We start from the raw sequence: 57,671 nt of genomic DNA, 5'->3' as shown, positions 1-57,671 counted from the left end.
AAAGGAACATGATTCATATTAAAAATAACGCCTTGAACTACCTGTCCAGCAATCTGAGAAGTACTTAAAAAATAAGAAGAAGTATTATGCTTTAAAATTTTTTTAACAATATTAGGATCGCTTCTAACACCTTCTATAACACTACTTAGCACACTATTTGCATAATTTTCTGAAAAATTATTAATATTTAAGTCATTAAGATTTAACAATAAAGGTTGAAAATCTCTATCAATCATAAAAAATTCATAATTTTTATTGCTAAGTTTAAAATAAGAATTTAATTGATTTGCAATATCAACAAATAAACTATCAAAACAAACAAAAAAACAAATTACTCCTAATACTGCATGATTATCATTTATAAGTGGCATACTTACAAGAGAATAAAGCTTATTTCTTACCCTCTTATAACTTGAATAATAAACACTACGCTCCTTTACAGGTACAAAATAAATTGGATCCTCAATAATGTTATTTATATCTAAAAATGAAAAATTTTTATTTGAAATTAAAACATTTTTTTCTACAGGAATATAAAAAACTCCCTCTAAAGAATTAGCTTCAAGAGGAATATGTTGAAAAATTTTACTTATATCATTAAATCCTTTAGAACTTAAAAAAAGAGCAATACTTGTATTTAAATCTATAAATCTTAAATCGACATTTGAAACAAAATTATTTGAAACCTTATGTAATACATTTAAAACATTATTATCCTTAATCAAATTTTTCAAAACACTAACAGCACCATCATATTTATTCTTGATCTTAAAAGCCACATTACTTGAAAAAAGTTTAAAATCAGCCTCAATACGATTTAAATATTCATGTCTATAATTTAAATAAGCTTGACCTAGAAACAAAAAACCAAAGCAAATAAAAATAAAAAGCATGAGATAGAGAAAAAATCTCATATTTTTTAATTTAACACTTACCAAATCCTCACGCATAAAAAATTCTCCAAAATTCAATCCATAAAAATAAAGTTTCAAGCCATGTTAACGAATTATAGTATAATATAAATAATTAATAAATATTCACTAAAATATACATTTCATTAATTAATAATATGTATATTATTATATAATAAAACATATATAATACTAGTGAGTTATGATATTTTGTAAAAAGTTTTGCGAGGCTTTAAATGAAAAGAAACCATTTTAGTTCTACTCTTTTTTATAAATTTAATATTGTTATTGTAATTTACACAATAATTATTGCTATGACGATTTTTATATTATTAGAACGTGGATACAGAAAAATCATAACAACAGAACTTCAAAATTTCACGAAATTTGTAAATAACATAATGATAAAAAGTTTCTCTAGAGATACAAGAAACATGTTAATAGCTATTGATAACTTTGCAAAACATCACAATCAAAATATAAATAAACAACAAAATGAACATTTCAAAAATATCATAACTAGTGAACAGTTAAGTTCATTTCCATCTTATATAAAGATATTAGAATACACAGATAAAAATGGTAAAATATTATATTCAAATAATGAGAGGAGGCTTCATACCTACATAAACCTGCAAGAAATGCAAAAAGACAACAACATAGGCAATCATCATACGCTTATACTAAACCAAGATTTAACAATAATAAATAACAAATACTATATACCAATGATTTACAAACTTCCTCAAAAAGAACAACACGATTTCTATGACACAAATGATGCAAACATAAAATTAGAACAAAGTGAACGAATGGATCATAATGGATATGTTGTTTTATATGTAGACATATTAGAACACATTAAACAACTTAGAAATAATATATTTATGCTATTAGAAAGGTCTTTACTGGAAAAAGACAATCATCACAAAAGTTCACACTACTTCAATATATATGCAATGAACAATCAAGGAGAAATTTTTGGCGAAAAAAACGAAGATACACTTAAGCCTATCAAATTATCCATAAATGACCTATTTGAAAACAATACAAATATAACAAACCCACTACTTAATGCAATGACTAAAAGAAAAAGCAATTACAATATTAGCAACAATAATAACATAATATCTATAACAAGACTTACATCTTCATCTTGGTATCTAGCAATACAAATGAATCATAACAATATATTTTCAAACGAACTTAATAACATCAAATTAATGTCATCATCAATAATAATTTTGTTTATAATAGTGTTTATATTAATTATGATAATTATAATTAAAAAATTAATCATATCAAAAATAGAAAAACTTAATAATATTATTCCAAAAGTTAAAGAAGGTGATTTAACTATTAAAATTAACTCAAAAGGAAAAGATTCAATAAGTGCAACCATAAATCATTTTGGATATTTCATTGAAAACTTAAAAAACGTAATAAATTCGCTACAAGGCAGGGTCAAGCTGTTAAAAGACAATGGTGATTTATTATTTAACGAAATAAATAAAGCTTATGATACAATAACAAATTCAAATAGATATATAGAAAAAACACAAGGAGAAATAGAAAAACAAGTTGAATTTATTTCAAACACAACAAATACAATTGAAAATCTATCTAAAAATATTGCATCACTTGATAATTCAATCGAAACCCAGGCTTCAAGCGTTGAAGAATCATCTTCGGCTATTGAAGAGATGATAGGAAGCATACAATCAGTTACAGAAATAACACAAAAAGCAGCAAAAAGCACAGAAGAGCTTAAAGCCTTCTCCGATGATGGAAGAAAAAAACAAGAAGAAATCATTATGCAAATCAAAGATATCTATAAAAATTCAACAAGACTACAAGAAGCTAATGCACTAATATCATCTATAGCCAGCCAAACAAACTTACTATCCATGAATGCTGCTATTGAAGCATCTCATGCTGGAGAGGCTGGTAAAGGTTTTGCAATTGTTGCAGAAGAGATAAAAGATCTTGCAGAACAGGTAACTTCACAATCAGAATCAGTAGCAGCATCAATAAATGAAATAATGGATTCTATTAACCAGACAGTTAAAACATCAGAACTAACAAATAAAGCTTTCAATCAAATATTTAATTCAATAAACCTTGTGGTTCAAGTCATAGAAGAAATAAATCATACCATGCAAGAACAATCAATCGGTAGCCAAGAAATTTTAAAAGCTTTAAATACAATGAGAGAAATAACATATGAAGTAAAAATAGGTTCAAATGAAATGTTTAGAGGAAATAAAGAAATAATAAACACAGTATCAGGTTTAGGAGAAATTAATATTACTGTCTCAAACTCAATGAAAGGATTAAAAGAAGAGATCAAAAAACTAATAGAAGCCATTGAAAGTATCAAAACTTTTGGAACAACAAATTCAGATCATATTACAAAAATTAACACAGATACAAATCAATTTAAAACAAAATAATTCAAGGTAAATTTTATGAATAAAACAACATTCTACATAACAGACAAGTACTTAAAAACATCTTTAATGTTATTTCCAATTTTTGCATATACTAAAAATTTTTTAGAAGGAACAATAATATCAACTTGGATATCACTATGCATTTTATTGCCAGCAGTAATTATTAAAAAAATAGAATTTAAAAATCACATACTAGAAATTTACCTACTAATAATAGGACTAGTTATCAGTATAACTTATCCATTTATGCAATATGTAACGCCTATTCTTTATGAAAATTTACGATTTTCAATACCTATTTTGACAGTTATAATAATCTCTTTTCACAAAAATGAACCTTTTAAATCGCCAAGCATATGGCAATACTCAAAATCACCCATAATAATATTTATATCACTAAGTACAATAATTTCATTTTTCAGAGAAATATTAAATACTGGCAATTTGAAATTGTTTAATATTACATTTCAAATTATTAAAAATTACAACATAACAAAAATACCAGCTTATAGTTCAAATATTTTTTTAATAACATCTTTAATCTTTCTATTAATTAACATATTAAAAAACATTAAAGGGCAAAAGAATGATTAAAACAATAAAAGCAGATCTAAAAAATAAAATTCAAAAAACAATAAAAGAACTCGCATTAAGTTCAAATATCAAATTAGACAAAATAAATATAGTAATGCAAAAACCCCCAAAAAGTGAAATGGGAGATTTATCAATACTAATATTTGAATTTAGCAAAATATTAAAACTAAGCATACCTGTAATCACTCAAGAGATAATAAAACAAATTGGAAATGAATATAAAACAAAATCAATGGGTCCCTATTTAAACATAAAATTTAACAGAAAAGAATACATTCAAAACACAATCAAGAAAGTCAATAAAGAAAAAGAAAATTATGGTGCTAATAACTCACTCCAAAATAAAAAGACAATAATAGAATTTTCATCACCAAATACAAACAAACCATTACACGTAGGACATCTTAGAAATGACATTATTGGAGAAAGTTTGTCAAGAATATTAAAGGCTTCTGGTAGCAAGGTAACAAAAATAAATCTAATAAATGATAGAGGAACACACATTTGTAAATCAATGCTTGCTTACAAAAAATTTGGGAATAATATAACCCCTGAAATTGCACAAAAGAAGGGAGACCATTTAATTGGTGACTTTTATGTAAAATACAATGAATATGCTAGTCAAAATAGTGAAATAGCAGAGAATGAAATACAACAACTACTATGTCAATGGGAACAAGGAGATGAAAAAACAGTTCAACTTTGGACAAAACTAAATAAATGGGCAATTGATGGCATTAAAGAAACATATAATACTACAAACATTACATTTGACAAAATTTATCTTGAGAGTGAAATATTTAAAATTGGACGAGAAGTTGTAATTAATGGATTAAAAGAAGGTTTATGTTATAAAAGAGAAGATGGAGCAATATGCATCAACATACCTACAGAAAAAAACAATATAGACAATCAAAATTTTAAACAAAAAGTGCTCTTAAGAGCTAATGGCACATCTATTTACTTAACTCAAGATCTAGGAAATATAGTAGCTAGAAAAAACGAATTTGATTTCGATGAAATGATTTATGTGGTTGGAAGTGAACAAATTCACCACTTTAAAACTTTATTTTATGTTGCAGATAAATTAGGAGTTACTAACGAAAATAATTTAATACATTTATCATATGGAATGGTAAATTTACCTGAGGGCAAAATGAAATCAAGAGAAGGAAATATAATTGATGCTGACAATTTAATTCATGATTTAAGTCAATCAACTATGTTAGAACTCAAAAAAAGATATGAAAATGAACAAAACTTACAAAAACTTGCATTAAATATATCATTGGGAGCCATTCACTACTATTTATTAAAAACAGCAATACACAAAGACATATTATTTAACAAAACAGAAAGTTTATCATTTACAGGAAATTCAGGTCCATATATTCAATATGTAGGAGCAAGAATTAATAGCATACTTGACAAATATAACAATCTAAATTTAGCTAACAAAAATACTAATTTTGATTTACTAGTAAATGAAAACGAATGGGAAATAATTAAAATTATCTCCGAATTTGAAGAATATATAATTAAAGCATCAAAAGATCGCAATCCTTCAATAATAGCTAATTATTCTTATTTACTTGCAAAAAACTTTAGCACATATTATCAAGACACAAAAATAATAGATAAAGATAACCTTGAACTCACACACGCAAGAATTGATCTAGCAAAAGCAGTCTTACAAACAATAAAAAACTGCATGCATTTACTTAATATACCTTACATACAAAAAATGTAAATTTTATAAATTTAAATATACTAAAAATCTATTATAATAATTCACAATCATCTTTATTAAAGATAGACATTATCTTCTTATTATATTTCTCAAGTATATAATACCTCTTAAGTTTAAGAGTATTAGTAAGTTCGTCACCAATAACAAAAGCATCCTTTAACAAAACAAATCCAACAATTCTCTCAAAACTTTTAAATCCAGATTTAGGATTAACAATATCCAAAATACATTTAGAATAAAATTTATTCACAAGTTCATTGGATAATAAATCATCATGAGAAGAAAATGCTATTCCACTAGAAATAGCCCATTTTTCAAGAACTTCAAAATTAGGTACAATAATAGCTCCTAAAAATTTTTGATCTTGTCCAACAACCACAACATTTTCAATAAACACAGATTTTGATAAAGCTCGCTCAATAGGTTCAGGCTCAATATTTTCTCCACCTCTTAGAACAATTGTATCTTTACTCCTTCCAACAATTGAAATTTCATCATTAATCGTCGCACAAACTAAATCTCCCGTTTTAAACCAACCATCTCTTGTTAAAACTTCCCTTGTCATAGTCTCATCTTTAAAATAACCACTCATAACCTGCGGGGATTTTACCCAAAGTTCACCTTTCTCACCTGGTGGCAAAACATTACCATTATGATCAACTACTTTATACTCAATATCTGGAAATAAAGGCCCAACAGTATTTGCAACAGGAGACTTAAGACGCCTCACACTCAAAACAGGTCCCGTTTCCGTAAGACCATAACCTTCAAGAACAACAATACCTACAGCCTTAAAAAAATAATCAACATAATCTACCAAAGCTCCCCCACCAGAAATACCAAATATAAATCTTTTTCCAAGTGCTTTTTTTATCTTTTTAAAAACCAAAATATGTCCCAAAAATTTAAAAGGAAAAATTAAAATTAATCCTATAAGATAAATAATCTTCACAAAAAACGAAATTAAAAAGTTGGATTTTCTATAAATAGGAACAAGTCCTAAAAACTTTTCCATAAGTTTTACATAAAAAATTCCCACTTTCAAGAAAAAATTAAATAAAATTTTCTTTAAAAAAGATTCTGATACTTTTTTAATAATCCCAGCCCTTATTCCTTCCCATATTCTTGGTACAGAAATAATTGCATGAGGATTTAAGGCTGCAAAATCTTTAAGCAAAATAGGACCTACAGGCTTAGAATAGGCAATTGATAGACCATTAAGAGCAACTATATATTCGCAAGTTCTCTCAAATGAATGCCAAAGAGGAAGTATAGATATCATTATTTGACCTGGTTCAAGTGATGGCAAATAATCATTAATTCTATCTAACTGAAAAATAAAAGATTCATGACGAAGCACAACACCTTTTGGAAAGCCTGTTGTTCCTGAAGTATATATTATAGTAGCAACATCTTTTCCAGAAACTTTCTCAAGTTCAAGATCAAACATTTTAGGATAATCTTTTAAATAATCATGCCCCAAACTTAATAATTGCCTATAAGAAATTATTGTAATATTCCCCAACTTATCCTCATAAAGCTTATCATCATCAATAACCACAACATATTTAACGAATTTAAGATCGTGTTTTTTAGAAATGATTTTTTGTAACTGTTTTGCATTCTCTACAAAGATAAAACTTGATTCAGAATGATTAATAATATAAGTCAATTCATCCTCAGACGAATCATTACCTCTTGGAACATCAATACAACCCAAGCTCATAACAGCTATATCAATGATTATCCATTCTCTTCTTGAATCAGAAATAAGAGCCACTTTATCTCCTTTTCTCATTCCATAATGCAAAAGACCAGATCCAACACTCTTAACTTCTTTCCAAAAATCAGAATATATTTGTCTCTTAAAATCTCGAGAATCATTCTCTTTATAAATAAAAATATCAAGATCTCCATAAAGCCCTATAATTTCATTGAAACGCTTAGGAACAGTATCTAGCATAAAACCTCCTTATAAAAGCTCCTTTGAGTAATTTGACAAAAAAAGTAAAAAACTAACAAAGACATTATAAAAACTATGAACAAAAATTGAATAATATACATTTTTATATCTCAAATACATACCAGCAAAAATTATCCCAAAGATCAAAGACATAAAAAACCCAATAAATCCATAATAAGAATGCCCATAAGCAAAAACAACACTACTAATCAAACTCGAAATGAATAAAGAAATTCCCATTTGTTTAAGTTTAGTAATAAAAAAAGATCTAAAAAACAACTCTTCAACTCCTCCTGTAAAAAGAGAAGTAACAACCATTAAAAGAAGTGATTGAGTACTCTTGATCTCCCAAATAAAACCAGAACTACCCATTTCCATCCAAGGTATCACGGACTCTGATGTAAAAAATAAAAAACACAGACATAAAATAATTAATACAAAAAAAATACAAACAAGCAACTTAACAAAAATTGCAAATGCTTGCCAAACGAAAACAAACTTAAATTTTGGAATACAAAATTCCTCCCTAAAATCATAAGAACTTGTTAACCTGGCAAAATGCACAATAAAAAGAATTTTAAAAAAACTATACAACCAATAAGAATAATGATTTTTATTAAAGTTCCAAAGGTCAACATTAACATTTTGAAAAGGGGAAATACGAGTCACTATAAAATAAGATAATAAGATTTCCAAAAAAGCATACTTTACAGGGTATTTATTCAACAATGTCATGATAAATTATAGATATATAAATACACGATTGTCAAACTTTATAATACTTAATACAAAAATGATCTAACATATTAATGATCTGATATATTTAAAACATACTTTCAAAAAGAGATTTCTAGTGATTTTTTTATTTATAATCAGTGCATTAAGTTTATCAATAAGATATTATCTAAAATTAAATTTAATATACTTAAATATAATTCTAATATTAATCTTTATAATCAAAAAAAATGCTCATCTCTCATTAACATTCATAATCAACACAAGTTTACTTATAATTTTTGAAATTAGTTTAATTTTTAATATACTTGAAAACAATTATTACCAAATAACAAACATCACTATCTATATCTCTAAATATAAAAATGTCAAAATTGAAGCAATAGATGGATTTGGACAAAATTACAAATTTATATTTAAAAATATTGAAAATGAATACAATATAGGAGATATCGTCAAAATTCAAAATAATAAAATTCAATGCATCAAAAAACCACTACTGGTAAAACTTAGAGAAAAATATAATAAACTCATCAATAAATTTTTAAATTCGATTAGTATTAAATATTCTCATTTTTTAAAAGCAATTCTTACAAATAATAAATCAGAAATAACAACATATGAAAAACATTTATTTCAAAAAGCAGGATTATCACATATACTAGTGATATCTGGTCTACATTTTTATTTGATTTACATTATTTTAAATTACTTACTAAGCATAATTATAAATTACAAACTAAAATATACAATCATAAGCATAATATTACTCAATTATTTAATCTTAACAGGCTTATCACCATCTGCATTAAGGGCATTTATAATGTTAAAAACTTTTATAATTTATAAATTAATATACGGAAAAATTAACTTATTTAGCACATTATCAATTAGTTTTATAATAAACGCCATCATTTTCCCATACACATTAAATTCAATAAGTTTTCAGTTATCTTATCTCTCAGTAATTGGAATATGCATTTCTATTGCACTTAATAAAAGATACAACTTAAATAAAATTATATACCCAATGCTTACAACTTTTTTAATTCAAATACTAACAGCTCCTATTCTTTATATAAATGATCTCAATATTCAACCAATATCAATACTATCAAATATAATAGTTACTCCTCTAATTTTAATATTTTTAATAATAACAATATTTAGTCTATTAACTTATGCAACTAGCACAAATCTATTTCTATTTTTTGATCTAATTAATAGTTATATATTCAGAACAATAAAAAACACAATCACTATTTTTAGCAAAGTTGAGGTAATTAACAATTCAAATATAGGCATATTTTTAATATTAAGCACTATGATACTATCTTACCTAATCTACAGGCTAGAACAAGAAAAATACTATAGAGAAAACATAAAAAACTCATGATAATAGCTATGTGATATTATTTTATTATCTATGAATATAAATTATAACAGCATAAACAGCATAAAGAATGTGTTAAAAAATAAAAATATAGCACCAAGAAAGATATGGGGACAAAATTATTTGATTAATGAAAACATAAGAGAAAAAATAATAGATGCACTTGACATTAAAAAAAATGAAAAAATTTGGGAAATTGGTCCAGGACTTGGAGCAATGACAGCGACCTTATTAAATAAAGCAAATTTTTTAACGGCATTCGAAATTGACCCTAAATATTCAGAAATCCTAAATGAAAAATTTGGTCAACTGAAAAATTTTAAACTAATTGAAGGTGACTTCTTAAAAACATATAAGCAAGAAAAAACAAGCATCAATAAAATAGTTTCAAATTTACCTTATAACATTGCATCAAAGGTAATATCAACTCTAATTGAAGATGAAATATTAACACACATGGTATTTACAGTACAAAAAGAACTAGCAGACAGAATGATTGCCAAAGAAGGAAACAAAAATTATTCATCATTTACAATATTAGTACAATCACATTTTAATGTAATTAAAATAATGGATATTGATAAAAAAAATTTTTATCCAATCCCTAAAGTTAAATCAACAACCATAAAATTAACTCCTTGTAAAGGAAACATTAAAAATTTTCAAATATTCAATAAATTAATCAGAACAGTCTTTACAAGTCGTAGAAAAAAACTTAAAAATACAATTATCAACTTTATTAAAAATGAAAACATTCTTAAAGAAGACTTTCTGAAAAACTTTTTAGATAAAAGACCTGAAGAAATCTCCGTTAAGGAATTCATTACAATTGCAAATAAATTAACTACATATCATTAAGGCACTTGTTAATACAATATCATTTACAGAACAACCTCTTGAGAGATCACTAACAGGATTCTTTAATCCTTGCAAAAAAGGACCGTATGCTCTAGCAAAAGCTAATCTCTCAACAAGTTTATATCCAATATTACCAGACTCTAAATTAGGAAAAATAAGAATATTTGAAATACCGGCAACCAGAGAATCACTACACTTCTTTTCTGCAATACTTTTAACTAAAGCTGCATCAACCTGAAGTTCTCCATCAATCAATAAGTCTGAACATTTGCTCCTAACAATATCTAAAGCATCTCTTACTTTTCTAACCTCTAAAGAATCAGCAGATCCTTTTGTAGAAAAGCTTAAAAGAGCCACCTTTGGCTCTTGATCAAAAATATTTCTAAATGAATTTGCACTATGCATTGCAATTTCTGCAAGTTGTATAGAATCAGGATTAATTATTACAGCACAATCAGCAAACATTAAAATCCCTTCATACCCAAAACAAGTTTCAGATTGAGCAAAAACATTCCGAGTATCCATAATCATAAAAGAAGACACAAATTTAGTTTCTCTAAGTCTAGGAAGTATCTTAAAAACGCTTTTTAAAACTTTAGCAGAAGAAGCTAAAGCACCACAAACACAAGTCTTAACATCACCAAGCCTAACCATCATCATAGAAAATACAATATCATCTAAAAGCTCTTCCTTAGCTTTACTAACATCTAATTTTTTATCATGGCACAAACTTAAGTATTCATCCAAATACCTATTAAAGTCTTTAAAAGAACTAGGATTTATAATTTTTATCATATCCAAAATATCATCTCCAAACCCCATAAGTTCTCTTAATTTCCCTAAAATAGTATCTCTAACTCCAATAAGTACTACAAATCCTGCAAGACCTTCTCTTAAAATATTAATAGTAGCTTTTAAAATTCTAATATCAGTGCTCTCAGGAAAAACAATACTAGCCTTATCCCCATGATCTATTACATTTTTTCTTGCTCTAGCATAAACATAATCCTTAAAATTAAAAAAGCCCATATATTCCACCAACCCCTCAAGCATAATTTATTAACAAAAGCATAAATTAATAAAAAACTAAACAAAATGATATGTTAATATTAAAATTATGGATATTATGAATATAATGTATCAAAAAAGGAAAAAATAAATCAAGTGAAAAAAAAGAACTTAATTACAGCAGCATTACCATATGTTAATAACATACCTCACCTTGGAAATTTAGTCCAAGTCTTATCTGCAGACGCTTTTGCAAGATATTCAAGAATGATGGGAATAGAAACACTTTATGTTTGTGGAACAGATGAATATGGCACAGCCACAGAAACTAAAGCCTTAATTGAAAAAACCACACCTGAAGAATTGTGCAACAAATATCATGCAATACACAAATCAATTTATGAATGGTTCAATATAAAATTTGATATTTTTGGACGCACAACTAATAAATATCATAAAGAAACAGTACAAGATTTATTCTTAAAGTTAGACAAAAATGGATATATTACAGAAAAAGAAAATGAACAATTTTTTTGTCAACAAGATAAAATGTTTTTAGCAGATCGATACGTAACAGGAGAATGTCCAAATTGTGGAAATAACACAAAAGGAGATCAGTGTGAAAATTGCTCTAATTTACTAGTTACAAATGAACTACTAAACCCAAGATGCATAATTTGTAAAAATATTCCTATTATAAAAAAAACTAAGCATTTATACATTGATCTACCAAAGATAAAAAATGAATTGGAACATTGGATACAACAAATTGACCAAAACACAAATTGGAACACCAATGCCATTAAAATAACAAATGCATTTTTAAGAGATGGACTTAAGGAACGAACAATAACAAGAGATTTAAAATGGGGAATACCTGTCCCTAAAAAAGAATATGAAAATAAAGTATTTTATGTATGGTTTGATGCCCCAATTGGATATATATCAATTACAAAAGAAATAATCAAAGATTGGGAATCTTGGTGGAAAAATAATGAAGATACAAATTTAATACAATTTATCGGAAAAGACAATATCTTATTTCATACTATTATGTTTCCTTCTATAGAACTTGGAAGTCAAGAAAATTGGACAATGTTAAATAAACTAGCTTCAAGCGAATATCTAAATTATGAAAACTTAAAATTTTCAAAATCTGCAGGAACTGGAATATTTGGAAACGATGTTATTACCACTGGAATACCTTCTGATGTTTGGAGATTTTATATATATTACAACAGACCTGAAAAAGCTGATTTTCAATTTATGTGGGATGACTTTATGGAAAGAATCAATAGCGAACTCATAGGAAATTTTTCAAACCTTATTAATAGAGTATTAACATTTTATAAAAAATTCTTTGGAGATAAAATTGACAAAATAGAACTAAATGAAAATTTTTGGCAAATAGTAAATATTAAATATGAGAGAACAATAAATTTTTTCAAACAAATAGAATTAAAAGCAGCTTTAAAAGAAATTCTTGATATCTCAAGAATAGGTAACAAAATATTTCAAGACAAAGAACCATGGAAAACAAAAAATAGTACGCCCCAAACAACAAAAGAATTACTCTTAAACCTGATATACTTAATAAGAGATCTCTCCATATTAATCTCACCATTCATGCCACATACAAGCGATAGAATAAGAAGTTTTTTTGGTAAAAGTTATGAAATATCCAATAAATTTTTAGGAACAAATTTAGGATTAACAACAATACAATCTACAGAAGTATTATTTACAAAAATAGAAAAACAACTAATTGATAGTTTAAAATTAAAATATTCGGGGAGAACAAACATGCAAGATGAACAAAATAAAAATTCAATAAATTTATTTAGCGAACAAATATGCTTAAAAACAGTAAAAATCAAAACAATAGACAGAAATCCAGATGCAGAAAAATTATTCATCTTAAAACTTGACGATGGAACTCCTGAAGGAAAACAAATTGTAAGTAGCATTGCAGATCACTACACAGAAGAAGAACTAATTGGAAAACACATAATAATAGTTGACAATTTAAAACCTGCAAAATTTAGAGGAATCAGATCTGAGGGAATGTTAATTGCAACTGAAGATGAAAATAAAAATTTTAAAATAATAATTGTAGAAGATTTTAAAGATAATCCCATCCCTGGAGAAAGAGTGATACTTGAAAGCGACACTGGAAAAGAATTAAAATCACCAACAAAAATTAACATAGATAAATTTCTCCAAGCCCAAATTGTGGCAGAAAATGGAGAACTGAAAATAAATGGCATTAACTTAATATTAGAACATTCTAAAGAAAAAGTACTCTCAAAAGAAATTCCCAATGGTAAGATATATTAAAACCCTAACTAAATAAAAACAATGGATACACAAAAAATAGAAATAGAAAACTTAAATGAAAATTATCTTCAAAGCAAGTTATGGGCAGTTGTAAAACAAAATTTCAGCAAACAAAGTGCATGGAAAGCCATAGCATTAAACAATAATCAATTTAACAAAATCCTTGTAATGCAAAGAAGGCTTTTTGGAAATTTTTATTTAAGTTATGTTGCTCATCCAGAATTTTCAAATAAAAGAATTGAAGATATTAATATAGATAAAATTAACAATCAAATAAAAAAATTTAGTGAAAATATAAGACAATACTTACATAAAAACACCATATTCGTACGATATGATTTAATGTTCTATACTTCAAGAAGTAGTAAAGACAAATATATTCCACTAAAAGTTAAATTTAAAAATCTCAAAAAATCATTTGATGATATACAACCATCAAATACAACAATACTAAATTTAAACGATTCAATAGATAATATTAAAGCTAAAATGAAAAAGAAAACAAGATACAATATAAATCTTAGCAACAAAAAAAATATTAAAGTGATAATAGATGATGATTTTAAATATTTTGATGAATTTTATGAACTTTATAAAGAAACAGCTCAAAGAGACAAATTTGCCATTCATTCAAAAGATTACATAAAACACCTAATAAAAGCCTTTAAAGAAGATAAACATTCAACAATAAAACTTATAATTGCATTACACAACGAAAAATTAATATCCGGCATTATTGTTGGTATATATAAAGACAAAGCCACATACCTATATGGTGCATCAAGTAATACAAATAGACATTTAATGCCAAATTATGCGGTACAATTCGAAACAATACAAATGCTTAAAAAACTCTCAATAACAGAATATGACTTTTTAGGAATTCCTCCAACTGCTGATACAAAACACCCTTTATTTGGACTATTTCAATTTAAAACCGGATTTGGAGGAACAATTATTCATAGAATTGGATGTTATGATTTTGTATACAAAAAATTTTTATATAATATTTATAATATTGTTGAAATATTAAGATATATTTATTACAAAGTCATAAAAAAAAGAATTTAGGTCATACTATTCACTAAATTTTTAAAACAAATTCCTCGATCAAACTCATTATGAAAAAGTTCAAAAGAGGCACTAGCTGGAGAAAATAAAACTATATCATTTATCATAGCTACTTCTTTAGCATAACAAACACATTCTTTTAAAGATGAAAAAATAAAATAATTAACATTTCTTGATTTTAAAAATTCAATAATTTTTACGGTAGCACTTCCCTGTAGCAAAATCCAAGTTTTTACAAAACTTAAAATATCATCAAAAATTTCAAAATTCAATTCTTTATCAGTTCCGCCAGTAATCAAATGGATTGATTCTCCATGGACCTTTAAACTCTTAATAGAAAAAACCGTAGAATCAGGAATTGTTGATGCCGTATCATTATAATACTTAACGCCATTAAATTCTTTTACAAATTCTAACCTATGTTCAATACCATCAAAAATAGACACAATCTCAGAAGAAATATTCAAATTTAAATGCAAATAATTTGCAACAAAAACAGTAATCATTTTAGAAATTAACAACACAATTTTCGATTCATTAAGAACACCTATCTCTCCATCATTCAAATATACTTTTCCATCTTTAAAATAAAAGATATCTTCTTTAAAATCTACGGGCATAATTTCTGAAAATAAAACAATCTTAAGATTATGTTTAAATCTAGAAAAGTAATTACAATAAGCTTGATCTTGCACAATTAAAATTCCAGAATTTTGATTTATAAAGATTTTTGCCTTATCTTCTATATAATCATCAAAATTTGAATAATAATTTTGATGATCACAATAAACATTTGTAATAATGCTAATCATAGGAGATAAACTCTTAATATCATGCAATTGCCAAGAAGATAGTTCCAAAATAATTGGCGATATTCCATCAAGTTCGTCCAAAAAATTTAAAGGAGATATTCCAATATTACCTCCAAGCTTAACATTAGGATAACTAGCAACTAAAACTCTATACAAAAGAGATGCTAGGGTTGATTTTCCCTTAGTTCCAGTAATAGCAATAATTGGATTTCGATTAAACATTAAAAACAAACTAATCTCACTCTCAATTCTTTTTGCAAGCTTTAAATACTGATTATCAAAGCTTACACCAGGATTTTTAATTACAACATCTGCTCTCTTAAAATCATCCTCATTATGATATCCTAAAACGTATCGAATTTTATTTTTAAACTGTTTTAAAGAATTAATACTTGGACTTAACTCAATTTCATTTCTTAAATCCGTAATTACTAAATTACCACCATGTTTTAACAAAAACTTTGCAACAGCTAGACCTCCTCCATGAAGCCCTAAACCCATAATTAAAAAATTTTTACCTTTAATCTCATTTAGACACACAACACAAATATTATAACAAAATAATTAACCTGTTCTAATAGACTTAATCCATTTAGTACTATAAAAATAAGGTAAAGAAATGCCAAATTTAATGACATCTTCAAGAGTTGGAATAAATACAACAAGTTCAAAAGGAGTTTGAGTATAATTTGCTAAAAAATATGCAATGGGAATTGTATAAATTAAAGTTACAGCACCCTCCATAACAGCCCCAAAATTTGGAGATGCACCTGCACGGAAAAACCCAAATAAATATTGAAATGCAAGTGATGTAAAAAAAGCTGAAATGGAATAATATCTTAACATAACCCCCGTAAGGCTAGCATACTCTAATTTATAAAAAACATAAGGAGCTATAAATGATAAAGTAAACATTATAATAGAAGTTAAGGCGGCCAAAGCAAGACCTATTTTACCCAAATATATTGCAACAGACATTATTTCATCCTTATCATTATTCATTTCATGTCCCATCACAATATTAACAGCAAAACAAAAAGCATGAACTATATTAAATCCAATAAAATAAGTAGAAAAAGTTATGCTATAAGCTGCATATTTAGCAGTATCAATTCTTGAAAAGATCGCACTTAAAACAAAATATCCTATATACCAAATAAAATCATTTAAAAAGATTGGAACAAAAACTTTAATTAACTCAGAAAATATTACAGGATTGATTTTTAAGTTTTCAAACTTAAGATAAAAATGTGAATTTACATTAAAAACAGTATAAAAAAGATAAAAAATAAGCTCAAGTAAACGAACCAATGTAGTTGCAATAGCAGCACCAATTACTCCCATATTCAAAACAAAAATAAACATATAATTAAAAACTATATTTACAATAACTGAAATAACAGAAGTAACAATCTGAATTTTAGTAACCTTAACAACTTTTAGAGAATTCGCAATAATTCCCTTAACAACGGCAAATATAAAAGAATAAACAGCAATATTCAGATAAGATACACCATAAGATACGGCTATTAAATCATCAGATAACAATCCAAGTAAAAAATATGAATAAAATAATGAAACTAATATAAATAAAAAAGAAAAAAATAAAAGTATTGCAATACTAATAAAAAATGTATTTTTAAAACTATCAATATCACCTTGCGAATATTGCCTTGTAGCCAATATATTATAAGCTCCCATTACAGCAAATGCAATAGTACTAAATAACTCAAACAATTTATTTGCAAGAGAAACACCAACAACAGGATAATCACCAAGGTAAGACACCATAATATTATCTGTAAATGCAACAATATTAAACAAAAAGAATTCAATGACTGTTGGAATTGCAATATTAAAAACATCTCGATAAACACTGCTTTTCTTGGATTTGCTTAATGAATGCATAACCTCCTCCTAAATATAAAAAAAGCAAATTTTCAAATTGTTAGGAAAAACAAACAAAACCAACTTAAAAAATATACTATAAAAAAATAACAAAAATACCTTTATTAAATAAGATCAACATGAATTTTAAATTCATATTACTCATATAATATCCTTAATTGCTATTATAATATATTTTTAAAATTAAAGCTGCTTCTTATAATGAATTCCCTTTAGCCAATTATCTTTTAAATACCCTAAAACAACAACTAACAAAAATGTTTCTGGCATTTTAACATATCTTTGTATCATTTACAGTAAATTTCACAATAATTATATTAATTACAATTTTTATACAATAACACCAAATCTTACTTAATTTAGCATTTATAAAAACAAAATTAAAAACTAAAACTAATACGTTATTCATCAATAACAAAAGCTCAACATAATATAACTATATGTTAAACTGGATAATGCAATATAATTATATATTAATGATATCTTTTAATATTTTTTCACTAATTTTTTTAGTTAGTAATTTAATTAATAACCCTTCTTTAGAAGCAAATACAATATCAAAACAAGATTTTCAAACTTTACTTAATATCATAAAAACTCTAGATCAAGTTCATCAAAAACAAATAAAAGAACAACCTATCTCATTTATTCAAGAACTAAAACCATTACTTGAAGCGGAAAAAAACAATTTACTAATACTTGTAAATAAAAAAATCCCTATTCCTAAAGGATATAACCCAACTGACTTGGTTTATTTAAAAAATTTCAAAGAACTTAAAAACATTGGCAAAGAAAACCTCAAATTAAGAAAAATATTAATAAATGACTTAATTGATCTTATAAATGCAGGCAAAAAAAATGGTTTACAAATAAAAATAATATCAGCATATAGAACAAAAGAATACCAAAATTTTTTATTCAAATATAATGTAAAAACATATGGCATAAAGTCAGCACAGATACAATCAGCAATTTCTAATCACTCACAACACCAATTAGGAACAACAATAGATTTTATCAATACAGATGATAACCTATTAAATACAAAAGAAGGAAAATGGCTTTATGAAAACTCATCAAAATATGGATTCTCATTATCATATCCAAAAAAACATGAAAAAGAAACTGGTTATAAAGCAGAACCTTGGCATTACATGTACATTGGAAAACAAGCATGTGCCCTACAAAAAAAATATTTTAATAATTTACAATATAAATTTCTTGAATTTTGGAATAATAACAAAAAAGAACTCTTAAAGTTAATTCAAAAATATAAAAATTAATATTAACTACCCTTAGAAACTGAACTTAAATATGATACTAAAAGGCTATCTAGCAACTTAACATCTGATTTATCATAAAAATCTCTATTTGAACAAAATATATCAAGTTCTGCTCTCATTAAACCTATAATTTCTTTATGCTCAACAAAATCAGATATCCTAAGATTGAAATAGCCACTCTGTTCAAGACCAAATAAATTTCCAGGCCCTCTTAATTTAAGATCTTCCTCTGCTATTTTAAATCCATCTGTATTTTCCTTTATAGTTTTAAGTCTAAATTTACCTGCTTCCGTTAAAGGTTCCTTATAAAGCAAAAAGAAAAAAGACTTTAAATTACTCCTACCAACACGTCCTCTAATTTGATGTAATGTAGAGAGTCCAAAACGTTCTGCATGTTCTACCACCATACAAGTTGCATTGGGACAATCAATACCAACTTCAATAACACTCGTTGCAACCAGGATATCAATTTTCTTTAAATAAAAATTATGCATAATTTCTTCCTTCACATAAGATTCAAGCTTAGAATGAATCATAGCAACAGAATATTCAACAAAAATATTTTGAAGATTTAAACACATACTAGTAGCATCCTTTAGATTAAACTTTTCTGAAGATGATATTAAAGGATATACAAAATAAACCTGATGTCCTTTTCCAAGTTCATTTTTTAAAAATTCATATACCTTTTCCTCATTGCCATGTTTTGCCAAATATGTAGTAACAGGTAGTCTACCCTCAGGACCCCTTTTAATTAAAGACACTTCAAGATCTCCAAAAAGGGTTAAAGCTAAGCTTCTAGGAATAGGCGTTGCTGACATTAAAAGAACATCAACTTCTTCACCTTTATTTCTAAGCTCTTCTCTTTGTTCAACTCCAAACTTATGCTGTTCATCAATAATGACATAAGCCAAATTTTTAAACTTTGTCCCTTGAGAAAAAATAGCATGAGTCCCAATTACCAAACTACAAATTCCACTTTGAATCTTTTCTAAAACCTCATCTCTATCTTTTTTTTTCAAACTTCCAGTCAAAAGAACCACAGAAATATCAAAATCTTTTAATATATTTGTCAAACTATTATAATGTTGACGTGCTAATAGATCAGTAGGCACCATAAATGCAACTTGATATCCAGCTTCAATTAAAGGAATACTAGATAGAAAAGCAACAAGGGTTTTACCACTTCCAACATCACCCTGTAAGAGTCTATTCATTGGTTTGTTATTTTTAAGATCATTAATTATTTCAGTAATTGCAATTTTTTGATCCCTTGTAAGTTCAAATGAAAGTTTTGAAATAATTTGTTTTAACAAATCATTAGATAAATTTTTTTCTGCTCTTAAGAAAACCCTATAACTCTTACCCCTTGAAAAAAATTGAAGTAAAAAAATCTCTCTATAAACTAAAGTTTTTTTTGCTCTCCTAAGCATTTCAAGAGAACTTGGAAAATGAATCTCATTTAAAGCTTCATGCAAAGACAATAATGAATATTTATTTATCAAAAATTTAGGAATATCTGATTGTCCAAATTTTACAAAATACGCAAGAGCACCTTTCACATAAGAAGATATTTTTTTAGAACTAAGTCCCTCACTAAGAGAATAAACAGGCATAATTTTTTTAAATTTTACAGGATTATAACTAAATATCTCACTATCAAAATTAGAACAACTCCACATCTTAGTATAATCGTTATAACTAAACCTAGCATAAATATAAAACTTTTGACCTATCTTAAAAATTCGCTCTAAAAAACTCCTATTAAACAAAAGAATTTCAAATAACTCACTATTTTCACTCCTACCTATAATCTTTAAATTTCTCTTAAAAGTATTTCCAAAATCTCTATGTTCTATAACAGTAAAAATCGTCATAAGTTCACAAATTCTAACTTGTAATGGATCTGGAAATGCTGCCATATTTTTACGATCTTCATATTTTTTTGGATAATATTCTATTAGCTCTTTAACATTTGTAATTCTAATATTATTTAATCTATCAATTCCCCTACTGCCAAGACCATTAATGCCTTGTAAGCCATACTGAAATTCATGCAAAAACACAAAAAATCCCTAAAAAGGCAAATAAAAGCTTAAAATATTAATAGCCATTATAGCTTGCTCAAAAATAATTATAAATGCTAACAATAATGATGCTGCTACAATTAAACTAACGGCATAAGACATATGCTTATCTGTAACTATATTTTTTATCTTAAAAGATAACGGCACTAACAAAAAATCAACACTTTTCATAAAATCAGTACCATCAAATAAATGTAAAAACAGAAATACCACTCTTAAAACAAAGAAAAAAATAAGAGCAAAAAAAATACTTCTAAGTATTCCCCAAGCTTCCATAATAAATAATACTATAAACGTAGAAAGCTTATAATTACCATAAGATAACATTCTCTCGGTTATCGTAATAGTAATTAAAGCCGCAATTGGTGAGAAATCATAAATACCAAATCTAAAAAATCTAATGCTTCTAAAAACAGATAAAAATGGCTCTGTTACATTATATATAAATTTAAAAAATGCATTAGAACTAATTCCTGAGGATACCAACCAACTAAGAAGAATTCTAATTAAAATTAAAATTCTATAAATGTTCAAAAATACAATTAAAGTCTCTGTTATCACAACTAATCCTCCTAATCAAACCAAATATCCTCCACTATTTTATGGTCTCTTAATTCATTAATTTTAAACTCATCAGGTTTAAAATTTAGAATTAAATCCATTTTAAGTTTTAAATCTCTACCATTATTTTTTAAATAAAGATAAACATATGAAAATCCCGTATCATCCTCAAGATCGAAGATTTTATTTTTTAAAGAAGTCAGAAGATTAGAATCATTTAATCCATTATTAGTAAATTTAATATGAAGATTATTAATTTTATTAATTGAAATTTCTTTTATAGTTAGAATTTTTTCAACTATTATGGAAAATTTATCTCTACTAAATGTAAGCTTCCCTATAACACCAATTACATCATCTTCAATTAACAAATGTTTATATCGATCATAACTCTCAGGAAAAACCACAATTTCGATTGAACCTTCAAAATTTTCAACAATTCCAAAAGCCATCCTAGCATTATTTTTCTTCAGATGAACAACTCTTATGAAGTTTAAACTACCTGCAAATTTAACAACAGTATTTCTCCTAGATGCAAGATCTTTTACAACATTAAAGTTTGTAAAAAATTCCAATTCTGATTTATAAGGATCAAGAGGATGTCCAGACACATAAAACCCTAAAAGCTCCTTTTCAAACCCTAAAAGCTCAAGATAAGAATATTCCTCAAATAAATTATAATTAAAAGTCTCTTCCAGAATATTTTGAGAAGCAAATAAACTATTTTGTCCCTGTTTTTTTGCATTCTTATTTTCTAATACAAAAGCTATTAATTTATCAAGATTTTCAATAAGTGTTCTTCTATTTTGTCCAAGACTATCAAAAAGACCAGACTTTATTGAAGCCTCAAGAAATTTTTTATTTATAACTTTTTCATCTACCCTTTTAATAAAATCTTCAAAAGATTTATATTCTCCATTCTCTTGCCTCTCATTCAGTATAAGATCAACCATTAGTTCACCAATATTTTTAATTCCATTAAGACCATAAGAAATATCAGAACCAACGACACGAAAATCTTTAAAAGATTGATTTATATCAGGTCTTAAAACATTAATTCCCATCGATTTTGTTTCTTCAATATAGTAAGACAACTTTTCAGTATTATTAATTTCATTTGTCAAGTTAGCAGCCATAAAACTTGCAGGATAATTAGCTTTAAGATATGCTGTTTGATAAGCTATTAAAGAATAAGCAGCTGCATGTGATTTATTAAAACCATAACCAGCAAAAGGCTTCAAAAGTTCAAATATATCACTTGCAAGAGTTTCATCATAACCTTTCTCAAGAGCACCTTTTATAAAGTCAACTTTCATCCTATTCATTTCATCTTCTTTCTTTTTTCCCATTGCCCGTCTTAAAATATCTGCTTTTCCAAGAGAAAATCCACCAATAATTTTTGCAACTTCCATAACTTGTTCTTGATAAACAATAACACCATAAGTTGGTTTTAAAACCTCTGTTAAATCTGGATGAGGATATTTAATGCGCTTAGCCCCCGTCTTAGCAGCAACAAATTGTGGTATAAATTGCATAGGGCCTGGACGATAAAGTGCATTTAAAGCAATTAAATCTTCAATATTATCGGGTTTTGAATCTTTCAAAATTTGTTGCATACCTTCAGATTCAAACTGAAAAACAGAAGTACTACGCCCTTCAGAAAGCATTTTAAACGTCTTAGCATCACTATCAGAAATAGTAGCAATACTAAAATCAGGATCAGTAATTTTAATAAGTTTCTCTGCATTTTTTATTAAAGTTAATGTCTTAAGTCCAAGAAAATCCATCTTTACAAGACCACAATCCTCTAATAAATCCATAGTATACTGTGTAGAGACTGTATCTTGCTTATAATCCTTATAAAGAGGAACATAATCTGTTAAAGAAGTTCTAGCAATCACAATACCTGCTGCATGTGTTGATGCATGTCTATTCATGCCTTCAAGAACAAGAGCTGCTTCCATTAACTCATTATAAACAGGCCCCTTATTTAAATATTCTTTCAATGCCTTATCTTTCAAAACTTCTCTCAAGGAAACTTTTGGACCATCGGGAATAAGTTTAGTAATCTCATTAGATTGAACAAAAGGAATATCTAAAACCCTACCCACATCCTTAAATACAGCCTTGGGTTTTAGAGTTCCAAAAGTAATTATCTGTGCAACCTTATCTTCTCCATACTTTTTTGTAACATACTTTATAACCTCATCTCTACCTTCAAAGCAAAAATCAATATCAAAATCAGGCATAGAAACACGTTCAGGATTTAAAAATCTCTCAAAGAGCAAATTATATTTTAAAGGATCAACATCAGTAATACGTAAAGCATATGCAACAATAGAACCCGCTCCAGAACCACGACCAGGACCAACAGGAATATCATTATCATGAGCAAACTTAATAAAATCCCACACAATTAAAAAATATGCCTCAAATCCCATATTAATAATTGTGGAAAGCTCATAAAAAGCACGCTCCTTAATATTATCGGTTATGTTTGCATATCTAAATTTTAAACCTTCAAGTGTTAAATGTTCTAAATATTGACCCTGAGTATCAAATTCCTCGGGTATATGATATTCAGGAAAAATAGGACCTGGAAATTTAATTTCAAAATCATTACATTTCTCAGCAATCTTTAGCGTATTTGCCAAAGCTTCTGGTAAATCTTTAAAAAGCTCACACATCTCTTCTGGAGACTTAAGATAAAATTCATCCGTTTCCATTTTAAATCTGCCAGAATCGCTTCTCTTAGCACCAGTACCAATACAAACAATAATATCTTGAGCCGTAGCATCCTCTTTATTGACATAATGAGAATCATTAGACACACTCAACTGAACATCAAGTTCTTTAGAATAAGCTATTAATTTTTCATTAACTATATCTTGTTGTTTAATTCCATGACGTTGCAATTCAAGATAAAAATCATCTCCAAAAGTATTTTTAAACCAAAGAATCTCATTCTTTGCATCATCAAATCTATTTGAAAGAATCAACTGAGGAATAATGCCTCCAATACATGCAGACATACAAATAAGCCCTTCTGAATACTTTGCAAGATCATCTCTATCCATCCTAGGCCTATAATAAAATCCCTCAAGATAAGAAACACTTGTAAGTTTCAATAAATTCTTATATCCTTGCTCATTCTTTGCAAGAAGAATTAAATGATAATACGGTTTTCCAAATTCATCATTCTTCTTTATATGTTTTAAAGTATTTGACATATAGGCTTCAATGCCAACTATGGGCTTAATACCTGCTTTTTTTGCCTCTCTATAAAACTTAATAGCACCAAAAAGATTGCCATGATCAGTCAACGCAATATGAGACATATTGTACTCTTTAGCCTTTGACACAATATCTACAATCTTAGCAGCTCCATCTAAGAGTGAAAAATCTGAATGCACATGCAAATGAACAAACTTAGCTTTTAAATTCATACTTATCTTACCAAAATAAAACTCGACCTTTTAATAGCAAATACCTTAAACTAAAGTAAAATAATTAAATGAAAAATCTTTAAACTACTTATAAACTAGAATAACACAAACAACAACTTTAAATTAGCAAAAAACATTAATGCTCTGATTTTCACATTCAACTACCATGTTTTTAACAGATTCAAGTCTACTAATTATTTCATTCGATAAATTTTCAGCCCGCATGAAAAAATCCCTTGCATTCTTCAAATCAGCATTGTTAAAATTACCTTGTGAAAAAATTTTGATTATCTCAACAACAAGTTTATGAATATTTAAATAATCAGAATAAATATTCTCCCAAACTTCTCTAATTTCAAGCTCTTTTGGAGCAAAACCTTGATAAAATAACCCAAAACCATGTTTCATAGGATCACTTTGGATTGCCATACTTTTTTGATTATCAACAATTGCTTTTACAACACTTATCCAAGACATATGTTCTGAAATAATAAATTCCAATTCCTTTAAAAAATCATCATTAGAATATACAAAAGCTTTAGAAACAGATAAAGAATCACAATTTCTTGACAAATAAGAAACACTAGCTTCAATATTTTCAAGCTCATTAATTAAAGTTGAAAATTCACCTTGTTGACCAATACAATATTTAAATGATTCTTCAAGCGAAGTAAGCTCTTCTATCATATTTAAAAAAAGATTATCAATACCTAATTGCAATTCCTTAATATTCTCAGAAATCAAATCTGTAGACACCTGCTCAATTTCCTTAACGGAAATCATGTTCATAACGCCCTTTGCCTGATCTGATAGTCTTTTAATCTCATCAGCAACAACAGAAAATCCTTTTCCATACTCTTTTGCTCTTGCAGCTTCAAGTTTAGCATTAAGAGAAATCATATTAGTTGCACCTAAAAAACTATTAATAGTTTCTAAACTTTTTTGAACATCCATAATAATATCAGTAACTTTTTGCAATTTTTCTTTATTATTTTTTTCAATATCTTCAAAAATAGCATTTACTTTAATTCGACCATCATTTACCTTACTGATAAGTGATACGCAAACCTTCTCAACATTTACAAAACCAGAAAATAAATTTTTATATAAAAATTCAATATTAACTAATACATTACTAATAGAAGACTTAGTGTGATAAAAACCCCTCACAATTTCTTTTAAAGAACTTTCATTCTCACATGTACTAATATCATCAATATTGTCAACATCATTGAAAGAATTGTCTTTAACATCAGATGTAGAAGACTTTTTTTTACAAAAAAATGGAAATTTATACATGGAAAAATTTTACCATAAAAAAGAATTTTCTAACAATATAAAACAAATATAATCTAATAATTATTTATAATATCATAAATAAAGGATAAATATCTATAAATTATTATTTTACTTACTCCTAATGAAAGAATACTTACCTGTTATTTTATTATATTCAAATAATATATCCTCATAAGAAAAAAATTTCACAAAAACATTAATAAAATCTTCAAGTCTCTCTTTTACTAATGGCAAATAAAAATCGTTATCTAATTTAAAAATGTCATCTGCATCTAATATAATTAATTCTTCATTTTGTTTTAAGAGCATCCTTTTGGGTTGCCAAAAAAGAACATTAACCTTATCACCTTGAATCAAAAATCTACTAAGTTCATACTCAAGATCAACATGATCTGCTTTTGCCTCAATAATACCAATAATAACACATTTTTCATAATCCAATCTTTTAATAAGTACCGCATCTGCTAACACACCTTTTCCTAAAATATCAAGAAAAAATTGTTCCTCAATCTCATATTGATCGTAAAACGGAAGGTTTGCTATTTTCCTTAAAAGATTAAGCAATATATATTTTTTACTCATATATTGATTATTATGTCTCAAACAAGGTATTTTCATTCTATACTTAAGTTCATCAAAAAAATATTTAACCAATCTCTTCATAGAGATTGCTCTCTTAACATCACTTTCATTCATCTTATACCTCCTAACCAAATATCATAAAAAATCACCTACAAAACATGTTGAATTTATAAAATAAAATCAAATTTTCAAAATTAAAGACATGCTTTTACTAATCCTACAAAAAGTTTAGACGGACTTTCCAATCTAGTAATAAGCTCAGGATGAAACTGACAAGCCACAAAAAATTTATTTTTAGGTATCTCTATTATTTTTACTATTTGAAAATCTTCAGAAAACCCAGAAACAACAAGACCATACTTGCTGAACAAATCAAGATAATCATTATTAACTTCATATCTATGCCTAAATCTCTCAATAATCATATCATGTCCATAAAGTTTAAAAGCAAGAGTATCTTTTTTAAGTAAAACGGGATATCCTCCAAGTCGCATTGTAGCACCCTTATTCTCAAGTTCTTTTTGTTCAGATAACAAATGAATAACAGGATTTATAGAATTCAACACAGCATTATCTTCAGATAAAACTTCTTCAGTATCAGCATCAAATATCCCACAAACATTACGCGCAAACTCAATAACTGCAAGTTGCATTCCAAGACAAATACCAAGAAAAGGAATATTATTCTCACGAGCATATTTAATTGCACGAATCTTACCTTCATACCCTCGGCTTCCAAATCCCCCAGGCACAACTATGCCATCTACACCTTCCATCATTTTCTCATCAAAATTAATACCGTCAATGACAGTTGTCTTAACTAAGATATCCAAATTGGCAGAAACATGAGTTAAAGACTCAAATATTGATGCATAAGAATCACCAAGTTCAGTATATTTACCACAAATAGCAATATTTACAACCTTTTGAGGCGAGAGAAGATTTTTCTTTATTACATTTACTAACTTTTCAAGACCATCCACCTTAGGTGTAACATTAATTTTCAGTTTTGAACCTAAAATTTTATGCAATCCTTGTTTATAAAAAGATATAGGTATTTCATAAATAGTTGCAACATCAATATTATCAACAATGCAAGAGGCATCAACATTACAAAACATTGCTATCTTATCTCTTATTTGCCTTGTTAAGAGTTGAGAACTTCTTGCAATAATTAAATCAGGAAAAATTCCAGCTTTATTTAAGGTCTTAACACTCTGTTGAGTAGGTTTAGATTTTTGTTCATTTATTCCAGCAGGATTTGGAATATAAGTTAAATGAACAAAAGCAATATTATCAATTCCAATGTCATATCTTATCTGTCTCATTGTCTCAATAAACAAGATATTCTCCATATCTCCCACAGTACCACCAATTTCAATAACTAAAAGTTCACTATGCTCTTCTCTAGCAATATTTAAAATTGTCTCTTTAATTTCATTAGTAACATGAGGAATAAGCTGTACAGTTCTACCTAAATACTTTCCACGCCTCTCATTTTCAAGAATACTTTTATATATTTTTCCCATTGTAATATTCCAAGTAGATTTAGAATTTTGGTTTAAAAATCTCTCATAATGACCAAAATCCATATCAACTTCTCCACCATCATCAAGAACAAAAACTTCTCCATGTTCAACAGGATTAATAGTCCCAGGATCAGTATTTAAATAACCATCACATTTAATTGGTGTTATTTTCAAATTATCCTTAAACAATCTTGCAATACTTGCAGAAGTAACCCCTTTACCTATTCCAGAAATTACACCACCTGTTATTACTAAAATCTTTAGATTATCCATTATTAACACCCTCCAAATAAACTCAATACGCAATACAAAGGCCCACAAAGCCTTTAACTACATTTTAAAATGTCATAAATTCTTGAGACAATTCACTACTATAAAAAGACTTATACAAATTAAAAATAATATTTTACTCATCTCTATACAAAATAAATGTTTTATGTAATATTTATATACAGACAAAAGATTACCTTTAAGTTAAAACTTTAAACAAAAATATTAATTATAGAAATTAACATTTAATTAATTCAAAAATCAATCATGACCCATTGTTAAGCATGAAGTATATGCGCATAAATTACATAAAGAAGTAAAAATGTCACAAAGCAAAAGACAAATATAACGAAAAAAGACATCAAACCCACTAAAATATTAGAATTAATTTTTTTAGTACTTAAATTGCCCACATTTCTAAGCAGAAAATATGAATAAAAACAACTACATAATGCAAAAGACATACTAATATACTTAATGAAATAATACTCTCCCCACTTATCAAAATTATTTTTAAGTTCAAATAAGTAGTTATTAACAAAAAATACCATAAAATCAAATAAGACAACCAATGCTGCATAACATAAACTTATAATAATAACTGATTTAAAAAAAGAAAATCTCTTAAATACAATTCTAAATAACAATAACACAGAAAATCCAACAAAATAAATAAGATAAGTATTGCAAACAAACATAAAAAACACATTAAAAGACAGACTCTTTGCTTGATTGCCCCAAAAAAGCTTTTTATCTAATAACACAGTTATATTTACACCCATATAACAACAAATGACTACAAACAAAGGAAATAGAAATAAAAATTTAGACAAAACAAACAAATATTTCTCTAAAGTAGAAACAGGTAAAGACAAATAAAACACATTTTTAAGTGGATCATGAATCGACTTAAAATAACTAAACATATTATATATTGAAACGAAATACATCATACAAAATAAAATCAAAAAAAATACTGTATTGGATAACGAATCATCAACAACCAAAAGTTCAACCAAATTTAAATCCAAATAACTTTTGAATAAAACATGAATTAAAGGAAAAATCAAAAAAATTGACATAACAAAGTAAAAATAAAATTTCTTATGATAAACAAAATCTATATTAAATAATAAAAAAAATCTCTTTAAACTAAACATTCGAAAAATCCTTTAAACCATCATTAACAACATATAAAAAGAAAAATTCAATATCAAAATTATTATTATCAAAAGTATCACTTTCATAATAAAGTGATTTAAATCCATCTTTTACTTTTTCATAATAAAGTTCTTCTCCATCTAATTTATCTACAATCTTAACTTTATAATTATTTTTAATATGAGACACTGAATCTGAAAAGAGAACATTATTATTACCAATAATGATCAAATGCTCTACAATATCTGATAAATCTCTAACATTATGTCCTGTAATAAAAACCATCGTATTTCTTAAATTACTCAAAATATCTCTAAAAACATTTTTTGACGCAATATCAAGCCCATTTGTAGGCTCATCAAATATCAAAACAGGAACGCCTGTAGCAATAGAGAAAGCAATAATACTTTTTTTCTTCTGTCCGTATGACGCAGATGATAACTTAAGATTAATATCTAATTCAAATCTTAATAAATATTCCTTAAAATCTTCTTCCTTAAAATTTGGATAAAATTTACACAAAGATTTATAATAATCATTTAAAGAAATATCAGGCAAAGAAAACTCTTCCGGAACAAAAAATAAATTTACTAGATTTAAAGGATTTCTTGGAAAAGTCTTTAAAGAATTAAATAATATCTCTCCTTCAGATGGATTTAAAAGTCCACTAATAAGCCTAAGCAAAGTGGTTTTTCCTACTCCATTTTTACCAAGAACCAAATAATTTTGAGGCTTTTCAACAGATAAATTTACATTAAAATAAACATTAGTTTTATAATACGAAAATGCAATATCTAGCAATTCTATTTTCAACCAAAATTCTCCTTCAGCCCCATTATAAAATAGTATAAAAATAAATACAAGAATTAAAATACTAATTTTTCAAGAAAGCCTTATACATAAATATGGAAAAATTAACATACAATACAGAACTCAGATTCCAAATTTTTAACATCATTTTTGGCAAAGTTTGTAACTCACTAAATCTGGAATTTTTAAGACTTCCATAATAATTTTGAAATTCCTTTGAATTTTTAACTTCATTAAGAACAAAAATGAGTTTTGCTTTATGAGCTTTATATACAAGTTTATCCTTAATATGCCAATTTATAACATAAACTTGCTTAAAAGAAATATAATAATAAAGTTGCAAATAAAATTTTTTATAATATTCAAAATATTTTTCAAACAACCCTTCTTCTTTTAAAAGATTTTCTACAACTTTAAGAGACATATTTACCTTACTAATAACACTAATTGATGAACTCGCACTTCCCATCCTTTGAAAATTAGTATAAAAATAATTATTTACAAAAGAAACTTTCTTTGCTTTTAAAAAAGCATGTAGCATAAAAACTATATCCTCTAGTATTACATCATTAAATTTAACATTATTACTTACAATCAAATCTCTTCTAATCAATTTATCCCACACTGTACCTACAACAAAATTTTTTTTATAAAAACTAGAAAAAACAGTCAATAATAAATTCTTAAAAGCCTCTTCACCGGTTATTGGATAATTAGGAAAAGGAAGAACTGATTTTCTTTTAATCTTTCTTGCAAGAAAATAAATATAAAACTGAGAACAAACAATATCTGAATTATCAGCTTTTGCCCTATTATATAGTACCTCAAGCATAGTATTCTCAACAAAATCATCACTATCCCAATAGACTATATATTCTCCCTCAGATTTATCAAAACCATTATTCCTAGCAACGGATATTCCCATATTTTTCTGATTAATAATTTTGATAAAATCATATTTCTCCGCAAATTTTTGAGCTACCTTTAAGCTTTGATCATAAGAACCATCATTTACCAATATAATTTCTTTATCTCGCAATGTCTGATTAACAGCGTTCTTCAACATCGTTTCAAGGGTACTCTCAGCATTAAAAAAACAAATAATCACAGAAACCTTGTACTTATACATAAAATCCTCCTAACTAAATACCTACCTAAGCAAAACCTGTAAACAATTCAATATAATAAATATTCTTAACTATAAGATATAAGGAAACATTGCACAATATAGTATAGTTAATAAGGTAATATGATTTTAAATCATATTTTCCAACAACCTGAATATAAATATACTATATAATACAAATTTAAATAAAAAAATAACCGACTCAAATAAGGAGTTTAGATGATAAAGATAATTAGTCTTGGGGGAGGGATAATCAATCCTAATCACATTAATACAACATACATTAAAAATTTAAAAAATCTTATTTTTCAATGGATAAAAAAAGAACACAATAGAAAAGTTATTTTAATTACAGGAGGCGGAAAAACAGCAAGAGAATATCAAGATGCTTATAAGCAAATTAATCCTAAATTTAAAAATCATGAACTCGATGAAATTGGAATAATGGCAACTAAACTAAATGCAACTCTTATAAGCAAAGCAATGCAACCATTTTGCATTAACGATATTGTAAGCAATCCAACTGAAGATTTTCAATTTAAAGGACAAATATTAGTTGCATCAGGATGGAAATCAGGATTTTCAACAGATTATATTACCGTAAAATTTGCCGAAAAGTTCAATTCAAACGAAATAATTAATTTAACCAATATTGATCAAATATATGATAAAGATCCAAAAAAATATAATGATGCAAAAGGATTTAAAAACATCACTTGGAATAAATTACAAAATATCGTAGGAAAAGATTGGGAACCTGGTTCACATTTACCATTTGATCCAATAGCAACAGAACTAGCATTAAAACTTGGAATTAAAGCTTATATACTTAATGGCACTGATCTTACAAATTTACAAAAAGTTTTTGATAAAAATGATGATTTTTTAGGAACTATTGTAGTAAAATAAAATCTATTGCCGGTATGGCGGAATTGGTAGACGCGTCAGACTCAAAATCTGATGAGAGCAATCTCGTGTCGGTTCGACTCCGACTACCGGTACTATTTTTAAGTATTAAGTTTTTCAACAGCATTCTTATAAATCAAAATAAGATCCATAAGTTCATTTTCATTAATATACTCATTAACCTGATGGGCTGTATTATCTGAACCTTTAAATAATGGTCCAAAAGCAACACAATTTTTCAAAGCTCTTGAATAAGTTGCACCACCAATAGAAATAGGATTAACATCACTCTCACCTGTAAAATTCTGATAAACTTCCATTAAAGATGAAATAAATTTTAAATTAGAATCAACATAAAGAGGATCAAGAAAAGAAACTTCACTATAATTTAGAGAATATAAATCTAAAGTTTTCTTTATTAAACTTACCAAATCTTCCCTTTTATAACTTATAGGATACCTCATATCAAAAGACAAAATTTGATTAGATGTTTTAGACAATTTAATTTTTGTTAAACAAAGAGTAAGTTTTCCAGATTGCAAATCTTCCAAAACCTTCCCAAACAATTTCTCTCCATTGATAGTAAAACCAATCCTGTCTTCAAAAAAAGCAATAAAATTACTTCTTATTCCTAAAGATTTAATAATATCTAATGCATAAGGAGCAACATTAACACCAAGTTCAGGTAAAGAGGCATGAGCAGAAATGCCATGAATTAAAACATTGTTTTCAAAAAACTTATATCTAATTTTACCATCAAAATTATCAAGTAAGATTCTAAAATCATCTTTATTAGCATCACCAAGCTCAAAAGAACATTCATCAGGAATAACATTATACCCTATGCCAAGCTCAAGATTCATAAAAAATTTTTCATCACTAATAACATCAAATTGCAATAACCCCTTCTCAGCATTAACAATAGGAAAATCACCATCAGGAGTAAAAGAAAAATCAGGAATCTCTTCTTTAATCTTATACTGCTCAATACAACGCCATTCAGTCTCTTCATCTGTGCCAAAAATCACTCTAAATCTCTTCTTAAAACAAATTTTCTCTAATAGCAACATTTTAAAAGCATAAAGAACAGCCATTAAAGGTCCCTTATCATCTAAAATACCCCTAGCATAAACTCTTCCATCTCGAAAACCAAGTTCAAAAGGATTTGAATGCCATTTGGATATGCTGCCAACATCAACAATATCAATATGAGTTAAAATACCCATAAGTTCATCGCCCTGACCCATTTCAGCAAAACCATAATATCCATCTGGATCTTTATAAACTTTAAAACCAATATCTCGAGCAATTTCTAATACTTTATCTAGACATAAATCAATTTGTTCTCCAAAAGGCTTACTTTTTAATGCAGGAGCATTAACACTATTAAATTTAATTAATTCTCCTAAATGAAAATAAAACTGTTTATCTAGCTTAAAACTCATAAGACTAAACCTTACGATAATCTAAAAATAAAAATTAAAATATTTTTGATATTGTTTGCATAAGAGTATCGGGATTGAAAGGTTTAACAAGCCAACCAGTAGCGCCAGCTTTACGACCTTCATCAACTTTCGATTGTTCAGATTCAGTAGTTAAAACAAGTATTGGAACAAAACTTCCAAGCCCTCTTATCTCCTTTATCACTCCTATTCCATCTAAATTAGGCATATTGATATCTGTAATTACTAGATCAAAATCTTTATCACTCTGTCCCACAGCTTCCTTAAATTTAGATACACCCTCAAGACCATCTTGAGCCTCAGCAACCGCAAAACCATTCTGCTCCAAAATATAAGCAACACTTTGCCTAATAGCTCTATTGTCATCTATAACCAAAATCCTTTTTTGCATGAAACGCTCCTAAACCCATATAAAAGTATACAAAAGTTAGAATAAAATTACACTACCCTCATCAAATGAATGAACATCCTTTTCATCTTCAATAAGCGATAATAAATACTTCTTATGAACAAACAAAGTAAATCTATTAGCAATTCTGCGAATAAACTCTTTATCCTCCACTTCAATACACTTAAGATCGTGTTTTAATAACTCTGAATCAAGATTACTATTAATATCATTTTCTATGTCAATTAAAATCTTTTCAATATTTATAAGATCCTCTCGTAAAGCTTTTATACTATGAATATCTAATTTTACCTCTTCAAATATTTCCAAAAAATTAACGGGAAACATTTCATAAGATAATACATGATCAATAGCTAGCCTTTTTATTTCAAAAATATTACTCTTTATCTCTATAAACAATTTCTTAAACTTATTAAAATAATTTTTTTCAATATAAAAGCGATTGTCACAATCTTTTACAACTTTTTCAAAAAAAAATATTATTTGAGATAAAAATTCCCGTCCTTTAGTAATATTTAAATCAATATTATTAATAATTTTGGACATTTCAGAAATATTGCCTTCCATATCTTCAAGTTCAATTCTCTTTACAACCTCTATTTTAGATGCTATATTGATATTTTGAAATCTAGAAGAAATAGCTGAAATATTTGAAAACATTAATTCTAAAGATTTAACAAGTTTAATTTGTTCATAATAAAGATTTAAAAAATTAGAATTATTTTTCTCAACATCATCTATTCTCCTAAGTAAATTTAATAAGATAATAGAACAAGATTCAACAGACTTTGAAATATCAACATATGAAGAATTATCTGATTTTAAATCATTAATAACTTGAATAGAAGAAATAGATGTATCAATAAACTCTTCAAAAGCCATACAATTCTCATCTAATTTAGAAATAACATCCCTAATTATCATTTTAGACGAATCTGTAAAAACAGATAAAACTTTTAATTTTTGAATTTCACTTATATCCCTAAATTTAAAAACATCAATGCTAGAATACATAACATTTAAATGATGTAAAGACTGAGTAAGTCTATCTTGAAATTGTAGATAAGATACAGCATTTACAAATTTAAATTTAAATTCATTAAGTATTTTTAATACATTATCATAAAATGCAATAACTTCTCCAATACTTCCTGCAAATTCATCGATATTTTTTATCAAATCCTCTTTAAATTCTTCAAGAATTTTATTCTCAGCCGTATTATTTTCAAGTACCTGTTCTTTAGCCCGATCAAGTCCAACCTTAATATCTCTACCCTTACTAGTTAGCTGATCTGCTTGTTTAATCATAGATTGAGTTAAAGTTTTAATCTCATTTGTAATATAAGAAAAAGCACCTCCAGCTCTCCCAGCTCTCATGGCAACAGTTAGTGTATTAATCGACATTATCTCCATATCGATAGAACTTTTTTTCATTTTTTCAATTACATCTTCAAGAATTTCTATATCCTTAACCTTATCCCGTATTATACTAAATTGAGATTCAAGAATCTCAGTTGAAGAATTAAAATAAGATACAAAATCATTAAGTACTCTTATTACTTTAGATATAAAGTTATTTAAAGAATAGTCATTATCAACATCAAGATTAGAAATAAACCCAATATTAAAAGACAAATCTTTAATATCTTTAGAAAGCTTTTCTATTAACCTAGGAATCGATTTACTTAAGCTTGCATAAACTTGCCTTGAACGATTATCAAAAGTCTCAAGTTCTGTTAATACATTACCAATGTACGAATCAATATCCAAAAATTTATCATTATTTTCCATTAAGATCTCCTTAAAATACACTCAGATATTTTATTTAAAGGAAGGACCTTATCCACAGCACCTATCTTGATTGCCTCCATAGGCATACCAAATACTACAGAAGTCAATTGATCTTGTGCAATGTTATATGCACCATTATTTTTCATTTCAAGCATACAACTAGCACCATCATCCCCCATTCCCGTAAGCATAACTCCAATGGCATTCTCTCCTGCATACATAGCAGCAGAACGAAATAATACATTAACAGAAGGTTTATGTCTGCTAACTGGAGGACCATCAATTAGATGAGTAAAATAATTTCCATTAGCATATTTCACAATTAAATGATAATGACCATTTGCAATTATTACAAGACCAGGTCTTAAAATATCTCCATCTTCAGCTTCTTTTATATCAACTTCAAATTCATTATTTAAACTTTTTGCAAAAGATGTTGTAAAACCCCCAGGCATATGTTGAACAATTACAATTGGAGGAGAATCTTTTTTGAATAATTTTAAAAAAACTCTTAAAGCCTCAGTACCACCAGTTGAAGCCCCAACAAAAATAACTTTTCCTGTCTTATTTTTATTAATTACACCTTGATACTTCAGAATAACATCTGGACCATTTTTAGGAGAAACATTAATAACATCTGCAACTTTATAACTTTTAGTTATGTTAGTAATATCTCTTTCAGACTCTTTACTTTCAATCTTTTCAAAAAAATCAGGAGATTTTATTCTCTTACTTTCAAAAGAAGCTACAAACTTATGATCCACTAATTTCTTAATCTCTGATTTAATTAAATCTAAATAATCACTTCTAAATAAATTAACTGTAAGTTTAAAATTAAGTTTATTGATTATTAATTTAATCTTATCTTTTTTAGAATCAAGAAAACCAAATTTTGGATAAACTTCATTCTCTGCTATAAAAACAACAGGAAGTGAAATATTATTAAGAACATTATTAAGTGAATTTCCAAAATGTGACTTAGCCGTATTTTCATCAATAATAACTACATCAGGAAATTTTTGCAAAAAAACATTAATAAGATTTAAAGAATTAGAACCCGGATTTAATATCTCAACATCTACATCCTTAGAAAAGGCTCTAACAAAAACCTGTCTTATAAGACCTTGAATATCAATTACCAATATTTTCATTATTATTATTTAATATAAACCTACCTTTACAAAAACCAAGATATCTTACTCTAAGAATATACTACCTTATAATTTTAGTTATATTATCAACATCAATGACTAATGCCAAGCTGCCATCTCCTAGTATTGTAGCTCCCGAGACCCCTTCTACTTTAGAATAAACCTTACCTAAAGTTTTTATAACGGTTTGATGTTGTCCTAAAACCTCATCTACCACAATTCCTATTTTACCACTATTTGTGTTAACAACAACAACATGTTCACTATTACTTTTTTCATTAGATATTTCAAAAAATTCCCTCAACCTTATGAAGCTAATCATACTTCCCCTATAATCCATGACATTACCACCACTTTCAAGTCCGTATACTCTAGAATCCAATTTATCAGCCTCAAGACAAGATTCAACACTAGACAAAGGAACAATAAAATACTGATCGTAAACCCTAACAAGCCATCCTTCAATAATTGCCAAAGTCAAAGGAAAAATTAATTTTATTCGAGTATATTTACCAAACTCGCTCTCAATAACTACATTCCCTCTAAGAGATTCTACCTGTTTTTTTACAACATCCATTCCAACACCACGACCCGATATATTTGTAACAACATCAGCTGTTGAAAATCCAGGCTCAAAAATTAAATTATAAATATCAACATCAGATAAAGTGCTAGATATAGCCTCAGATATTATGTTTTTTTCTATAGCTCGCTTAATTATCTTATGTTTATCAAGTCCCCTACCATCATCTTCAATAACAACAATTACAGAATCACCTGATTGTTGTGCAGAAAGTTTAATTATTCCATGGGCCTTCTTTCCGGCTTTTACTCTCTCCTCATCAGGTTCAATTCCATGATCGATTGAATTTCTAATTAAGTGTACCAAAGGCTCATTTAACCTCTCAATAATACTCTTATCAAGAACAGTATCACCACCTTGAGAATAATAATGAATTGACTTACCAAGTTGAACAGACAAATCTTTAACTATTCTTTGAAACTTTACAAATAAAATCTCAATAGGAACTGTTCTAAGTCCTGTAGTATAATCTCTAAGTTCATTAATAAGCAAAGAAAATTCAGCTGAAATTGAATTTAAAACATTATTATTACTAATCTCAGCCTCTTTAGCAAGCTTAGAGTGAATTGTCACAAGTTCACCAACAAGATTTACCAAATGATCTAACTTTTTTGAATCAACTTTAATACTAGCAATATTGACTTTACTCTTGACAGTATCATCATTAACATTATGTTCACCACTCTTAAAGGACATTTTATTATTATATAGTTCTTTTGAATGTGATAAATTTTGCTCTTTCTCAGGAAACATCTCATTAACATTTTGAGTTACATTATTTAATAAAAAAGAATCATCTGTTATCTCATACGATGCATCAACTTCCTCAATAACAAATTTCGACTGTCCATCCACAAATGTAAAAACATCCTCAATAGTACTTTTACTCTCTTCTGTCTCCAGTTTTAATTCCCACTCAACATAAACATTATCAGGAGATATCAATTCCAAATCAGGAATATTTTTTACTCTAGCCTTAACTTGTCCATTTCCCAAATTCAACAACTTTTTTAAAAAATTAATTGGTTTGTGCCCATGAAATAAAATTCCCCTTGAAGGAATAAAAAGGACCCTATAAACTTTAGTCTCAACCTTCAAAGCCTCATCTTCATATTTATTTTGATTTAAAGACAAATTTAATTCTGCTTCTTGAGAATCCAAATTAATTGACGAATTTTGAACTTCACTATTAGTAGCCAAAACCATATCTTTAACAACACCAATATCAATACCAAGTTCCTTCTTAATTGCATCTATTAAACTTTTTTCACGAGTCTTATATACAATCTCATCAATAGCTTCATCTCCTTCAATGAGTTCACGAACAAAATCAACCGCCATCAAAGTAGCATCAACAGTACTTTGATTAAATTCTTCAACACCCATCTTGATAGGATCAAGAATCGTCTCTATTTCATGCACAAGAGAAGCTGTAAAATTAAAACCAAACATCCCTGCACTACCCTTTATTGTATGAAAATTCCTAAAAATAGAATTGATAACTTCTTTTCCTGATTCAAATTCAATATTAAGAAGTGCATGTTCAATATCTGAAATATTCTCTATAGACTCTTCTTTAAAAGAATCCTTAAATTTATCAATCATATCACTACTATTCATAAATTGCCCTTAAACACATAAAATTAAAATTCAATTAAACTAAGGCCCAAATCCAAGTTATCAATATCCTCAATATCTATTAAAAATCCACCATATATTAATAAACTTAAAACCTCATCAGAAGGATATTCTATCTTTATAAATAAATTCCTATCTTTGGCATACTTATTAGAAGCATATAAAATTTGTATAAAAGTAATATCTATTTTTTCCACATTTGCAAGATTAATCACCAATGTCTCTTTTTCTTTCATATTTTTCAGAATATTTAACAGATCTTCTTTAACTTTAAAAATATTATTTACTACAAGTTCCCCTTCTGGTTTATAAATCATAACACTCAAAGCTCCTACTCGTCATCAGGACCATTTATTGTAGTATTTTTAAATCTAGCTAGTTCTTTAATATTAAACAAATTTTTTACATCAAGAATAACAACAAATTTATCATTACATTTACCAATACCAGATATAAATTTTGAATTGAAACCCGCACCAATCCTTGGAGCATCATCAATATCAGATGAACTCAACTCAAGAACCTCTTTAACATGATCCACTAAAATTCCAAGATTCAACTCATCGCCTTCATATATTAAAGTCAATATAATAATATTTGAAGTATTAATTTCTTTTTTCTTAACTTCATCATCGCTAACCTTACGCTCTTCCATGCCAAATTGTTTTCTAATATCAATTATTGGAACTATCTTTCCTCTATTGTTGATTATCCCTGCCATATAATCAGGAGTTCTTGGTATCTTTGAGATTTTAGTATATTCCAATACTTCAACAACATATTTAATCTCAATTGCATAAAGTTCATCTAAACTAAATAGAAGATACTGATTTAATGTATCTTGCATATCTACCTCTAATTCCATAAGTGCCTCTTAATAATATAACTAACTAAAATAAATTCCATAGGTTTTATTTAAATTTATGTACCTAAAAACACCAGTCATGTATCAATTATAAATCAAAAACCTCAATACTAAACAAATATCAAACGTTCAAATATTACACATAACAAAAATACACCCTAATATAATTATCCTACAAAATATAAACAAAAATATAAATGCCAATCAATAATTAAAAAAATAACAACACGTAATAATTTACACTGAATGTAATAAATATATTTTCTTTATTACAATAAATTGAATTATATCAATACAGAATTAAATTTCTATATTAAATCTTTATTAAAGGAGAACCCATGAAACAAAAAAATATATTTATCTTAATACTGTTATTATTGTCAACATCTGCTTTTGCTAATTCAACAGCAAGAAGTAATTTTGGAATAGGAATTTTATTACCATTTCCAATTGCATTAGAATTAAACATTGAAAACTTTGACATAGACTTAGGAATTTATAATGGAGCAAACAATCTTTTTCAAAATTGGCAAACTTTATTTCTTGCAATAGACTACATATTTTATATGCACACTTTTAAAGAATTAAATCAAATGCTTAACTTTTCGATTGGTGGTGGCGGATATGGAACAATATGGTTCTCCAGATGGAATCATACACACACAAATAGTGGTCCAATAAGCATAGGAGCCAGATTGCCACTAATATTAAATCTTGCAATATTTATAAAAAAATTTGACGTATTTTTAAAAGTAGCACCTGGTCTTGGAATTAATATTTGGAATGGAGGAGCTGGATTTAGATGGGAAATATTTGCTGCTCTTGGTATTAGGTATTGGTTTACATAAAATTTATAAAGAGAAGTATCAATTACTTCTCTTTATAAATAAAACAATCAATACAATACAATGATAATACAATTTACACTAAATAAGTAAACTGCTACAATACAATCTTATTTAAAATTTGACAATATAAATTTTATATAAAATAATAACTAATATTGATTACGTTATTTTCAAAAATTAAGCATACACTTAAAATGAGAGGATTCATTATCAAATGAAAAAAACAATTTTTATTTTTATATTAATAAATTATTTTAATAGCACAGCAAAAGATGAATATACAAAAAACAAAGGTTATTTTGGAATTGGAATACTAGGACCATTTCCAAATGCAATACAACTTAATTTAGCAAAAAACATTGAAATAGAATTTGGAATTTACAATGGACTCAAAAATCTATTCCAAAACTTTAATACATTATTTGCATCTATAGAATTCAATATATTCTCATCAAATTCATTTAATAAACCTAAACCCATAAATACATCACTTGGAATAGGAATTTATGGATTATGGTGGATATCTAAATGGAAAAAAACACATGAAATATATAATTCAACAAATATAGGCATTAAAATTTCGCTATCCTTAATTTTACCAATTTTTAAAAGACATTTTGATTTGTTTTTAAAAGTAGGACCAGGAATAAAAATATGGGGAATAGGACATGATTATCCAAAACACAAATGGGAAGTATTTGCTGGACTTGGTATAAAACTTTGGGTTGCATAAAAAATACAAAATATCATTAACATTAATCATCAAAAAATTCAACTAAGAAGATTTGTATATAAAATTTATTAATCATTAAAAATAAAATATAATGAGATAAAAACATGAATTGTTGGGGACATCATGCAAAAAATAATGATAATAATACTAACATCAAGTATGTGGATTAATTCATTTGGTAAAAGTTCATATTTAGATAGAAAAATAGGATTTGGTGGAAGTATTGGAAATCCAATATTTAATTATATTATGTCATTTCCATTTATTGATATTGAAATAGGCTATGGAGGAACTAATGGGATTAAACTACCACAAAGTATACTCAAATCTAAAAAATATGATTTTAATGTCTTTGTACTCTCGGCCATTGATTTAATATTTACAATATCATTAATAGAAAAACTATCTATCGGAACAGGAATTGGAGGAAATATACACATCTCATCCAACAAATCAAATTTTAAAAGCATGGAATCGGGTTTTGGATTTAGAATTCCAATAGCTATTTTTTACGATATAACAGAAAATATAGAAATTGGATTTAAAATGGCACCTTCAATAGAATTTGTATCAAATCCACAATCTATCGCATACCATTATCTTTACGCAGGATTTAAAATAAATATCATAGGAGGAATGTTCATTAAATATTATATTTAAATACATAACCTAAATTATTCCCAACTACTATGAAAAAATTCACCCCTATTTGAATCTATTCTCTCAAAACTGTGTGCACCAAAAAAATCTCTCTGGGCCTGAATTAAATTTGCTGGCAAATAATTAGTAGAATAAGAGTCTAGAAAAGAAAGACTTGCATAAAATGCTGGCAATGGTATCCCAATTTCACTAGCCTTTGAAACTATACGCCTTAAAGATTTATGATGATTCTTTATTATATCTAAAAAATAATCATCAAAAAGCAAATTAATAAGATGTGGATTTTTATCGTAAGCTAACTTAATTTTATCTAAAAAAACACTCTTAATAATACAACCTTCTCTCCAAATTAAAGAAATTTTTCCTAAATTCAAATCCCAAAGATAATTGGCTGATGCATTCTTAAGAATCATAAATCCTTGAGAATAAGCTAATATTTTAGCAACTAAAAGAGAATAATAGAGATCTAAAATCCAATCACTCAAATCAAATTCAACAAAGTCTACATCCATTTTAAGGATATCACTAGCAATTACTCGTTCATGTTTTAATATTGACAAAGACCTTGCAAACATAGATTCAAAAATCAAATTTGCTGGTACATTTAAATGCAAAGCTTCAATTGATACCCACTTTCCAGTACCTTTTTGATTTGCAACATCTAAAATTTTATCAATTAAATATTCATTATTCTCTTTATATTTTAAAATTTTAGATGTTATTTCTATCAAATAACTAGATAGTTCACCTTCTGACCACTTATCAAATACTTCAGCAATTCTCAAATTATCTAAATTAAAAGCCCTCTTCATAAAAAAATATGCTTCACCAATAAGTTGCATATCGGCATATTCAATTCCATTATGAACCATCTTTACATAATGCCCAACTCCATCTTTACCCAAATAAGCAGAACAAACATCCCCCTCATTAGTCTTAGCAGCTATTTTATTTAAAATAGGTTCTATTAATTCATAAGCTTTTTTATTACCTCCATACATAAAAGAAGCTCCAAATCTTGCGCCTCTCTCACCACCTGAAATTCCAAGCCCAACAAAATAAATATCCCTAGAAGATAATTCTTGCTCTCTTCTTATAGTATCTTTATAATAAGAATTACCACCATCAATAATAATATCGAATTTTTCAACAAAAGGTAAAATTTGCTCAATAACTTCATCAACAGCCGAATTTGATACCATTAAAATAATCTTTCTGGGTTTTTTTAAACTTCTAATAAAAGTCTCAATATCGCTTACACCACTAATTTTTTTATGAGAATTATTTGCAAGAAAAACTTCTGTTTTTTCATTATCCCTATTATAAACATAAACATTAAAACCATTATCGGCAATGTTTAATGCCAAATTACTACCCATAACTCCTAATCCATAAATACCAATATCCATTGCATTATCCCCTATCGTATTTTTTTCATAGAAAAATTATTTATTCATTATTTTTAGATTATGTTATATTATAAAAAAAGTAAAGATTAAACGAATACAAGATAGGAGAATTCTATGAAAAAACAATTTGATACAGAAGTCAATGATTTACTTTATTTAATCATACATTCTCTTTACTCACATAAAGAAATATTTTTAAGAGAATTAATATCAAATGCTTCTGATGCCATTGATAAACTTAAATTTTTAAACATCACAGATGAAAAATTTAAAGACATAAAATTAGATCCTCGAATAGATATAAATTTTGATGAAAAATCCATCACAATAAAAGATAATGGAATTGGAATGAATAGAGAGGATTTAATTAGTCACCTCGGAACAATTGCAAAATCAGGCACTAAAGAATTTATTAACAACTTAAAAAAAGATGAAAAAAAAGCTTCAAGCCTAATTGGACAATTTGGTGTTGGTTTTTACAGTGCTTTTATTGTAGCAGACAAAGTTGAAGTTATAACAAAAAAAGCTCTAGATAATATTGCATATATTTGGTCTAGTGATGGAAAAACAGGATATGAAATCAATGAAACAAATAAAGATGAGAATGGAACTGAAATAATACTTCACCTTAATAAAGAGGGAACCGAATATGCTAACAAATGGAAAATTCAAGAAATTATAAAAAAATACTCAAATCATATAAGCTATCCTATTTTTATTAAATATAGAGAACCTATAATGAAGGATGGCAAACAAGAAGGATTTGAAGAGAAAGAAGATAAATTAAATGATACAACAGCTATTTGGACAAAAAATAAAAATGAAATCTCTAATGAAGAATATAATGAATTTTATAAAAATTTAGCTTTTGATTATGAAAATCCATTAATTCATATTCATACAAAAGCCGAGGGAAGTATTGAATACACAAATCTTTTCTACGTTCCAAGTAAAGCTTCCTATGACCTATATTATCCAAATACTAAACCTGGGGTAAAATTATTTATAAATAGAATTTTTATTTCAGATTCTGCTGACAGCTTACTTCCAAATTACCTAAGATTTATAAAAGGAATAATAGATTGCCAAGATTTACCCCTAAATGTAAGTAGAGAAATTTTACAAAAAAATAAAACATTAGCCAAAATAAAGGCATCTTCTGTAAAAAAAATACTTAGCGAACTTGAAAAATTAAGTGAAAACGACCCCACTAAATTCAATGAATTTTCTAAAGAATTTGGAAGATGCTTAAAAGAAGGGGTTTATTCCGATTTTGATAATAGAAATAAGCTAATATCTCTAATTAGATTCAAATCTTCTAATGTAAATGGATTTGTATCACTAAAAGAATATAAAGATAGAATGCCTGCAGAACAAAAAAGCATATATTACATCACTGGAGGCAAAGAAAATATTCTTAAAATCAACCCTATTGTAAATGCTTATAAAGATAGAGGATATGAAACTCTCATTATGGATGATGAGATTGACGAAGCTATTTTAAATTTCATAACAGAATATGAGGGCATTAAATTAAAAGCAATAAATAAAAATGAAACAAGTGATGAATTAAAAGATGAAAATTTCAAAAAAATAGAAGAAGAATTTCAAGACATACTGTCTAAAATAAAAGAAATATTAAAAGATCATGTTAAAGATGTTTCATTATCAGCAACCCTCGTACAAGAACCATCAGCAATAATAATTGACAGCACTGATCCTACTTATCAAATGCAAAAAATCATGCTATCAATGGGACAAGAAGTTAAAGAAACAAAACCCATTCTTGAACTTAATCCAAACAACAAAATTATTCAAAATTTAAAAAATTTAGATGATACAACCTTAGAAAAAATAAGCATCATTCTTCTTGAAGAAGCAATAATAACTTCAGGACTGCCAAGCAAAAACCCAAATCAATTTATAAACATAATAAATGAAATGTTAGAAAAAAATATATAAATAAAAGTAAGTTCGCATACTCATGAGTATGCGAACTTACTTTTTAACTCTAAGAACTATATCTTTACCCGCTTCAACAGGACTAGCTTGTAATATTTTAGTCTCAATATCTTCAGTTAAAGTAGTAGTAGAAGACACAACATATTCAGAATCATCATCAAGCTTGCCAAACACATACTCAATGCTTGAAACTTCATCAGAATTTGCAATAACAACAGGAGTAACTATTGACTCTGCATGGGCTTTTAGATACTCAAGATCAAGTCTAATAATAACATCACCCTGCTTAACACTCATACCTTCCTCAGCAACTCTTGTAAATCCCTTACCATTTAAATTAAGAGTATTAATACCAAAATGCACAAAAATTTCAATTCCCTCTTTGGTTTCAAGACTAAATGCATGATTAGTCTTAAAAATCTTACCAATATTCCCATCACAAGGCGCAACAAGTTCATTTCCAGTAGGCATAATTGCAATTCCATCACCAACTATTTTCTCAGCAAAAGCTTCATCTGGCACCTTATCAATTGAAACAACCTTGCCACTAACAGGTGCTATCAAATCTAAAGTAGCCACCTTTTTAAAAAACCCTAAAAATCCCATAAGTTAATCTCCTATATATTTATCTAAAAATTTTAAAGTCTCTGATTCTGATTTGCTATTTAAAACTTTAATTGCCAACTCATTCAAATCAGACATAGTATATTTTCTAAGCAAATACTTAATCCTAAGCGAAGCACTAGGAACCATACTCAGAGATTTAAATCCAAGTCCAATGAGAATTAAAGCTCCAGCTTCATCTCCTCCAAGTTCACCACAAACAGAAACATCAATACCAGCACTATGACCAGCATCAAAAACATTCTTAATCAATTTTAAAACAGCAGGATTATATTTATCATACAAATTTGATATTTTCTGATTACCCCTATCCACAGCCAAAGTATACTGAGTTAAATCATTAGTACCAATACTAAAGAAATCCAACTTATCAGCAAGTTCAGCTGCTAATAAAGCAGCAGAAGGAACTTCTATCATACATCCAACTTCCAAATTTTCATCAAAAGGCAAGTTCCTAGATTTTAAATTTTCCTTGGCTTTATCTACAAAATAATTAATTATCTCAAGTTCCTCATACCTAGCAAGCATAGGAACCATAATCCTTATTTTGCCATAATGACTAGCTCTAAAAATTGCATTAAATTGACTTTGAATCAAACTTTCATAATCCATATACATTCTAAGAGCACGATATCCTAGAAAAGGATTCTCTTCTTTTGGAAAATTAAAATATGGAATTTCTTTATCTCCTCCAATATCAAGAGTACGAATAGTAACAACGCCTTTTTTTTCAATATTCTCAACAACTTTTTTATAAGCTTCAAACTGTTCATCTTCTGTAGGAGGCTTTAAAGACTCCATATACAAAAATTCTGTCCTAAAAAGCCCTATGCCATCAAGTCCATATTTATTAACATAAAAAATATCTGTTGGAGTTCCAATATTAGCCTTTAAAAATATTTTAATACCATCTTTTGTTACTGCATCTTGATTCTTTAATTCAAAAAGCTCTTTCTCATGCTCATTATATTTTAGTATCTTATGAGAATATTTATCAAGTTCACTAGATGAAGGACTACTAATAATTATTGAAGAGAGTCCATCAATTATCAACTGCTCACCTTCTTTAATTTTATCAATATCTAAAGGTGACATCACAAGAGCCGGAAGTCCCATTGTTCTTGCTAAAATAGCAGCATGAGAAGTTTCACCACCAACCGTGGTGATAAAACCCTTAACATAACTTAAATCAACCTGCATTGTATCAGAAGGTGTTAATTCTTCAGTAATTAACACCACATCTCTCTTAACCTCAGCAAGATCAACTACCTTATCTAAAATATTTGCAATAAGTCTATTTCTAATGTCTTTAAAATCAGAAGCTCTCTCTTTTAAATAAACATCTGCATATTCTTCTACACTTGCTATCAATTCTTTAAAAGACAGATAAACAGCATAAGCAGCGCCACAATTTTCATTCTTAATAAAATTTATAACAGACTCAGAAAGCTCATCATCTTCAATAATTAACATCTGTCCTTCAAAAATGCCTTCCTTATCAGCTCCAAGTTGAGATACAACCTTTCTTGTAAGATCTCTTAAAACAGATATAGCCTTTAACTTAGCATCATTAAATTTTTTTATCTCACCATCAACTTGTGAAGAAGTAATTTTTGATTTATCAATTAATTTATCAAAATCTTTCTTGATAAAAAGTGCTTCTCCAATACCTATCCCTTTAGATATTCTTTTCCCCGATAAAGTCATATTAACCTTCCACACTTATTCTTTAAAAGATTCAATAAGTTCAACAAGTTCATTAACAGCTCTCTCCTCATCATCACCCTCAGCACAAACCATAAGCTTCTTACCAGAAGATAACTCTAAAGTTTGCAATCTAAACAAACTTTTGCCGCTAACAGATTTTCCATCAGCTTCAATAGTTATATCACTAGCATATTCCTTAGCCTTTTTGACAAATGTTGATGCTGGTCTCACATGTAAACCATTAACAGCCTTAATTGTAGCCTCTTTTTTAACCATAAGCTTAAGCCCCTTATTTGAATAATTATTTTTTGATTAAATTACTAACAAATAAATATTATAATGCATAAAAACAAATTGATAAATTAAATTCTATTGCCTTTCTATTAAAACTAACTCCAAAAACCAACAATTTTTAATAATGATAATTTTTTAAGACTAAAAATTAAACAATATATCAAAATAAAAATTTTTTATAAGTTTCAAACTTCTCTCTTCCAAACTAAAATTTTTAACATCACGAATACTTTTATCTAACATTCTAAGAGAATCTTCAATCTCAACTAAAGATAAAGGTAAAGTTTTGTTTAAAAGTAAAACTTGAAAATCCCTTAAAGTAATAACCTTGTCATTATAAAATATTTTCATCAGAAAATCACTTATAATATTCCTTTTAACATTCAACAAAACACAAATAAAAATAATATTCATCTCGTCTAAAAAATTAAATGAAAAAGTATAATCAAATATCCTACTACAAAAACTCTTATTCCACAAATTTGTAATTGGAAATTTTAATTTGCTTAAAAATAAAACATGACGGTTTTGTATATAATCATCCCTATTAATGCTATAAGCATTATAAGTATAATTTTTTTTAGTCAAAATATTCTTAAATTCAATTTGAGCATCAAGACTTAACAATAAAGGATATAAATCAAAAATTGTGTTTTTATAATAAAACCCATTAGCAATATTAATGCTATTTAGACATATTCTATCGTTTAACATTGAAATAAATTCATAAAATAAACGTGGAATATTTTTCTCTCCAAATTGCAAAATAGCATCATAAGTAACACATGGACCTATTTCCAAAAAATTACTTCTAAGAAAAATCTTATTAAACTTTTCAAAATTATTTATTATAAAAAAGCTATCAGAGTCATTTTTCATAAAAATTTCAGAATTTTTATGAAAATCAATTTCATTATAAATTATATAATTTTTTGAACTTTCCTGAAATAAACTAACAAGTGCATTAAAATTTTCAGGGTAATACACCTTCACACTACTCATTTTTTCTCTAATTCTTCCAACCGTAAATAAAGGTCTAAAAAGGTATTAACATCAAGACAATGACACTTTAATGTACTATAATATCCTAAAATATCAGTCCTAATTATAACCTTACGTTTTAAAAGATAATAAAATAATAATACATTGGATGAAAAACAACTGTCACAAAATCCAAAATCACTCTCCAACAAAACTTTAGTTAATGTATTATAAAAGGTTGTGTTCTCCAACCCCTCAACAGTAATAATACTACGCCCATTTAACATAAAAGCCGGCACTAAAGATGAATATACCGGTCTTAAATCCAAAAGAACTAATGAAAATCTTTTATTCATTCTTTCAATCAGATTTCTCTCCCCTGAATAAAAAACACTAATTAAAAGCTCTTTAGTACTCAAAGAAAGTCCAATACTCTTTGAAAGATTTTCTCCATTCAAATTAAAGCTAATTAGTATCAATTCTCACACTCCAATCATCTAAAATACTTTTAAGATCAATAGGTGTTTTACATATATCAAAATCAAAAGCTTGAATTAATGATGATCTTATTGCAGAAACAGATGCAATAAATAATACCCTAAAAGAAAAAATAAATTCACCATCTTCAATAAATTCCAGTCCTACAGAATCAATAACATCATAAGTAATATTCCCAAAAACGTAATCAACTGCCAAACCGAAAATTGAAAATGCACGTTTGCTATTTACCCTAAGCTTATCAAATTTACCATTTTCAATAAAAAAATTAACATTACTAAATATAATATGAAAAGAATGTATTATTACATCAACCTCAAGAGAACAAGCAACATAAAACTTTGCATCTATATCTACAACAAAATTTCTACTAACTATAATTGGATATTCTTTTCTCCCCTCATCATCAATTACAACAGAAAGCTCTTCTTTCATAGTTAAAACTGCGCTCTCAATAAAATAAGACTCCTTTAATAAGGAACAAGAAAATTTAATATCATCTTTGAAAGAATCAGCAACAAGAAAATTGACACAATTATAAGACAAATTAAAAGCTTTAGCTAAAACATTCTTCAAATAATTCACCAGATTAATATCTATAATTTTATAAGGAATAAATACATCCAATTTATCTTTATACAAATTCATAGAAATAGTTAAATTACCAATATCTAATAAAGCAAAATCTATATTAGAATCTAAATTTAAAAAGGCAAATCCTACGCCTTTTCTCTTAACATCTAAGACATTATATTCATTATTTAAACTTATAGAAGACGATTTGCGCATAATAGAATTTTTTAAATCCATCTCCTTAAAAAGCTTAAAAAAAATATTATATTCACTCTTCACATAACCAAGCAAATAATTGAGGGGTTCAAGTGATAAACTAACCGCAAGATTATAAAAATTCGAATAAATAAAACTATAAGCAGAAATTCCAAATAAAAAATAATTATCACAAAAAAAAATAGAATTACTATTAATAGATATAAGATTAATATGTACTAATACATCAAAAAATAAATTACTAAAAATCTTATTAAGATAATTAAAATAAAATTTATATAAAAAGTTCAAGGGTCTATTAATTTTAAGCTCCAACATAATCTTATTAAGCCTATTTTCAATTGACAAGTAATTTACAACAGAAAATTTTAAATTTAAAGACTCTGCTATTAAAAAATGCCTTTTATAGTAAATAACATTAACCTTAAGACCAAGTTTTTTAGAAATCACTATACCTTGCACAACAGCATTAAAGACAATGGGAAATAAAATATTAACACAATTATTATTAATAGAATTAATAATAATCTTATCTTTAGAAATACAAAAGTTATCACTAATAATCTGCTTAACTAATGCAATATTATCAAGATCAGCATCAATTATTAAATTATCATCACTAAAGAATACCTTAACTAAAATAAAGTCACTACAATAATTTAAATGATCAGAAAATTCATAATGCGAAGTATAAATTTTAAATTCATCTGATTCTTGAAGGTTCAAACTACAACAAATATCATTTTGTTCAATAGGTCTTAATTCAAAAATAACATTCGATTCTGCTTCTAATAAAGTATCTAGGTTATCAGAATATAAAACTAAAGGTACTTGCCCTTCAAAATCTATGTGATTATCAAAAAGTTTTAAATTAAATTCATGAGAATCAATGATATCAATAAATTTTAAGATAATATTATCTTTATAACTTATATTAAACACTTGATTTTTGTATTCATCTGACACCTTAAAATCTTCAATAATCGAATTTTTAATATTACAACAAACTGGCAAAGCCCAAACTTCATCCATATTTTCTAATTTCATAAAAAATTAAGTAAAACAAGAAGTTAAAATTCATAATTTCTCTTCTATTGGTATCATTATGGCACAATACCAATAAAATTACTATTGTAAATCAAAATATAACTTGATAATTAAATTATGTTATTCAACATATAAATCAATATGTACTAAATACTAAATTGTAATTTAAACTACAATAATCACAATAATAATTCATAATTATTACATAAATAATCTTATTTTCTTTTGATCAATTTTAAAAACTATGATAATATCAAAATTAAAATGAATATCAAATAATATTCATGAGGTTTAATGTTTATGGGTAAATATAAAAAAATAGCTTCCATGATCCATAAAATTTTTATGTTGATCTCGTGTACATTACTTTTTGGAGAACAAAAACAATACACAACCAAAGATTACATGTTCAACTATTCAACAATTTATATTCCTAGAGAAGATCTAAATGAAGATTTTAACAATCAAAATAATGAAAAAAAAACCATTTATTTCAAACAAAATAAAGTTTCAAAAGAAAATGATATACACACATTAAAAAAACAACTTAATAAACTTAGTTTTAAAGATTCATCACAAATCCAAATAGCAAATAACAGACAAATAAGAAATAACATCTTTACAAAAGATTCCGATTTCGAACAAAATAATATGGATGATGATTGGTTCATACAAAATATAGACAACTTAAAATTTAGAATTAAAAACTATGAAAAAAAAATAACAAACATAGAAAATCTTTTAAATGATACAAATATAGAATCAATCAAAAGAAAGAATGAAGAATATGCAATGCTAATTAAAAGTTTAAAAGAAGAAATTGAAAGAATAAAATATTTAATTAATACAAAAGAAAATTTACTAAATGATCCTTATCAAGACTCTTATCAAGCAAAAAACAATGATTATAATGATTACAATGAACAAAGATATGAAGACAATCAAAAAGAATATATACCAAATGAAAGTTACAATTACCCACCCACAGAAAATACATACGATACATATATTCAAGAAAAAGAATATTCCAACTCAGAAAATACTATACTAAATGAACTTGATAATAAAATTAATAATAACAAAGATTCTCTTAATAATCACACTCAAATATTAGGTAACCTTGATAATAAAATTAATAATAACAAAGATTCTCTTAATAATCACACTCAAATATTAGGTAACCTTGATAGTAAAATTAATAACAATAAAGATTCCCTTAATAATCACACTCAAATATTAGGTAACCTTGATAATAAAATTAATAATAACAAAGATTCTCTTAATAATCACACTCAAATATTAGGTAACCTTGATAGTAAAATTAATAACAACAAAGATTCTCTTAATAATCATACTCAAATATTAGGTGACCTTGATAGTAAAATTAATAACAACAAAGATTCCCTTAATAATCATACTCAAATATTAGGTGACCTTGATAATAAAATTAATAATAATAAAGATTCTCTTAATAATCACACTCAAATATTAGGTGACCTTGATAATAAAATTAATAATAATAAAGATTCCCTTAATAATCACACTCAAATATTAGGTGACCTTGATAATAAAATTAATAATAATAAAGATTCCCTTAATAATCACACTCAAATATTAGGTGACCTTGATAATAAAATTAATAATAATAAAGATTCTCTTAATAATCACACTCAAATATTAGGTGACCTTGATAATAAAATTAATAATAATAAAGATTCCCTTAATAATCACACTCAAATATTAGGTGACCTTGATAATAAAATTAATAATAATAAAGATTCTCTTAATAATCACACTCAAATATTAGGTGACCTTGATAATAAAATTAATAATAATAAAGATTCCCTTAATAATCACACTCAAATATTAGGTGACCTTGATAATAAAATTAATAATAATGGAGAAATCCTATTAGCATTCCACCAAGAATTAACAAAATTCAAAAATGACCATGACAATGGCTTCAAAAATATTGAAAATAACTTACTTTCAATAGAAAAAATAATAAATTCACTAAAAAATAAGATTGAAGAAAACGAAGAATTATACAAAGAAAATAAAAATATAATTCAACAAAAACAAGATCAAATCAATATATTAGATAAAAGATTGACAAATAATGAAAATGACATTCTAAAACTTAAAGAAGGTTTAACAAAATATGTAAAAAAAGATTCAACAAAACACAAAAACAGAAAATCACAACAAATAACACAAGGCTCCTATCCACAAGATATACAAACAACAAATAAAAATGCCATAATAAAAAACGCTGAATTTAAGATATATCCAGATACACATTTAAATAATTATAATTTTAAAGTCCAAAGTAATGAATTTGATTTTAAAAAATCCAATGGATATTATATTGAAATAGAACCAACAAAAAATCTACATAGGGCAAAAGAAATTTACAAATTAATCCCAAAATATAATGTCAAAACTCACTTTATTAATCCATCACTAAAACATAAAGAAAAATTTTTTCGCAATTTAATAAAAGTAGAATACACAAATGATATAAATACTCTATACAAAAACTTAGCATCGGAATTTAGAAACGTAAGAATAATAAAATAAGTTTAATCATCTAAATTGACCAAATTTTTAATATCAAAAAGACTAAGAATTTTAATGCCCAAATTATTAGCTTTTTTTAATTTTAATCCAGGACTTTTCCCAACAAGTAAAAAATCTAAATATCTACTAACTGAACTGTTAAAAATAGCACCTTTTTTAGTAATTTTATCAATAAGAACATGTCTGGGATACTCATCAAAAGATCCTGTTATACAAAATTTTTTACCAAATAAAAAAGAAGAATCTACAACACAATTAATACTATCTTCTTGCATCTTAAATCCTAATCCCTTAAAAAAGTTGAATTTATCAAGGATAATCTTATCATTAAAGGCCCTAATAATATTGAAAGCTATTCTTTCTCCTATCCCTTTAATATCTAAAAGTTTAACAAGTGCATTTTTATTATCTTGACAAAGCAAACTAATTGCATCAAATGAATTTAAATTATTGTTGATTAACAATAATATTGTATTAATTCCCAGATCCTTAATGCCCATAGCAAGAAGTAATTTTTTAAACGGTCTATTTTTACTCTCTTCAATAGAACGCTTTAACTTATTTACCCTTTTAAAATTAAATCCCTTAAGACCAATAAGCCTATCAAAATCAAATGTATAGAGATCTATTTCTGAAGATATAAAATTCATATTAAAAAGAAATTCAATTGTTTTTTCTGAAAGTCCCACAATATTCATACATTTTTTACTACAAAAATACTTTATATGTCCCATAATCTTCAAAGGACAATGTATATTAACACAAAAAAGATGTGCACCCTCTTTTATTAAAGACTTTTTACATGAAGGACAATAATTTGGAATTTTAAAATTACCAACAGAAAGTTTTTCTACAACCAATTCAACGGCAGGAATTACATCTCCACGCCTTGAAATTGCAACAACATCTTTAACATTTAAACCAATAGAATCTATGTAATCCTGATTATGTAAACTTGCACTGGTAATAAAAGCTCCTGCAATAAGTACTTTCTCTATATTTGCAACAGGAGTAATTTTACCACTACGTCCAACCTGAACAACTATATCAATTACCTTACTAACAGCTCTCAAAGACTCAAACTTATAAGCAATTGACCATTTAGGATGATGAGAAGTATATCCCAAAACATCTCTTAAACGAAAATCATCAACCTTTAAAACAACACCATCAATCTCATATTCAAAACGCTCTCTCTGTTCTTCTATTTCCTTTACATAATTAATAATATTTTCTCCCAAGTTTTTACCACAAAAAAACTTACAAAAAGGATTAAGTTTAAAACCAAAATGTTTAAGCTTATCAAAAGCATCATGATTAGTATTTAATTCCAAACTGGAATATAAAATATCATAAACAAAAATATCTAAGGGAAAGTTAACAACTTCTCTACTATTTATTCTTCTCAATATACCTGAAGTCAAATTTCTAGCATTAATATAAGAATCATCTAATGTATGATTTATTTTCAAAAAATCTTTTTTGGTAATATAAATTTCACCTCTCAATACCAATTCGACCCGTTCTCCAATGCATAGAGGAACATTCTTAATTGTTCTCACATTTTCAATCACATTATTACCAAATCTACCATCGCCCCTGGTTAAAGCTTTCTCAAGTATTCCATCTTTATAATAAAGAACAATTGAACATCCATCTATTTTAGGTTCAGCTGAAATTCCCATATCAAATCCCAAATTAGAACCTTCTAAACTCATTTTCTCAACCCATAATAATAATTCTTTAACATCATAGGCCTTATCTAAACTCAATATAGGATAAGAATGTTCAACCTCTTTAAAATCATTTAAAAGATCACTTCCAAATTTAAGCGTAGGAGAATCTAAAGTTTTATATTCAGGATACCTATTCTCCAAATATTGAAGTCGCAAAAGAGCTTTATCATAGGTAACATCGCCCACAGTAGGTGACGAATCAACATAATATTCCCTATCCCATTTTTTAATGGCATCCCTTAAAGATAAAATTTCATCTTTTATATCTTTACCCATAATTTAACATCAACCCCATTACAAAAACCACAATATAATTTTACAAAAAAATATAAAATATCCATACGGATTACTGAGTAATAAATCTATTTATCCTAAAATTTAGAGTAAATATAAAATGGATTATATCTTTCTTTATTAAATGATTTTTAATACCCGATTATGTTAAAATTAGGTGAAGGAGTATGGAAATTGGAAGAAAATAAAAAAGCTTTAATAGTTGATGATTCTATTTTTATGCGCAAAAATTTAATTAAAATACTAAAAAATTTAGGATTCAATGAGTTTTTAGAAGCAGAAGATGGTATTCAGGCTATTCAGGAATTTAAAAAACAAGAAACACTTCATCTAATAACTCTTGATATAACTATGATGGGCATGGATGGAATTACAGCACTTGAAAAAATAAATGCACTTAACAAAAAGCTTGAACGCAAACTAAACATATTAATGGTCACAGCACTTGGAAAACAAGAACTTATTGCAAAAGCCCTACAACTTGGAGCAAAAGGATATATTACAAAACCTTTCAGAGAAGAACAGATAGCAGAACAAATAAAAACATTAAATTAGGAGAAAATCCTTGCTAAGAAAAGAAGATATTTACAAAAAAACACAAGTCAACACATCAAGTTCAATATCAATATTAGTAATGCTATATGAAAAAGCAATACAAGATTTAGAAGTTGCTAAAGAATTTTATAAAAATAAAGACCCAAACAGCACAACAAAAGCTGATGAAAAAGTTTATCATGCACAAGATATTATTATAGA

At 26.8% G+C, this 57,671-nt stretch carries 45 protein-coding genes, 1 tRNA gene and 2 pseudogenes (2 of these 48 only partly in view); 17 read left to right on the top strand and 31 right to left on the bottom strand.

Annotated elements, in window-relative coordinates; all coding sequences use genetic code 11:
* Positions 1-950: the start of a methyl-accepting chemotaxis protein gene (locus tag BDU_RS02975; protein ID WP_041177728.1), read on the bottom strand. 1,249 nt of this gene lie to the left of the window's left edge; the window shows 950 of its 2,199 coding nt (coding positions 1-950); it begins with the start codon at positions 948-950; its stop codon lies off the left edge, out of view.
* A gap of 197 nt (positions 951-1,147) precedes the next feature.
* Between BDU_RS02975 and BDU_RS02970 the strand changes: the two genes are divergently transcribed.
* The 3 genes from BDU_RS02970 to argS are packed head-to-tail and all read left to right on the top strand — an operon-like array spanning position 1,148 to position 5,708.
* A complete protein-coding gene (locus BDU_RS02970; protein WP_012538343.1) occupies positions 1,148-3,364 on the top strand; it encodes a methyl-accepting chemotaxis protein in 2,217 nt (738 codons plus the stop codon).
* 15 nt (positions 3,365-3,379) lie between these two features.
* Positions 3,380-3,958 (top strand): hypothetical protein, encoded by a 579-nt coding sequence (locus BDU_RS02965; RefSeq protein WP_012538342.1) that lies wholly within the window; start codon positions 3,380-3,382, stop codon positions 3,956-3,958.
* Complete coding sequence (argS, locus tag BDU_RS02960; RefSeq protein WP_012538341.1) at positions 3,951-5,708, top strand: arginine--tRNA ligase; 1,758 nt, start codon at positions 3,951-3,953, stop codon at positions 5,706-5,708. The genes BDU_RS02965 and argS overlap by 8 nt, the downstream gene beginning before the upstream one ends.
* 31 nt (positions 5,709-5,739) lie before the next feature.
* Here the strand turns inward: argS and BDU_RS02955 are convergent, their stop codons facing one another.
* Complete coding sequence (locus BDU_RS02955; RefSeq protein WP_012538340.1) at positions 5,740-7,671, bottom strand: AMP-binding protein; 1,932 nt, start codon at positions 7,669-7,671, stop codon at positions 5,740-5,742.
* A 9-nt stretch (positions 7,672-7,680) separates the two neighbouring features.
* Entirely contained in the window at positions 7,681-8,235 is a 555-nt protein-coding gene (locus BDU_RS02950) for a CPBP family intramembrane glutamic endopeptidase (RefSeq protein WP_318250779.1), read from the bottom strand.
* Between the two features lie 289 nt (positions 8,236-8,524).
* On the opposite strand from BDU_RS02950, the gene BDU_RS02945 reads away from it, so the two are divergent.
* Together BDU_RS02945 and rsmA are read left to right on the top strand one after the other, a co-directional pair.
* A complete protein-coding gene (locus tag BDU_RS02945) occupies positions 8,525-9,802 on the top strand; it encodes a ComEC/Rec2 family competence protein (RefSeq protein WP_012538338.1) in 1,278 nt (425 codons plus the stop codon).
* A 30-nt stretch (positions 9,803-9,832) separates the two neighbouring features.
* Positions 9,833-10,657 (top strand): 16S rRNA (adenine(1518)-N(6)/adenine(1519)-N(6))-dimethyltransferase RsmA, encoded by an 825-nt coding sequence (rsmA, locus tag BDU_RS02940; RefSeq protein ID WP_012538337.1) that lies wholly within the window; start codon positions 9,833-9,835, stop codon positions 10,655-10,657.
* On the opposite strand, the gene pta is transcribed toward rsmA, so the two are convergent.
* Entirely contained in the window at positions 10,640-11,686 is a 1,047-nt protein-coding gene (gene pta / locus BDU_RS02935; RefSeq protein ID WP_041177727.1) for a phosphate acetyltransferase, read from the bottom strand. The two genes, rsmA and pta, sit on opposite strands and share 18 nt — an antisense overlap.
* Positions 11,687-11,812: 126 nt before the next feature.
* Here pta and metG point away from each other — a divergent pair, with 126 nt between their 5' ends.
* Together metG and BDU_RS02925 are read left to right on the top strand one after the other, a co-directional pair.
* Complete coding sequence (gene metG / locus BDU_RS02930) at positions 11,813-14,002, top strand: methionine--tRNA ligase (protein WP_143705835.1); 2,190 nt, start codon at positions 11,813-11,815, stop codon at positions 14,000-14,002.
* 21 nt (positions 14,003-14,023) lie between these two features.
* The gene (locus BDU_RS02925; protein WP_012538334.1) at positions 14,024-15,073 is read left to right on the top strand and encodes a lipid II:glycine glycyltransferase FemX; all 1,050 of its coding nucleotides are present in this window, start codon (positions 14,024-14,026) and stop codon (positions 15,071-15,073) included.
* Here BDU_RS02925 and murD read toward each other — a convergent pair.
* Both murD and BDU_RS02915 read right to left on the bottom strand, forming a co-directional pair.
* Positions 15,070-16,425: a UDP-N-acetylmuramoyl-L-alanine--D-glutamate ligase gene (gene murD / locus BDU_RS02920; RefSeq protein WP_012538333.1), complete on the bottom strand. Its 1,356-nt coding sequence runs from the start codon at positions 16,423-16,425 to the stop codon at positions 15,070-15,072. The two genes, BDU_RS02925 and murD, sit on opposite strands and share 4 nt — an antisense overlap.
* 24 nt (positions 16,426-16,449) lie before the next feature.
* Entirely contained in the window at positions 16,450-17,793 is a 1,344-nt protein-coding gene (locus tag BDU_RS02915) for an MATE family efflux transporter (protein ID WP_012538332.1), read from the bottom strand.
* Between the two features lie 476 nt (positions 17,794-18,269).
* Here BDU_RS02915 and BDU_RS02910 point away from each other — a divergent pair, with 476 nt between their 5' ends.
* Complete coding sequence (locus BDU_RS02910) at positions 18,270-19,076, top strand: M15 family metallopeptidase (protein WP_041177726.1); 807 nt, start codon at positions 18,270-18,272, stop codon at positions 19,074-19,076.
* A 2-nt stretch (positions 19,077-19,078) separates the two neighbouring features.
* Here the strand turns inward: BDU_RS02910 and recG are convergent, their stop codons facing one another.
* The 9 genes from recG to BDU_RS02865 form a co-directional block, all read right to left on the bottom strand.
* Positions 19,079-21,142 carry an ATP-dependent DNA helicase RecG gene (gene recG / locus BDU_RS02905; RefSeq protein ID WP_012538330.1) on the bottom strand — a complete coding sequence of 688 codons (2,064 nt, stop codon included), beginning with the start codon at positions 21,140-21,142 and terminating at the stop codon, positions 19,079-19,081.
* Between the two features lie 9 nt (positions 21,143-21,151).
* Positions 21,152-21,724: a YggT family protein gene (locus BDU_RS02900; protein WP_012538329.1), complete on the bottom strand. Its 573-nt coding sequence runs from the start codon at positions 21,722-21,724 to the stop codon at positions 21,152-21,154.
* 11 nt (positions 21,725-21,735) lie between these two features.
* Positions 21,736-25,170 carry a DNA polymerase III subunit alpha gene (gene dnaE / locus BDU_RS02895; RefSeq protein ID WP_012538328.1) on the bottom strand — a complete coding sequence of 1,145 codons (3,435 nt, stop codon included), beginning with the start codon at positions 25,168-25,170 and terminating at the stop codon, positions 21,736-21,738.
* 123 nt (positions 25,171-25,293) lie between these two features.
* Complete coding sequence (locus BDU_RS02890; RefSeq protein WP_012538327.1) at positions 25,294-26,469, bottom strand: methyl-accepting chemotaxis protein; 1,176 nt, start codon at positions 26,467-26,469, stop codon at positions 25,294-25,296.
* A 108-nt stretch (positions 26,470-26,577) separates the two neighbouring features.
* Entirely contained in the window at positions 26,578-27,165 is a 588-nt protein-coding gene (locus BDU_RS02885; RefSeq protein WP_041177725.1) for a hypothetical protein, read from the bottom strand.
* Positions 27,166-27,245: 80 nt separating this feature from the next.
* Positions 27,246-28,856, bottom strand: a complete 1,611-nt coding sequence (gene pyrG, locus BDU_RS02880; protein ID WP_143705838.1) for a glutamine hydrolyzing CTP synthase — start codon at positions 28,854-28,856, stop codon at positions 27,246-27,248.
* Positions 28,857-29,128: 272 nt separating this feature from the next.
* On the bottom strand, positions 29,129-30,010 hold the full coding sequence (locus BDU_RS02875; protein WP_012538324.1) for a hypothetical protein: 882 nt from the start codon (positions 30,008-30,010) through the stop codon (positions 29,129-29,131).
* Positions 30,003-30,824, bottom strand: a complete 822-nt coding sequence (locus tag BDU_RS02870; RefSeq protein WP_012538323.1) for an ATP-binding cassette domain-containing protein — start codon at positions 30,822-30,824, stop codon at positions 30,003-30,005. Before BDU_RS02870 ends, BDU_RS02875 begins: the two co-directional genes overlap by 8 nt.
* A 61-nt stretch (positions 30,825-30,885) precedes the next feature.
* Positions 30,886-31,950: a glycosyltransferase family 2 protein gene (locus BDU_RS02865; protein WP_012538322.1), complete on the bottom strand. Its 1,065-nt coding sequence runs from the start codon at positions 31,948-31,950 to the stop codon at positions 30,886-30,888.
* 216 nt (positions 31,951-32,166) lie between these two features.
* Between BDU_RS02865 and pyrH the strand changes: the two genes are divergently transcribed.
* Positions 32,167-32,856, top strand: a complete 690-nt coding sequence (gene pyrH, locus BDU_RS02860) for a UMP kinase (protein ID WP_012538321.1) — start codon at positions 32,167-32,169, stop codon at positions 32,854-32,856.
* A gap of 8 nt (positions 32,857-32,864) precedes the next feature.
* Positions 32,865-32,948: transfer RNA gene (locus BDU_RS02855), tRNA-Leu, on the top strand.
* Between the two features lie 6 nt (positions 32,949-32,954).
* On the opposite strand, the gene BDU_RS02850 is transcribed toward BDU_RS02855, so the two are convergent.
* The 8 genes and pseudogenes from BDU_RS02850 to BDU_RS02820 form a co-directional block, all read right to left on the bottom strand.
* Entirely contained in the window at positions 32,955-34,298 is a 1,344-nt protein-coding gene (locus BDU_RS02850; RefSeq protein WP_012538320.1) for a Sapep family Mn(2+)-dependent dipeptidase, read from the bottom strand.
* A 34-nt stretch (positions 34,299-34,332) separates the two neighbouring features.
* Positions 34,333-34,707, bottom strand: a complete 375-nt coding sequence (locus BDU_RS02845; protein ID WP_012538319.1) for a response regulator — start codon at positions 34,705-34,707, stop codon at positions 34,333-34,335.
* A 36-nt stretch (positions 34,708-34,743) separates the two neighbouring features.
* Entirely contained in the window at positions 34,744-36,516 is a 1,773-nt protein-coding gene (locus tag BDU_RS02840) for a BB0569 family chemotaxis protein (protein ID WP_025400817.1), read from the bottom strand.
* Positions 36,516-37,667, bottom strand: coding sequence for a chemotaxis protein CheB (locus BDU_RS02835; protein WP_012538317.1), 1,152 nt, complete (start codon positions 37,665-37,667; stop codon positions 36,516-36,518). Before BDU_RS02835 ends, BDU_RS02840 begins: the two co-directional genes overlap by 1 nt.
* 61 nt (positions 37,668-37,728) lie before the next feature.
* A pseudogene (locus BDU_RS02830) lies at positions 37,729-39,369 on the bottom strand (chemotaxis protein CheA); the annotation flags it as partial.
* Positions 39,370-39,482: 113 nt separating this feature from the next.
* Positions 39,483-39,870 (bottom strand): annotated as a pseudogene (locus tag BDU_RS08995) (Hpt domain-containing protein); the annotation flags it as partial.
* Between the two features lie 23 nt (positions 39,871-39,893).
* Positions 39,894-40,205, bottom strand: coding sequence for an STAS domain-containing protein (locus tag BDU_RS02825; protein ID WP_014696397.1), 312 nt, complete (start codon positions 40,203-40,205; stop codon positions 39,894-39,896).
* Positions 40,206-40,219: 14 nt separating this feature from the next.
* Positions 40,220-40,753, bottom strand: coding sequence for a chemotaxis protein CheW (locus tag BDU_RS02820; RefSeq protein WP_012538314.1), 534 nt, complete (start codon positions 40,751-40,753; stop codon positions 40,220-40,222).
* Positions 40,754-41,091: 338 nt separating this feature from the next.
* On the opposite strand from BDU_RS02820, the gene BDU_RS02815 reads away from it, so the two are divergent.
* From BDU_RS02815 to BDU_RS02805, 3 genes are all read left to right on the top strand, one after another.
* Complete coding sequence (locus tag BDU_RS02815; protein ID WP_012538313.1) at positions 41,092-41,601, top strand: BAPKO_0422 family outer member beta-barrel protein; 510 nt, start codon at positions 41,092-41,094, stop codon at positions 41,599-41,601.
* Positions 41,602-41,815: 214 nt separating this feature from the next.
* Entirely contained in the window at positions 41,816-42,334 is a 519-nt protein-coding gene (locus BDU_RS02810) for a BAPKO_0422 family outer member beta-barrel protein (protein ID WP_012538312.1), read from the top strand.
* A 123-nt stretch (positions 42,335-42,457) separates the two neighbouring features.
* Entirely contained in the window at positions 42,458-42,994 is a 537-nt protein-coding gene (locus BDU_RS02805; protein ID WP_012538311.1) for a BAPKO_0422 family outer member beta-barrel protein, read from the top strand.
* Positions 42,995-43,008: 14 nt separating this feature from the next.
* Here BDU_RS02805 and gnd read toward each other — a convergent pair whose 3' ends face one another.
* Entirely contained in the window at positions 43,009-44,403 is a 1,395-nt protein-coding gene (gnd, locus tag BDU_RS02800) for a decarboxylating NADP(+)-dependent phosphogluconate dehydrogenase (protein WP_012538310.1), read from the bottom strand.
* A 114-nt stretch (positions 44,404-44,517) separates the two neighbouring features.
* On the opposite strand from gnd, the gene htpG reads away from it, so the two are divergent.
* Positions 44,518-46,365: a molecular chaperone HtpG gene (htpG, locus tag BDU_RS02795; protein ID WP_012538309.1), complete on the top strand. Its 1,848-nt coding sequence runs from the start codon at positions 44,518-44,520 to the stop codon at positions 46,363-46,365.
* A gap of 36 nt (positions 46,366-46,401) precedes the next feature.
* On the opposite strand, the gene crr is transcribed toward htpG, so the two are convergent.
* The 6 genes from crr to BDU_RS02765 form a co-directional block, all read right to left on the bottom strand.
* The gene (gene crr / locus BDU_RS02790) at positions 46,402-46,971 is read right to left on the bottom strand and encodes a PTS glucose transporter subunit IIA (protein WP_012538308.1); all 570 of its coding nucleotides are present in this window, start codon (positions 46,969-46,971) and stop codon (positions 46,402-46,404) included.
* Positions 46,972-46,974: 3 nt separating this feature from the next.
* Positions 46,975-48,696, bottom strand: coding sequence for a phosphoenolpyruvate--protein phosphotransferase (ptsP, locus tag BDU_RS02785; protein WP_041177723.1), 1,722 nt, complete (start codon positions 48,694-48,696; stop codon positions 46,975-46,977).
* A gap of 15 nt (positions 48,697-48,711) precedes the next feature.
* A complete protein-coding gene (locus BDU_RS02780; protein WP_012538306.1) occupies positions 48,712-48,972 on the bottom strand; it encodes an HPr family phosphocarrier protein in 261 nt (86 codons plus the stop codon).
* Positions 48,973-49,131: 159 nt separating this feature from the next.
* The gene (locus BDU_RS02775; RefSeq protein ID WP_012538305.1) at positions 49,132-49,992 is read right to left on the bottom strand and encodes an FAD binding domain-containing protein; all 861 of its coding nucleotides are present in this window, start codon (positions 49,990-49,992) and stop codon (positions 49,132-49,134) included.
* The gene (locus BDU_RS02770) at positions 49,989-50,450 is read right to left on the bottom strand and encodes a hypothetical protein (protein WP_012538304.1); all 462 of its coding nucleotides are present in this window, start codon (positions 50,448-50,450) and stop codon (positions 49,989-49,991) included. The genes BDU_RS02775 and BDU_RS02770 overlap by 4 nt, the downstream gene beginning before the upstream one ends.
* Positions 50,437-52,305, bottom strand: coding sequence for a hypothetical protein (locus BDU_RS02765; protein ID WP_012538303.1), 1,869 nt, complete (start codon positions 52,303-52,305; stop codon positions 50,437-50,439). Before BDU_RS02765 ends, BDU_RS02770 begins: the two co-directional genes overlap by 14 nt.
* Positions 52,306-52,650: 345 nt before the next feature.
* On the opposite strand from BDU_RS02765, the gene BDU_RS02760 reads away from it, so the two are divergent.
* Positions 52,651-54,885, top strand: coding sequence for a hypothetical protein (locus tag BDU_RS02760; RefSeq protein WP_318250778.1), 2,235 nt, complete (start codon positions 52,651-52,653; stop codon positions 54,883-54,885).
* Positions 54,886-54,887: 2 nt separating this feature from the next.
* Here the strand turns inward: BDU_RS02760 and ligA are convergent, their stop codons facing one another.
* Positions 54,888-56,897, bottom strand: coding sequence for an NAD-dependent DNA ligase LigA (gene ligA / locus BDU_RS02755; protein WP_012538301.1), 2,010 nt, complete (start codon positions 56,895-56,897; stop codon positions 54,888-54,890).
* A gap of 192 nt (positions 56,898-57,089) precedes the next feature.
* Between ligA and BDU_RS02750 the strand changes: the two genes are divergently transcribed.
* Together BDU_RS02750 and fliS are read left to right on the top strand one after the other, a co-directional pair.
* A complete protein-coding gene (locus BDU_RS02750) occupies positions 57,090-57,470 on the top strand; it encodes a response regulator (RefSeq protein WP_025400805.1) in 381 nt (126 codons plus the stop codon).
* 10 nt (positions 57,471-57,480) lie between these two features.
* Positions 57,481-57,671, top strand: the beginning of a protein-coding gene (gene fliS / locus BDU_RS02745; RefSeq protein ID WP_012538299.1) for a flagellar export chaperone FliS. 232 nt of this gene lie beyond the right edge of the window; the window shows 191 of its 423 coding nt (coding positions 1-191); its start codon is at positions 57,481-57,483; its stop codon lies off the right edge, out of view.

This window comes from Borrelia duttonii Ly, assembly GCF_000019685.1.
In the GTDB taxonomy this organism is placed as follows: Bacteria; Spirochaetota; Spirochaetia; order Borreliales; family Borreliaceae; genus Borrelia; species Borrelia duttonii.
The sequence above is the reverse complement of the archived record's forward strand: the minus strand, read 5'-3'. Positions and strand labels throughout refer to the sequence as shown.

Coding starts and splice junctions, on each gene's coding strand:
- pta (WP_041177727.1), bottom strand. CDS start 11,686: ATGGGCTTTTTTAATTTTAAGGATTATGTTTATGCTAGAGCAAGAAAA.
- gnd (WP_012538310.1), bottom strand. CDS start 44,403: ATGGATATTGGTATTTATGGATTAGGAGTTATGGGTAGTAATTTGGCA.
- BDU_RS02825 (WP_014696397.1), bottom strand. CDS start 40,205: ATGATTTATAAACCAGAAGGGGAACTTGTAGTAAATAATATTTTTAAA.
- BDU_RS02850 (WP_012538320.1), bottom strand. CDS start 34,298: ATGAGTTTTAAGCTAGATAAACAGTTTTATTTTCATTTAGGAGAATTA.
- BDU_RS02760 (WP_318250778.1), top strand. CDS start 52,651: ATGTTGATCTCGTGTACATTACTTTTTGGAGAACAAAAACAATACACA.
- BDU_RS02810 (WP_012538312.1), top strand. CDS start 41,816: ATGAAAAAAACAATTTTTATTTTTATATTAATAAATTATTTTAATAGC.
- rsmA (WP_012538337.1), top strand. CDS start 9,833: ATGAATATAAATTATAACAGCATAAACAGCATAAAGAATGTGTTAAAA.
- crr (WP_012538308.1), bottom strand. CDS start 46,971: ATGGGATTTTTAGGGTTTTTTAAAAAGGTGGCTACTTTAGATTTGATA.
- BDU_RS02835 (WP_012538317.1), bottom strand. CDS start 37,667: ATGAAAATATTGGTAATTGATATTCAAGGTCTTATAAGACAGGTTTTT.
- ptsP (WP_041177723.1), bottom strand. CDS start 48,696: ATGACTTTATCGGGGAAAAGAATATCTAAAGGGATAGGTATTGGAGAA.
- BDU_RS02775 (WP_012538305.1), bottom strand. CDS start 49,992: ATGAGTAGTGTGAAGGTGTATTACCCTGAAAATTTTAATGCACTTGTT.
- BDU_RS02885 (WP_041177725.1), bottom strand. CDS start 27,165: ATGAATGAAAGTGATGTTAAGAGAGCAATCTCTATGAAGAGATTGGTT.
- pyrH (WP_012538321.1), top strand. CDS start 32,167: ATGATAAAGATAATTAGTCTTGGGGGAGGGATAATCAATCCTAATCAC.
- BDU_RS02955 (WP_012538340.1), bottom strand. CDS start 7,671: ATGCTAGATACTGTTCCTAAGCGTTTCAATGAAATTATAGGGCTTTAT.
- BDU_RS02840 (WP_025400817.1), bottom strand. CDS start 36,516: ATGGAAAATAATGATAAATTTTTGGATATTGATTCGTACATTGGTAAT.
- BDU_RS02890 (WP_012538327.1), bottom strand. CDS start 26,469: ATGTATAAATTTCCATTTTTTTGTAAAAAAAAGTCTTCTACATCTGAT.
- htpG (WP_012538309.1), top strand. CDS start 44,518: ATGAAAAAACAATTTGATACAGAAGTCAATGATTTACTTTATTTAATC.
- dnaE (WP_012538328.1), bottom strand. CDS start 25,170: ATGAATTTAAAAGCTAAGTTTGTTCATTTGCATGTGCATTCAGATTTT.
- BDU_RS02915 (WP_012538332.1), bottom strand. CDS start 17,793: ATGCATTCATTAAGCAAATCCAAGAAAAGCAGTGTTTATCGAGATGTT.
- BDU_RS02820 (WP_012538314.1), bottom strand. CDS start 40,753: ATGGAATTAGAGGTAGATATGCAAGATACATTAAATCAGTATCTTCTA.
- BDU_RS02805 (WP_012538311.1), top strand. CDS start 42,458: ATGCAAAAAATAATGATAATAATACTAACATCAAGTATGTGGATTAAT.
- BDU_RS02815 (WP_012538313.1), top strand. CDS start 41,092: ATGAAACAAAAAAATATATTTATCTTAATACTGTTATTATTGTCAACA.
- BDU_RS02845 (WP_012538319.1), bottom strand. CDS start 34,707: ATGCAAAAAAGGATTTTGGTTATAGATGACAATAGAGCTATTAGGCAA.
- BDU_RS02965 (WP_012538342.1), top strand. CDS start 3,380: ATGAATAAAACAACATTCTACATAACAGACAAGTACTTAAAAACATCT.
- BDU_RS02970 (WP_012538343.1), top strand. CDS start 1,148: ATGAAAAGAAACCATTTTAGTTCTACTCTTTTTTATAAATTTAATATT.
- BDU_RS02910 (WP_041177726.1), top strand. CDS start 18,270: ATGATATCTTTTAATATTTTTTCACTAATTTTTTTAGTTAGTAATTTA.
- BDU_RS02875 (WP_012538324.1), bottom strand. CDS start 30,010: ATGTTTAGTTTAAAGAGATTTTTTTTATTATTTAATATAGATTTTGTT.
- BDU_RS02925 (WP_012538334.1), top strand. CDS start 14,024: ATGGATACACAAAAAATAGAAATAGAAAACTTAAATGAAAATTATCTT.
- argS (WP_012538341.1), top strand. CDS start 3,951: ATGATTAAAACAATAAAAGCAGATCTAAAAAATAAAATTCAAAAAACA.
- ligA (WP_012538301.1), bottom strand. CDS start 56,897: ATGGGTAAAGATATAAAAGATGAAATTTTATCTTTAAGGGATGCCATT.
- BDU_RS02765 (WP_012538303.1), bottom strand. CDS start 52,305: ATGAAATTAGAAAATATGGATGAAGTTTGGGCTTTGCCAGTTTGTTGT.
- BDU_RS02780 (WP_012538306.1), bottom strand. CDS start 48,972: ATGGTTAAAAAAGAGGCTACAATTAAGGCTGTTAATGGTTTACATGTG.
- BDU_RS02865 (WP_012538322.1), bottom strand. CDS start 31,950: ATGTATAAGTACAAGGTTTCTGTGATTATTTGTTTTTTTAATGCTGAG.